This window comes from Actinokineospora globicatena (assembly GCF_024171945.1).
In the GTDB taxonomy this organism is placed as follows: Bacteria; Actinomycetota; Actinomycetes; order Mycobacteriales; family Pseudonocardiaceae; genus Actinokineospora; species Actinokineospora globicatena.
Map to the genome: position 1 here is coordinate 2,631,284 of NZ_JAMTCR010000002.1, position 56,346 is coordinate 2,687,629.

The 56,346-nt window shown below is 71.9% G+C and carries 56 protein-coding genes and 2 pseudogenes (2 of these 58 only partly in view); 24 read left to right on the forward strand and 34 right to left on the reverse strand.

The annotated features are described in order from the left end of the window. From LV79_RS11880 to ppgK, 7 genes and pseudogenes are all read right to left on the reverse strand, one after another. Positions 1 to 87, reverse strand: the start of a protein-coding gene (locus LV79_RS11880; protein ID WP_253835022.1) for a hypothetical protein. It extends 261 nt beyond the left edge of the window; 87 of the gene's 348 nt are visible here — the first part of the coding sequence; its start codon is at positions 85 to 87; the stop codon falls past the left edge of the window. 3 nt (positions 88 to 90) lie between these two features. After that, a complete protein-coding gene (locus LV79_RS11885) occupies positions 91 to 318 on the reverse strand; it encodes a hypothetical protein (RefSeq protein WP_253835024.1) in 228 nt (75 codons plus the stop codon). A gap of 758 nt (positions 319 to 1,076) precedes the next feature. Beyond that, a complete protein-coding gene (locus LV79_RS11890; RefSeq protein WP_092782351.1) occupies positions 1,077 to 1,259 on the reverse strand; it encodes a DUF7455 domain-containing protein in 183 nt (60 codons plus the stop codon). Between the two features lie 394 nt (positions 1,260 to 1,653). Next, positions 1,654 to 1,761 (reverse strand): annotated as a pseudogene (locus LV79_RS11895) (sigma factor-like helix-turn-helix DNA-binding protein); the annotation flags it as partial. Positions 1,762 to 1,872: 111 nt separating this feature from the next. After that, positions 1,873 to 2,022: a hypothetical protein gene (locus LV79_RS11900; protein ID WP_253835026.1), complete on the reverse strand. Its 150-nt coding sequence runs from the start codon at positions 2,020 to 2,022 to the stop codon at positions 1,873 to 1,875. A 244-nt stretch (positions 2,023 to 2,266) separates the two neighbouring features. Next, on the reverse strand, positions 2,267 to 3,559 hold the full coding sequence (locus tag LV79_RS11905) for an RNA polymerase sigma factor (protein WP_253835028.1): 1,293 nt from the start codon (positions 3,557 to 3,559) through the stop codon (positions 2,267 to 2,269). Positions 3,560 to 3,749: 190 nt separating this feature from the next. Beyond that, the gene (ppgK, locus tag LV79_RS11910; protein WP_253835030.1) at positions 3,750 to 4,511 is read right to left on the reverse strand and encodes a polyphosphate--glucose phosphotransferase; all 762 of its coding nucleotides are present in this window, start codon (positions 4,509 to 4,511) and stop codon (positions 3,750 to 3,752) included. Positions 4,512 to 4,586: 75 nt separating this feature from the next. On the opposite strand from ppgK, the gene LV79_RS11915 reads away from it, so the two are divergent. Further along, positions 4,587 to 5,372 (forward strand): inositol monophosphatase family protein, encoded by a 786-nt coding sequence (locus tag LV79_RS11915; RefSeq protein ID WP_285469248.1) that lies wholly within the window; start codon positions 4,587 to 4,589, stop codon positions 5,370 to 5,372. A gap of 59 nt (positions 5,373 to 5,431) precedes the next feature. On the opposite strand, the gene cei is transcribed toward LV79_RS11915, so the two are convergent. Beyond that, positions 5,432 to 6,121, reverse strand: coding sequence for an envelope integrity protein Cei (gene cei, locus LV79_RS11920; RefSeq protein ID WP_253835032.1), 690 nt, complete (start codon positions 6,119 to 6,121; stop codon positions 5,432 to 5,434). Positions 6,122 to 6,607: 486 nt separating this feature from the next. Here cei and LV79_RS11925 point away from each other — a divergent pair, with 486 nt between their 5' ends. Beyond that, positions 6,608 to 6,916 carry a DUF4193 domain-containing protein gene (locus LV79_RS11925; RefSeq protein WP_075973168.1) on the forward strand — a complete coding sequence of 103 codons (309 nt, stop codon included), beginning with the start codon at positions 6,608 to 6,610 and terminating at the stop codon, positions 6,914 to 6,916. A gap of 172 nt (positions 6,917 to 7,088) precedes the next feature. Here the strand turns inward: LV79_RS11925 and LV79_RS11930 are convergent, their stop codons facing one another. Next, positions 7,089 to 7,634 (reverse strand): DUF3093 domain-containing protein, encoded by a 546-nt coding sequence (locus tag LV79_RS11930; protein WP_253835035.1) that lies wholly within the window; start codon positions 7,632 to 7,634, stop codon positions 7,089 to 7,091. A gap of 24 nt (positions 7,635 to 7,658) precedes the next feature. Between LV79_RS11930 and dut the strand changes: the two genes are divergently transcribed. Beyond that, complete coding sequence (gene dut, locus LV79_RS11935) at positions 7,659 to 8,147, forward strand: dUTP diphosphatase (RefSeq protein WP_253835037.1); 489 nt, start codon at positions 7,659 to 7,661, stop codon at positions 8,145 to 8,147. Next, on the forward strand, positions 8,147 to 8,785 hold the full coding sequence (locus LV79_RS11940) for a DUF3710 domain-containing protein (RefSeq protein WP_372495311.1): 639 nt from the start codon (positions 8,147 to 8,149) through the stop codon (positions 8,783 to 8,785). Before dut ends, LV79_RS11940 begins: the two co-directional genes overlap by 1 nt. A gap of 67 nt (positions 8,786 to 8,852) precedes the next feature. On the opposite strand, the gene LV79_RS11945 is transcribed toward LV79_RS11940, so the two are convergent. Then, entirely contained in the window at positions 8,853 to 9,536 is a 684-nt protein-coding gene (locus LV79_RS11945) for an alpha/beta fold hydrolase (protein ID WP_253836017.1), read from the reverse strand. A gap of 124 nt (positions 9,537 to 9,660) precedes the next feature. Here LV79_RS11945 and LV79_RS11950 point away from each other — a divergent pair, with 124 nt between their 5' ends. Both LV79_RS11950 and LV79_RS11955 read left to right on the forward strand, forming a co-directional pair. Beyond that, positions 9,661 to 10,041, forward strand: coding sequence for an OB-fold nucleic acid binding domain-containing protein (locus LV79_RS11950; RefSeq protein WP_253835039.1), 381 nt, complete (start codon positions 9,661 to 9,663; stop codon positions 10,039 to 10,041). Positions 10,042 to 10,054: 13 nt separating this feature from the next. Beyond that, a complete protein-coding gene (locus LV79_RS11955) occupies positions 10,055 to 10,867 on the forward strand; it encodes a DUF3159 domain-containing protein (RefSeq protein ID WP_253835041.1) in 813 nt (270 codons plus the stop codon). A 55-nt stretch (positions 10,868 to 10,922) separates the two neighbouring features. Here LV79_RS11955 and LV79_RS11960 read toward each other — a convergent pair whose 3' ends face one another. Both LV79_RS11960 and LV79_RS11965 read right to left on the reverse strand, forming a co-directional pair. Next, positions 10,923 to 11,579, reverse strand: coding sequence for a potassium channel family protein (locus LV79_RS11960; RefSeq protein ID WP_253835043.1), 657 nt, complete (start codon positions 11,577 to 11,579; stop codon positions 10,923 to 10,925). Continuing rightward, positions 11,579 to 12,244 (reverse strand): potassium channel family protein, encoded by a 666-nt coding sequence (locus LV79_RS11965; protein WP_253835045.1) that lies wholly within the window; start codon positions 12,242 to 12,244, stop codon positions 11,579 to 11,581. Before LV79_RS11965 ends, LV79_RS11960 begins: the two co-directional genes overlap by 1 nt. Before the next feature lie 124 nt (positions 12,245 to 12,368). Here LV79_RS11965 and LV79_RS11970 point away from each other — a divergent pair, with 124 nt between their 5' ends. Further along, positions 12,369 to 14,372, forward strand: a complete 2,004-nt coding sequence (locus LV79_RS11970; RefSeq protein WP_253835046.1) for an APC family permease — start codon at positions 12,369 to 12,371, stop codon at positions 14,370 to 14,372. Beyond that, positions 14,369 to 15,601 (forward strand): class I SAM-dependent RNA methyltransferase, encoded by a 1,233-nt coding sequence (locus LV79_RS11975; protein ID WP_253835048.1) that lies wholly within the window; start codon positions 14,369 to 14,371, stop codon positions 15,599 to 15,601. Before LV79_RS11970 ends, LV79_RS11975 begins: the two co-directional genes overlap by 4 nt. 61 nt (positions 15,602 to 15,662) lie before the next feature. Here the strand turns inward: LV79_RS11975 and LV79_RS11980 are convergent, their stop codons facing one another. After that, on the reverse strand, positions 15,663 to 16,421 hold the full coding sequence (locus tag LV79_RS11980) for a hypothetical protein (protein ID WP_253835051.1): 759 nt from the start codon (positions 16,419 to 16,421) through the stop codon (positions 15,663 to 15,665). A 369-nt stretch (positions 16,422 to 16,790) separates the two neighbouring features. Here LV79_RS11980 and dxs point away from each other — a divergent pair, with 369 nt between their 5' ends. Together dxs and LV79_RS11990 are read left to right on the forward strand one after the other, a co-directional pair. Further along, positions 16,791 to 18,695, forward strand: coding sequence for a 1-deoxy-D-xylulose-5-phosphate synthase (dxs, locus tag LV79_RS11985; protein WP_253835053.1), 1,905 nt, complete (start codon positions 16,791 to 16,793; stop codon positions 18,693 to 18,695). 107 nt (positions 18,696 to 18,802) lie between these two features. After that, complete coding sequence (locus LV79_RS11990; protein ID WP_253835055.1) at positions 18,803 to 19,474, forward strand: hypothetical protein; 672 nt, start codon at positions 18,803 to 18,805, stop codon at positions 19,472 to 19,474. Here the strand turns inward: LV79_RS11990 and LV79_RS11995 are convergent. Next, positions 19,471 to 20,130, reverse strand: coding sequence for a class II aldolase/adducin family protein (locus tag LV79_RS11995; protein WP_253835062.1), 660 nt, complete (start codon positions 20,128 to 20,130; stop codon positions 19,471 to 19,473). The two genes, LV79_RS11990 and LV79_RS11995, sit on opposite strands and share 4 nt — an antisense overlap. 55 nt (positions 20,131 to 20,185) lie before the next feature. Between LV79_RS11995 and LV79_RS12000 the strand changes: the two genes are divergently transcribed. Further along, positions 20,186 to 20,866 carry a response regulator transcription factor gene (locus LV79_RS12000; RefSeq protein ID WP_253835064.1) on the forward strand — a complete coding sequence of 227 codons (681 nt, stop codon included), beginning with the start codon at positions 20,186 to 20,188 and terminating at the stop codon, positions 20,864 to 20,866. Continuing rightward, positions 20,863 to 21,990, forward strand: a complete 1,128-nt coding sequence (locus tag LV79_RS12005; RefSeq protein ID WP_253835066.1) for a sensor histidine kinase — start codon at positions 20,863 to 20,865, stop codon at positions 21,988 to 21,990. Before LV79_RS12000 ends, LV79_RS12005 begins: the two co-directional genes overlap by 4 nt. Here LV79_RS12005 and LV79_RS12010 read toward each other — a convergent pair. The 7 genes and pseudogenes from LV79_RS12010 to LV79_RS12040 all read right to left on the reverse strand — a co-directional run bounded on the left by LV79_RS12010 (position 21,987) and on the right by LV79_RS12040 (position 28,462). Beyond that, positions 21,987 to 22,352: an HNH endonuclease gene (locus tag LV79_RS12010; protein WP_253835067.1), complete on the reverse strand. Its 366-nt coding sequence runs from the start codon at positions 22,350 to 22,352 to the stop codon at positions 21,987 to 21,989. The genes LV79_RS12005 and LV79_RS12010 overlap by 4 nt on opposite strands. Next, complete coding sequence (locus LV79_RS12015; RefSeq protein ID WP_253835068.1) at positions 22,349 to 23,209, reverse strand: DUF72 domain-containing protein; 861 nt, start codon at positions 23,207 to 23,209, stop codon at positions 22,349 to 22,351. The genes LV79_RS12010 and LV79_RS12015 overlap by 4 nt, the downstream gene beginning before the upstream one ends. Positions 23,210 to 23,392: 183 nt before the next feature. Then, entirely contained in the window at positions 23,393 to 23,554 is a 162-nt protein-coding gene (locus LV79_RS12020) for a hypothetical protein (RefSeq protein WP_253835069.1), read from the reverse strand. Positions 23,555 to 23,591: 37 nt separating this feature from the next. Then, a complete protein-coding gene (locus tag LV79_RS12025; RefSeq protein ID WP_253835070.1) occupies positions 23,592 to 24,317 on the reverse strand; it encodes a DUF72 domain-containing protein in 726 nt (241 codons plus the stop codon). A 70-nt stretch (positions 24,318 to 24,387) separates the two neighbouring features. Continuing rightward, entirely contained in the window at positions 24,388 to 26,496 is a 2,109-nt protein-coding gene (locus LV79_RS12030) for a 3-hydroxyacyl-CoA dehydrogenase NAD-binding domain-containing protein (RefSeq protein WP_253835071.1), read from the reverse strand. Continuing rightward, positions 26,493 to 27,720, reverse strand: a pseudogene (locus LV79_RS12035) (thiolase family protein). The gene LV79_RS12030 and the pseudogene LV79_RS12035 overlap by 4 nt, the downstream one beginning before the upstream one ends. Positions 27,721 to 27,796: 76 nt before the next feature. Continuing rightward, entirely contained in the window at positions 27,797 to 28,462 is a 666-nt protein-coding gene (locus LV79_RS12040) for a TetR/AcrR family transcriptional regulator (RefSeq protein WP_253835073.1), read from the reverse strand. A 140-nt stretch (positions 28,463 to 28,602) separates the two neighbouring features. Between LV79_RS12040 and LV79_RS12045 the strand changes: the two genes are divergently transcribed. Further along, complete coding sequence (locus LV79_RS12045) at positions 28,603 to 29,067, forward strand: nitroreductase family deazaflavin-dependent oxidoreductase (RefSeq protein WP_253835075.1); 465 nt, start codon at positions 28,603 to 28,605, stop codon at positions 29,065 to 29,067. Positions 29,068 to 29,643: 576 nt separating this feature from the next. On the opposite strand, the gene LV79_RS12050 is transcribed toward LV79_RS12045, so the two are convergent. Beyond that, positions 29,644 to 30,888 carry a ribonuclease D gene (locus tag LV79_RS12050; RefSeq protein WP_253835077.1) on the reverse strand — a complete coding sequence of 415 codons (1,245 nt, stop codon included), beginning with the start codon at positions 30,886 to 30,888 and terminating at the stop codon, positions 29,644 to 29,646. Between the two features lie 98 nt (positions 30,889 to 30,986). Further along, positions 30,987 to 31,703: a response regulator gene (locus LV79_RS12055; RefSeq protein WP_033400965.1), complete on the reverse strand. Its 717-nt coding sequence runs from the start codon at positions 31,701 to 31,703 to the stop codon at positions 30,987 to 30,989. 257 nt (positions 31,704 to 31,960) lie between these two features. Here LV79_RS12055 and LV79_RS12060 point away from each other — a divergent pair, with 257 nt between their 5' ends. Together LV79_RS12060 and LV79_RS12065 are read left to right on the forward strand one after the other, a co-directional pair. Then, entirely contained in the window at positions 31,961 to 33,112 is a 1,152-nt protein-coding gene (locus LV79_RS12060; RefSeq protein ID WP_253835079.1) for a dipeptidase, read from the forward strand. Between the two features lie 241 nt (positions 33,113 to 33,353). Further along, on the forward strand, positions 33,354 to 35,807 hold the full coding sequence (locus LV79_RS12065) for a M14 family zinc carboxypeptidase (RefSeq protein ID WP_372495337.1): 2,454 nt from the start codon (positions 33,354 to 33,356) through the stop codon (positions 35,805 to 35,807). A gap of 430 nt (positions 35,808 to 36,237) precedes the next feature. Here LV79_RS12065 and LV79_RS12070 read toward each other — a convergent pair whose 3' ends face one another. Continuing rightward, the gene (locus LV79_RS12070) at positions 36,238 to 36,798 is read right to left on the reverse strand and encodes a DUF3000 domain-containing protein (RefSeq protein ID WP_253835081.1); all 561 of its coding nucleotides are present in this window, start codon (positions 36,796 to 36,798) and stop codon (positions 36,238 to 36,240) included. 140 nt (positions 36,799 to 36,938) lie between these two features. Between LV79_RS12070 and hemE the strand changes: the two genes are divergently transcribed. Genes hemE through hemQ form a run of 3 tightly spaced genes read left to right on the forward strand, consistent with a single transcriptional unit; the run spans position 36,939 to position 40,124 of the window. After that, positions 36,939 to 38,006, forward strand: coding sequence for a uroporphyrinogen decarboxylase (gene hemE, locus LV79_RS12075; protein WP_253835082.1), 1,068 nt, complete (start codon positions 36,939 to 36,941; stop codon positions 38,004 to 38,006). Further along, the gene (gene hemG, locus LV79_RS12080) at positions 38,003 to 39,412 is read left to right on the forward strand and encodes a protoporphyrinogen oxidase (protein WP_253835083.1); all 1,410 of its coding nucleotides are present in this window, start codon (positions 38,003 to 38,005) and stop codon (positions 39,410 to 39,412) included. The genes hemE and hemG overlap by 4 nt, the downstream gene beginning before the upstream one ends. Before the next feature lie 19 nt (positions 39,413 to 39,431). Beyond that, complete coding sequence (hemQ, locus tag LV79_RS12085) at positions 39,432 to 40,124, forward strand: hydrogen peroxide-dependent heme synthase (protein ID WP_253835085.1); 693 nt, start codon at positions 39,432 to 39,434, stop codon at positions 40,122 to 40,124. On the opposite strand, the gene LV79_RS34410 is transcribed toward hemQ, so the two are convergent. Further along, positions 40,073 to 40,675, reverse strand: coding sequence for a hypothetical protein (locus LV79_RS34410; protein ID WP_253836065.1), 603 nt, complete (start codon positions 40,673 to 40,675; stop codon positions 40,073 to 40,075). The genes hemQ and LV79_RS34410 overlap by 52 nt on opposite strands. On the opposite strand from LV79_RS34410, the gene LV79_RS12095 reads away from it, so the two are divergent. After that, positions 40,676 to 41,377 (forward strand): CoA transferase, encoded by a 702-nt coding sequence (locus tag LV79_RS12095; RefSeq protein ID WP_253836027.1) that lies wholly within the window; start codon positions 40,676 to 40,678, stop codon positions 41,375 to 41,377. It begins immediately after the preceding gene. A gap of 419 nt (positions 41,378 to 41,796) precedes the next feature. On the opposite strand, the gene LV79_RS12100 is transcribed toward LV79_RS12095, so the two are convergent. Continuing rightward, positions 41,797 to 45,021, reverse strand: coding sequence for a S8 family peptidase (locus tag LV79_RS12100; protein ID WP_253835087.1), 3,225 nt, complete (start codon positions 45,019 to 45,021; stop codon positions 41,797 to 41,799). A 285-nt stretch (positions 45,022 to 45,306) separates the two neighbouring features. Here LV79_RS12100 and LV79_RS12105 point away from each other — a divergent pair, with 285 nt between their 5' ends. Further along, positions 45,307 to 46,065, forward strand: coding sequence for a VOC family protein (locus tag LV79_RS12105; protein WP_253835089.1), 759 nt, complete (start codon positions 45,307 to 45,309; stop codon positions 46,063 to 46,065). 405 nt (positions 46,066 to 46,470) lie between these two features. On the opposite strand, the gene LV79_RS12110 is transcribed toward LV79_RS12105, so the two are convergent. The 6 genes from LV79_RS12110 to hisS form a co-directional block, all read right to left on the reverse strand. After that, positions 46,471 to 46,803: an SCO6045 C-terminal-like domain-containing protein gene (locus LV79_RS12110; protein ID WP_253835091.1), complete on the reverse strand. Its 333-nt coding sequence runs from the start codon at positions 46,801 to 46,803 to the stop codon at positions 46,471 to 46,473. Next, complete coding sequence (locus LV79_RS12115; RefSeq protein WP_253835093.1) at positions 46,800 to 47,603, reverse strand: MbnB/TglH/ChrH family RiPP precursor modification enzyme; 804 nt, start codon at positions 47,601 to 47,603, stop codon at positions 46,800 to 46,802. The genes LV79_RS12110 and LV79_RS12115 overlap by 4 nt, the downstream gene beginning before the upstream one ends. A 49-nt stretch (positions 47,604 to 47,652) precedes the next feature. Further along, a complete protein-coding gene (locus LV79_RS12120) occupies positions 47,653 to 48,558 on the reverse strand; it encodes a TIGR04222 domain-containing membrane protein (protein WP_253835095.1) in 906 nt (301 codons plus the stop codon). Positions 48,559 to 48,813: 255 nt separating this feature from the next. After that, positions 48,814 to 49,242, reverse strand: coding sequence for a peptide-methionine (R)-S-oxide reductase MsrB (gene msrB / locus LV79_RS12125; protein WP_253835097.1), 429 nt, complete (start codon positions 49,240 to 49,242; stop codon positions 48,814 to 48,816). 37 nt (positions 49,243 to 49,279) lie between these two features. Next, on the reverse strand, positions 49,280 to 49,615 hold the full coding sequence (locus LV79_RS12130) for a hypothetical protein (protein WP_253835099.1): 336 nt from the start codon (positions 49,613 to 49,615) through the stop codon (positions 49,280 to 49,282). 35 nt (positions 49,616 to 49,650) lie between these two features. Continuing rightward, complete coding sequence (gene hisS / locus LV79_RS12135) at positions 49,651 to 50,904, reverse strand: histidine--tRNA ligase (protein ID WP_253836029.1); 1,254 nt, start codon at positions 50,902 to 50,904, stop codon at positions 49,651 to 49,653. 88 nt (positions 50,905 to 50,992) lie between these two features. On the opposite strand from hisS, the gene LV79_RS12140 reads away from it, so the two are divergent. Then, the gene (locus LV79_RS12140; protein ID WP_253835101.1) at positions 50,993 to 52,033 is read left to right on the forward strand and encodes a DNA polymerase domain-containing protein; all 1,041 of its coding nucleotides are present in this window, start codon (positions 50,993 to 50,995) and stop codon (positions 52,031 to 52,033) included. A gap of 730 nt (positions 52,034 to 52,763) precedes the next feature. Then, positions 52,764 to 52,961, forward strand: coding sequence for a DUF8847 domain-containing protein (locus tag LV79_RS12145; RefSeq protein ID WP_253835103.1), 198 nt, complete (start codon positions 52,764 to 52,766; stop codon positions 52,959 to 52,961). Between the two features lie 69 nt (positions 52,962 to 53,030). Here the strand turns inward: LV79_RS12145 and LV79_RS12150 are convergent, their stop codons facing one another. Then, positions 53,031 to 53,270 (reverse strand): hypothetical protein, encoded by a 240-nt coding sequence (locus tag LV79_RS12150; protein ID WP_253835105.1) that lies wholly within the window; start codon positions 53,268 to 53,270, stop codon positions 53,031 to 53,033. A gap of 114 nt (positions 53,271 to 53,384) precedes the next feature. On the opposite strand from LV79_RS12150, the gene LV79_RS12155 reads away from it, so the two are divergent. Continuing rightward, complete coding sequence (locus LV79_RS12155; protein WP_253835107.1) at positions 53,385 to 54,002, forward strand: DUF6319 family protein; 618 nt, start codon at positions 53,385 to 53,387, stop codon at positions 54,000 to 54,002. Between the two features lie 13 nt (positions 54,003 to 54,015). On the opposite strand, the gene LV79_RS12160 is transcribed toward LV79_RS12155, so the two are convergent. Continuing rightward, complete coding sequence (locus LV79_RS12160; protein ID WP_253836031.1) at positions 54,016 to 54,846, reverse strand: EamA family transporter; 831 nt, start codon at positions 54,844 to 54,846, stop codon at positions 54,016 to 54,018. Between the two features lie 196 nt (positions 54,847 to 55,042). Between LV79_RS12160 and LV79_RS12165 the strand changes: the two genes are divergently transcribed. Further along, on the forward strand, positions 55,043 to 56,346 hold the 5' portion of the coding sequence (locus tag LV79_RS12165) for an alpha/beta fold hydrolase (RefSeq protein WP_253835109.1). 232 nt of this gene lie beyond the right edge of the window; 1,304 of the gene's 1,536 nt are visible here — the first part of the coding sequence; it begins with the start codon at positions 55,043 to 55,045; the stop codon falls past the right edge of the window.

A 56,346-nucleotide genomic window follows, 5' to 3' on the forward strand; every position in this document is an offset into this window, starting at 1 on the left:
CCGGAGCCCGCAGAGGGCCTCGGCGAGGGAGTGCGCGGCCGAACCGCGCGGCGGGCGACGTCGTCGCCCGCCGGTGCCGGTTCCCACGGCTCAGCCGGTCGCGCCCGGCAGCCACCCGCGCGGGGTCGCCCGGCCGCGGGTGACCCACTCGAGGACGACCCTGGCGAGCACGGTGGCCCCCACCGCCACCCCGACCGCCACGGGCAGCGGCGTGCCCGAGTGGACCTCGTCGGTCAGGAACACGAGCAGGACGACCCAGACGACCAGGCGCAGGCCGCGCCGGGCAAGGCGCTGCCAGGGGTTGGGACGCAGGTACATGGACGATCTCCCGGTGGTTCGCGTGGATGCGGCACGTCCGCCGGGTGCACCTGGTTGTCGAGACCACGGATGCGGACGGGCGTGCGGAGTGCCGTGATCCTGCCCCAGCCGCCGCGGTCGGGGAAACCGCCGCGACCGGTCACCGCGTCGCCCCTGTCAGGCAGTGATCGACGAGCGGTTTGTGTGCGCTGGTGTCGGCACCACGCGGGGGATGGGCACCGCGCGGCCCGGGCGGCGGCGTGGTGCGGAGGCGATCGAGACCCTGGCGGGTTCTGGCTGATCAGCCGCGTGCGTGGACGTTCGCGGACGTGCGCCGCGAACTCCGTGCCGCCGTTCGGTTGCGTTGCGCGGTCGTGCCGAGAAGACTGCGGGCGCGTCGCTCAGGCGAGTTGTCCTTCGCGTGGATGCGAACCAGGAGCCGCGTGCGGCCGGACCCCTTGTCGAGAAGGGGTCCGGCCTTCCCCTCGTGGGTACCGGCCGGTAGGTCGCGTCGCCGCCGATCAGGCGGCTGACCAGGTCTGGACCAGAGCGGTGTCGACCGCGTTGGGAGTGCTCCCAGTGCTCCGCGTAACTCTCCTGGGTTTGCGCCCAGTGGTCCATTCAGTGGGCTGAGCTGCCCTTGCCGCACCGTTCGGCGCAGAGCGTGAGGGGGCATCCCTCTATGGAGTGAAGCGGGAGAGGTCCTGGGACGCGGAACGGGCGGGACCCGTCGGTCCCGCCCGTTCTCGGTCGGTGATGCTTGGGGTGGAGCGTGGGCCTCAGCCCTTCTGCAGCTCCGCGGCCATCTCGCGCAGCCTGTCCTCGTGCGCACGGGCGTGGTGCCCGCAGAACAGCAGCTCGCCTCCGGAGGGAAGTACGGCGCGGACCTGGGCCGCCGCTCCGCACCGGTCGCACCGGTCGGCCGCGGTCAGCTCGGGGCGGGTGAGCGTCGTAGTCGTCATGGGAGTTCTCCCTCCGTCCCGGCACCGGTCAGTCCCGGTGCCCTTTTCGGCTGCGGTCACGTCGGCGAACTCTCCGCCGTGGTCGCGCTTCCTACTCTTACAGACGCTCGGGCCCCCGGCAGTGTTCCCGCGCCCGTTCTCGGGGCGGGCGGCCCGTGATTAACCCGGATGGCCCAGAGCGGTCTGAGATTTCGGCCCCACGCTGGGCTTCTCCCGGCGCGGAGGTGAGGCGATCTGGCTGCGTTGCCCTACGTCGTTCACCATCGGCGAACACCCCGGCGACCGTAGGCAAAACCACAGGCGTCCTCCAGGAGAGTTCCCGGGGCCCCAGCGAACAGCGAACGCCGCCCCCGCAGTGCTCTCGGGGACGGCGTTCGCGGCTACCTCGGCTGGCTTATTCCAGGTAGTCGCGCAGGACCTGGGAGCGGGAGGGGTGGCGGAGCTTGGACATGGTCTTGGACTCGATCTGGCGGATCCGCTCGCGGGTGACGCCGTAGACCTGACTTGCGGATGTCTGCACCTCGGCAGATCTCGATCCGCTAGCTGGTCCGCTGCCTCGTCCACGGGCCGGGTGGGTGGTCGAGCCGAGAATCTGTCGGAGAGCCGCCGTGACTCATGTGTCGTCGGCCCACCTGGCCGCGGCCCGGCTCCGTCGGGAGACGACCTCAGCCCGCTGTGTGGCGGTATCACTCGCCGAGTAGCTCTTGGCGAGTTCCGCATAGCCGATCTCGCGGAGGGTTTCCGTGTCGACGGCAAGAACCATGCGGACTTGCCCATGCGAATCTCCCGTCGCGCAGGTCGCTGCACCTCGGAGGACGGAGTGGCGCCGTCAAGAGCGCATGCTTTCCGGAGACGCTGAGATGACTTCGCGCCGCGCTGCAGCTGCCATGGCGAAGATTCTGACACTGGGTTACGACAGGTCGACTGTTGGTGCAGCTCAGGGAGCCAAAGCCAAGGGGCCTGCCCACTCACACGAGTGGGCAGGCCCCTTGGTGCGTCCAGCCGGCTTATTCCAGGTAGTCGCGCAGGACCTGGGAGCGGGAGGGGTGGCGGAGCTTGGACATGGTCTTGGACTCGATCTGGCGGATCCGCTCGCGGGTGACGCCGTAGACCTGGCCGATCTCGTCGAGGGTGCGGGGTTGGCCGTCGGTGAGGCCGAAGCGGAGGCGGACGACGCCTGCCTCGCGCTCGGACAGCGTGGCCAGGACCGACTGGAGCTGGTCCTGCAGGAGGGTGAAGGAGACCGCGTCGACGGCGACGACGGCCTCGGAGTCCTCGATGAAGTCGCCGAGCTGGCTGTCGCCCTCGTCGCCGATGGTCTGGTCGAGCGAGATGGGTTCCCGGGCGTACTGCTGGATCTCCAGCACCTTCTCCGGGGTGATGTCCATCTCCTTGGCGAGCTCCTCCGGGGTCGGCTCGCGGCCGAGGTCCTGGAGCAGTTCGCGCTGGATTCGGCCGAGCTTGTTGATGACCTCGACCATGTGCACCGGGATGCGGATGGTGCGGGCCTGGTCGGCCATCGCGCGGGTGATCGCCTGGCGGATCCACCACGTCGCGTAGGTGGAGAACTTGTAGCCCTTGGTGTAGTCGAACTTCTCCACCGCGCGGATCAGGCCCAGGTTGCCCTCCTGGATCAGGTCCAGGAACGCCATGCCGCGGCCGGTGTAGCGCTTGGCCAGCGACACCACGAGGCGCAGGTTGGCCTCGAGCAGGTGGTTCTTGGCCCGCTCGCCGTCGCGCACGATCCACCGCAGGTCGCGGCGCATCTGCGGCTGCAGCTTCTCGTTCTCGTCCTCGGACTTGCGCACCCGCTCCGCGGCGTAGAGGCCAGCCTCGATCCGCTTGGCGAGCTCGACCTCCTCCTCGGCGTTGAGCAGGGCGACCTTGCCGATCTGCTTGAGGTAGGCGCGGACCGAGTCGGCGGAGGCGGTGAGCTCGGCGTCCTTGCGCGCCTGGCGCAGCGCCTCGGACTCCTCCTCGTCCCAGACGAAGTCCCCGTCCTTGCCGGACTCCTTGGGGTCCTTCTCCTCGGGCTCCTCGACGGGCTCCTCGACCGGCTCGACCTCGACCTCTTCCAGGTCGGACAGGTCGGGGTTCTCGAGGTCCTCCGGCTCTTCGCCCTCGGGGCCCTCGCCCGCCTTCTTGGGGGCGCCCTTGGCCGCAGCGGCCTTCTTCGGGGCGCGCGCGCCCGGGGCCTTCTTGGCGGCGCCGGTCGTCTCTTCGTCCTCGGCGCCCTTGGTCGTCTTGGCGGCGCTGGCCGACGCCGTCGAGCGTCGGGTTGCGGTTCGTGCGGCTGCCACGTACGCCCTTTCACAACAGTCCATCGCGGCCACGGCCTGAAACGGTGCGATGACCAGGCCGTTGCCGGGAGTTCGGGGGAGAGCCCTCGGGCTTGTTCCGCCGTGGGCCGTGTTCCATTGTAGCGACGTACGGCGTGTCCCCGGGAAACGCCAAGGCGGAAATGTCGCCGGGGGTGTCGCCGAGGGGCCGCTAACCCCCTGTGACCTGGCGCGCGGCGTACGCGGCGCCCACGATCCCGGCGTCGTTGCGCAGCTGCGCGGCCACCACTTTCGTGCGCACGTCGAGCAGCGGCAGCCACTTGTCGGCCTTCTTGCTGACCCCGCCCCCGGCGATGATCAGGTCAGGCCAGATCAGGTTCTCCAGCCCGCTGACGTACCGGCTGACCCGGCGCGCCCACTCCTCCCACGACAGGTCCTTCTCCTCCTTCACCGAGGCGGCGGCCCTGGTCTCGGCGTCGTGGCCGTCGATCTCCAGGTGCCCGAACTCGGTGTTGGGGACCAGCCGCCCGTCGAGGAACAGCGCGCTGCCGATGCCGGTGCCGAAGGTCAGCAGCACCACCACGCCCTCGCGGTCGTCGGTGCGGCCGTAGTTGATCTCGGCGATCCCGGCGGCGTCGGCGTCGTTGAGCACGACCACGTCGCCCTCGGGGCGCCCGAGCCGCTTGGCGAACAGCGCCGCGGCGTCGGTGCCGATCCAGCCCTTGTCGATGTTGGCCGCCGAGTGCGCCACCCCGCGCTTGACCACCGCGGGCAGCGTCACCCCGACCGGCCCGGTCCAGCCGAACCGCTCGACGATCTCGGCGACGACCTCGGCCACCGCGTCCGGCGTCGAGGGCTCCGGGGTCGGGATCCGCAGCCGGTCACCGACCAGGGCGCCCGCGTCCAGGTCGACCTCGCACCCCTTGATCCCCGATCCACCGATGTCCACGCCGAAGCCGCGGGCAGCACCCATCCCCGGTCCTCTCGTACTCGATTCAGTCCCTGGGCAAACCCTAGCCGCCGGGCCGGGGTGTGGTCGGATAGCCGGGTGCGTGACCTAGCTGAGATCGCGGTGGCCGTGGCCACCGAGGCGGGGGAGTTGGCCAAGGCCACCCGCGAGAACGCCATCCGCGACGTCGACACCAAGAGCACCAGGACGGACGTGGTCACCGCGGCCGACAAGGCGGCGGAGGACCTGATCCGCACCCGGCTCGGGGAGCTCCGCCCGGAGGACGCGGTCCTGGGTGAGGAGGCAGGTGGCGCTACCGGAACCGGTGTCACCTGGGTCGTTGACCCCATCGACGGCACGGTCAACTACCTGTACGGCTACCCCTGGTACGCGGTCTCAGTGGCCGCCCAGGTGGCGGGTGTCTCCGTCGCGGGCGCGGTAGTGGAACCCGCTTCCGGTCGCACCTGGTGGGCGGCTCAAGGCGAGGGGGCCTGGCTCAACGGCATCCGGTTGAGCGTGTCCGCGCCGGTAGACCTGTCTGTGACGCTGATGGCTACCGGCTTCGCTTACGCCGCTCAACGACGGCAGGCCCAAGCAGCGGCGGTCGCGAAGCTGATGGGCACGATCCGAGACATCAGGCGCAACGGCTCCGCGGCGCTGGACCTGTGCGCGGTGGCCGCGGGCTGGGTCGACGCCTACTGCGAGCGTGGGCTCTCGCGGTGGGACTGGGCGGCGGGAGCACTGATTGCCGCTGAGGCAGGCGCGCAGGTAGAGCTACCGGGCGAGGCCACTGACCTCGGCGCGGACGCCATCTACGCGGCCGCACCCAGCATCGCCGCACCACTCAGAGCCGCCCTCATCGACGCGGGCATGGGCGCCTTCTAGCGCCACACCGGCTCTGACGGACGCGGGGCCGGGCGTCTCCTAGAGCGACACGGGCCCGGTCAGCACTTGGCCTGGCGGGCCGACTCCAGCAGCGACTGCTCGATCGGCGCCGCGGTCGACCCGTCGTTCTGCAGGCCGCCCTGCGACCCCGGGTTCGACTGCGCCCACTCGGCGAGCTGCTCCAGCGCGCGCCGGGCGGACGGGGCGGGCTGCAGGTGGTCGAAGCGCTTGCCCAGCGCCAGGTCGACGGTGGCGTCCTGGCGCTCGTCGCGGACCAGCTCGGCGCACGGGTCGACCAGGCTCAGCGTCCTGGCCACGCCCATGCCCTGCTGGCCGAAGCGGATCTGCGCCCGGCAGCTCAGGGTGCCGTTCGGGTAGAGCGTGTCGTTGGCCGGTTCGCCGATCTGGGTGAACCCGAGCTCGCGCAGCGACTCGGTGACCGCGCCCGCCTGCCGGTTCTGCCCGCTGGCGTTGATCACCCTGACTAAAGCACCGGACGCCGGGCTCGGCGCCGTGCGGTCGAGCGCGTCGCTGGGCAGCTGCTGGCCGAGGGTGGGCAGCGGCTGGCCCTCCACCGGGACGACGGTGGGCGGCGGGGCGCAGGCCTGCGCCGTGGTCACCGCGCCATCGGACTGGATCACCCGCAACCACACGACGCCCGCGACGAGGCCGAGCACGGCCATCAGGATCACCGCGGGCAGCGGCCGCCGCCTGCGGTAGCGCTGGGCCCTCAGAACGCCGGTCGACACGCGTGGACCCTCCCTACGGACCCCATGGCCCCCACCCCCTGGACACCCGGCCCGGGTCGCACACCAGGGCCGTCGGTCGTCGCTGCTCAGCCTATTCGTTTCGGCGCGGCACGCGGCACGGACCCGCCGGTGCGCGGTGCGCCCAGCGCGACCGGGCGGTGGCGGGACGTCACCTGTCGTCGCATCGCACCACGCGGTACCGGGGCGGGGCAAGCGGGGTCGCCCGGTTCGCGACACGCCGAGCACGGGCCGTCACCACGGCGGACACCCCCAGCAGGGTGACGCTGTGCGCGGTGCGGGCCGCCATGGGCTACCCTCTGCCCGCTCCAGTCGCCGAGGACGGCCCGCGGAATCGATTCCGAGGGACCTGTTGACCGCACGCGGCCTGCGAGACCTCCGTCACTCGGGTGGCGGGCACAAACCGGGGCGCTGGAACGTTGTCCAGCGGCACGACCCACATCCTGAAGGACCGCAGGGGTGAAATAGATGGCGACCGACTACGACGCACCACGGCGCAGCGAGGCCGACGATCTCGCGGAGGACTCCCTCGAGGAGCTCAAGGCGCGCCGCAACGAGAACCAGTCCGGAGTCGTGGACGTCGACGAGACCGACACCGCCGAGAGCTTCGAGCTGCCCGGTGCCGACCTCTCCGCGCTCTCCGGCGAGGACCTGACCGTCCGCGTGGTACCCAAGCAGGCCGACGAGTTCACCTGCTCGAAGTGCTTCCTGGTGCACCACCGCAGCAGGCTCGCCGAGGACAACGGCGGCGTCTTCGTCTGCCGCGACTGCGCCTGAGACCGCGCGCCCCGGGGCCCCGCGCGGGCACCCGGGGGGAGTTGGGCTGGGGAACAGCCGGGTCGCCCACGAACGCAGGGCACCCGGCTGTTGCTGTACCCACCCGGCTGTTGCTGTACCCGGGTTCGCCCGGGGACAGCACCTTCAGTACCGGTCCCAGCGGGCTCGGGCGCTAAGCCCTGTCCTCAACGGCGCGCTGAGCCTTGCCCTCGGCGATCGCCTCGGCCAACCGCCGGGGGTGCCGGGTGCTGAACACCCAGTACGGGGTCGGGTCGTCCGGATCGGTGACCCGCACCCGCAGCAGCGGACCCACCCAGCCCCGGTGCAGCAGGAACGCCGCCGGGTCCAGGTTCGGCCCGAGCACCTTGCGCTTGACCGCCGCCTGCCCGCCCGCCGGGCGCTCGCCCTGGTTCGCGTCGAACACCTCGACCTCGCCCGCGAACTCCAGCGGCAGGTGCGCGTCGGCCACCCACAGCTCGCCGTCGACCACGGCGACCCTCGTCGTGCCCGCGCGCAGCACCAGCAGCAGCGTCAGCGGGATGATCACCAAGTACGGCAGCCAGGCGCGGACACCGGGGTAGCCCATGTGGATCTCGGCGGCCAGCAGCGTCGCGGCGACCAGCGGCAGCGGCCACCAGTACCAGGTGACGTAGAGCCGTTCCCGGTAGGCGGCGCGCGGCGGCGCCGCGGTGGCTGCCGTGCCTGAGGTGTCGGTCACGGCCCCAGGGTAGTCTCGCCGCTCGTGCCCAGCGTGGAGGTCCTGCTCACCCGAACGGACCCCGGCGTCCCCATCCCGGCCTACGCCAGGCCGGGTGACGCCGGGGCGGACTTGGTGACCACGTCCGACGTGGTCATCGCCCCGGGGGAGCGGGTGCTGGTGGGCACCGGTGTCGCGATCGCGCTGCCTGCGGGCTACGCCGGGTTCGTGCACCCCCGTTCGGGCCTGGCCGCCCGGCTGGGGCTGAGCGTGGTCAACACCCCGGGCACCATCGACGCGGGCTACCGCGGCGAGATCAAAGTCTGTTTGATCAACCACGACCCGCGCGAACCCATCGCGCTGCGCCGGGGCGACCGGATCGCGCAGCTGGTGGTGCAGCGGGTCGAGCACGCGGTGTTCCGCGAGGTCGACGAGCTGGGCAGCTCCCAGCGCGGCGACGGCGGGTACGGGTCGACCGGCGGGCACGACGTGCTCGCGGGTTCGGCGGTGTCGGGAAACGCGACGGAGGAGTAGTGGGACTGTTCGGGCGCGGTAGACGCGGACGCGACGAGGACGTCGAGGTCGGCGCGATCACCGATGAGGACGACGCGGACCTGCCGGTGGCCATCGAGGCGCCGGACGGCCCGTACGACGAGGCCGACGCCCCCGACGACGACTTCCCCCGGCTCGACCTGGGGTCGGTCCGGGTTCCGGTGCCCGACGGTGCGCAGCTGCAGGTGGAGATGGACCCCTCCGGCTCGGTCCGCGCGGTGCACGTGCTGACCCCCGTCGGCCAGGTGACCCTCAACGCCTACGCCGCGCCGCGCTCCGGCGGCCTGTGGCGCGAGGTGTGCGGTGAGCTGGCCGAGCAGCTGCGCGGCGACGGCGCCACCGTGCGCAGCCACGCCGGTGCCTGGGGGCAGGAGCTCAGCGCCTCCCTCGGCGAGATGACGCTGCGCTTCGTCGGCGTCGACGGCCCGCGGTGGATGCTGCGCGGCGTCGTGGCCGGTCCCCCGGAGCTGGCCGACACCAGCGCGGACGCGCTGCGCGAGCTGGTGCGCAACTCGGTCGTGGTGCGCGGCCAGCAGCCGATGCCGGTGCGGACCCCGCTGCAGATCGACCTGCCGCAGGCCATCGCCGAGCACATCGCGTCCCAGCAGCAGCCCCAGTAGGCGGTTCACCCCCACCCGGTTCAGGTCCAGCGAGGTCAGCCCCAGCGAGGGGGCAGGTCCAGCGAGGTCAGCCGCGGAAGCGGGCGCGCAGCCAGGCCAGCACGGTCGCGCGCCCGAGGGCTTCCCGGTCGGCGCCCAGCGCGGCGAGCGTGGTCCGGCCGAGTTCGGCTCGGGGCAGCGCGTCGACCCACCCCTGCGCGATCTCGACCGGGTGAATCGGATCATCGGTGCAGCACGCCACCCCCGCGGGCACGGCCAGGGTCGCCAGGTCGGCGGGGGTCGGGGCGGGTTCGTCGGCGGCGACCAGCAACGAGTCGGCCAGCCCGGCCCCGTAGCCCGTCCAGGCGCGTGACAGCTCGTCGGCCAACCACGGGTCGACGCCGCCCACTGCCGAGGCCAGTGCGGCCTCAGTACCCCTGGCACGCACGTCAGCGCCGCTGTACCGGGCCGCGACGGCCGCCGGGGCCTCTCCCGGGTCCCCTGTCCACGCGGGCAGTGCGAGCAGCAGCCCGGCGCACCGGTCGGGGTTGCGCACCGCCCACGACGCCGCCAGGTGCGCGCCGAGCGAGACCCCGCCGACCAGCACCGGCCCCGTGGCCTCGTCCAGCGCCCGCAGATGGGCCCTGACCAGGTCTTTCCCCGGCTCCGGGGCCGGGGTCCGCAGTGCGACGCCGACGGCGGCGAGGGGTCCGGCGAAAACGGACCGGACGAACACCTCGTCAGAACCGGTTCCCGGTAGCAGTACCGCCATTAGCGGCTCGGTCACACTCACACCGCGATCCTTGTCCAGTGCCCACCCGGCGCGGTTACGCTGATTCGGCATGGGCCGCGAAAAGCACGTCGGGGACGGCCCCCTCACGGGAGAAGACTGCGCTATGGCCACCAAGGGGGACGGTTATTGGCATCGTCTCGTCAAGCGGCTCACGACCGACGTGGACCAGCTCGACGCGGACGACCTGTCCACGCACGCCGAGGCCCAGGGTGCCAGGCGGGCCTGCGACTGCCGCTCCGGTGAGGAGGTCACGGTGTTCGGCCGGTTACGCACCGTGGAGCTGTGCCCGCGCGACGCGGCGGCCACGCTGGAGGCGGAGCTGTTCGACGGGACCGAGGGCGTGACACTAGTGTGGCTCGGGCGCCGCCGTATCCCGGGCATCGAGCCTGGCCGGACCGTCAAGGCCCAGGGCAGGATCGCGGTCAGGGACGGGCGCAAGGTGCTCTACAACCCGTACTACGAGCTGCAGACCACGGCTCCCTGACGAAACCGGTGCCATGACCAACCCGGCCGCACATGTCAACGGGTCGGGTGACCCCGACCGCCGTGACGACCTCGACGAGCGGGGAGCGCCCGGCGCGGACCGCACCGAGGAGACCGACCCGGCGACCGGAGAGCCAGAGCCGGAGGAGCCGCAGCCCACGCTGCTCGAGCAGATGGGCGGTATCAGCGGCCTGATCTACTCGTCGGTGCCGGTCCTGGTGTTCGTGCTGGCCAACGCCCTCGGCGGGCTGACCGTCGGCATCTGGAGCGCGCTGGGCAGCGCGGTGCTGATCACCGTCATCCGGGTGGTCCGCAAGGAGCCGCTGCAGCCCGCGATCTCCGGGTTCTTCGGGGTGGGCATCGCCGCGTTCATCGCCTACCAGACCGGGTCGGCCAAGGGGTTCTTCCTCTTCGGCATCTGGACCAGCCTCGTCTACGGCGGCGTGTTCGCCCTGTCCATCCTGTTCCGGTGGCCGCTCGTCGGCGTTATCTGGTCCAGTTTGAACGGGCTCGGGCAGGGCTGGCGCAAGGACCGCAAGTCTCTGCTCGCGTACGACCTGGCGACCGCCACGTTCGTACTCATCTTCGCGGCCCGCTACATCGTGCAGAAGTGGCTCTACGACGAAGACCTCACCGGGTGGCTCGCTGCCGCGCGCCTGGCCATGGGGTACCCGCTGTTCGCGGTTGCCCTGGTCGTGACCGTCTGGGCGGTCCGCAGGGCTAAGCAGCGGCAGGCGGAGCTGGAGACGACCGAGACCGTCGACGACGACGCGGTGGAGGCGGCGCTGCGGGCGAAGTACAGCGGCGAGCCCGCCGATCGCGGCTGACGGTCCCCGAACACGCGAAAGGCCGACCAGGTCCACCCTGGTCGGCCTTCGTCGTCTAATGCCCTAGTGCCTTGCGGATTTCACCTTCGACGTGCGCGGACGCCACGAACAGCAGCTCGTCGCCGCCCTCCAGGGGGTCGTCCGGCTGCGGCACGATGACCCGGCCGCCGCGCAGGATGGTCACCAGGGCTGCGTCCCGGGGGAGCTTCACGTCCCGCACCGGCCTGCCCGCCCACGGGGTGTCGTCCGGCAGCGTCATCTCCACCAGGTTGGCCTGACCCTGCCGCAGCGTCAGCAGCTGCACGAGCCCGCCGACGCTAACGGCCTCTTCGACCATCGCGGCCAAGACCCTCGGTGTTGACACGGCGACGTCAACGCCCCACGCGCCGGTGAACAGCCACTCGTTGCTGGGGTCGTTGACCCTGGCCACCACCCGCTTGACCGCGAACACGGTCTTGGCCAGCAGCGACACCACCAGGTTGACCTTGTCGTCGCCGGTGGCGGCGATGACGCAGTCGCACAGCTGCAGGCCCGCGTCCTCCAGGGAGGCGAGCTCGCAGGCGTCGGCGAGCACCCACTCGGCCTGCTCGACGGTGTGCGGCTCGAACTGCCCCGCCTCGCGCTCGATGAGCATGACCTGGTGGTCCCCGCCCACCAGCTCCGCGGCGATGGAGCGGCCTACCGCGCCCGCTCCGGCGATGGCGACGCGCATCAGTTGCTCTCCTCGGGTGCCTGGGCCGCCGCGGCGGTGACGTCGCTGAGCGTGCCGGACAGGGCGGCGACGTAGACGTGGTCGTCGGACTGGATGACCGTCTTGGCCACCGGCAGCACGGCGGTGCCGAAGCGCATCACGAAGGCGACCCGGCAGCCGGTGGCGCCCTGGAACTCCTTGACCGTGTGGCCGATCCAGTCCTCGTGGTAGGGCACCTGCAGGACCGCGACCCGGCCCGTGGGGTCGCGCCACGCGGAGGCGACGCCGTCGGGCAGCAGCGTGCGCAGCAGCCGGTCGGTCGTCCACGGCACGGTCGCCACGGTCGGGATGCCCAGGCGCTCGTAGACCTCGGCCCGCTTGGGGTCGTAGATGCGGGCCACCACGTGCTCGACGCCGAAGGTCTCCCTGGCCACCCTGGCGGAGATGATGTTGGAGTTGTCGCCGCTGGACACCGCCGCGAACGCGGCCGCCCGCTCGATGCCCGCCTCGATGAGGACCTGCCGGTCGAAGCCGGTGCCCACGACCTGCTGGCCGTGGTAGTCCTGCCCGAGCCTGCGGAAGGCCTGCGCGTCCTTGTCGATGACCGCGACGCTGTGGTCGAGCCGCTCCAGCGCCGCGGCCATCATGGCCCCGACCCGGCCGCAGCCCATGATCACCACGTGCACGCCAAACGCCTCCTCGCTCCGGTCGACCCGATCGGCACCCACCGGGGGCGGTGGTGCCCGATCGTGGACGAACCTACCGGTGGGGGCGCCGGATCGGTGATGTGACCGCCTACGCTGTGCGTCCGTGTCCAAGTTCTCCACGGCGGCGAAACGACTGGTGGTCGGGCGTCCGTTCCGCAGCGACCGGCTGGCGCACACGCTGCTGCCCAAGCGCATCGCGCTCCCGGTCTTCGCCTCCGACGCGATGTCGTCGGTCGCCTACGCGCCGGAAGAGATCTTCCTCATGCTCTCGGTCGCCGGGCTCTCGGCCTACACCTTCGCCCCGTGGGTCGGCGTCGTGGTGGTCGTGGTCATGCTCACCGTGGTCGCCAGCTACCGGCAGAACGTCCGCGCGTACCCCTCCGGCGGCGGTGACTACGAGGTCGCCACGGTCAACCTGGGCAAGCAGGCAGGGCTGACGGTCGCCAGCGCCCTGCTGGTCGACTACGTGCTCACGGTGGCGGTGTCCATCGCCTCCGCCGCGGCCAACATCGGGTCCGCGATCCCGTTCGTGGCCACCCACAAGGTGGAGTTCTCGGTGGTCGCGATCGTGGTGCTCACCGCTATCAACCTGCGCGGCATCCGCGAGTCCGGCGCCGCGTTCGCCGTCCCGACCTACGCGTTCATGGTCGGCATCATCCTGATGATCGGGTTCGGCCTGTTCCGCGGCCTGGTGCTCGGCGACGACCTGCGCGCCGAGAGCGCCGACCTGCAGATCAACGCCGAGCACGGCGAGCTGGCCGGGCTGGCGCTGGTGTTCCTGGTCCTGCGCGCGTTCTCCTCGGGCTGCGCGGCGCTGACCGGGGTCGAGGCCATCAGCAACGGGGTGCCCGCCTTCCGCAAGCCCAAGTCGAAGAACGCGGCCACCACGCTGCTGCTGATGGGCGGCATCGCGGTGGTCATGCTGATGGGCCTGATCGTGCTCGCCCAGCTCACCCAGGTCCGCGTCGCCGAGGACCCGGCCACCCAGCTGGTCAACGCCCCCGCGGGCTACGAGCAGAAGACGATGGTCGCGCAGATCGCGGGCGCGGTGTTCGACGGCTTCCCGGTCGGCTTCTTCTTCATCACCATCGTCACCGCGCTGATCCTCGTGCTGGCCGCCAACACCGCGTTCAACGGCTTCCCGGTGCTCGGCTCGATCCTGGCCCAGGACCGCTACCTGCCCCGCCAGCTGCACACCCGCGGCGACCGGCTGGCCTTCTCCAACGGCATCATCGGCCTCGCCGGGTTCGCGATCGTGCTGGTCATCGCGTTCGACGCCGAGGTGACCCGGCTCATCCAGCTCTACATCGTCGGGGTGTTCGTCTCGTTCACCATGAGCCAGACCGGGATGATCCGGCACTGGAACCGCAAGCTCGCAGGCGAGACCGACCCGGTCGAGCGGCGCAGGATGCGCCGGGCGCAGGCGATCAACGCCTTCGGCCTGGCGATGACCGGGTCGGTGCTGGTGGTGGTGCTGATCACCAAGTTCCTGCTCGGCGCCTGGATCGCGATCGCCGCGATGGCGGGTATCTACCTGGTGATGACCGGGATCCGCAGGCACTACGACCGGGTCGCCGCCGAGCTGGCCAAGGCCGAGGGCGACACCCCGTTCGTGCTGCCCTCGCGGATCCACACGATCGTGCTGGTCTCCAAGCTGCACCTGCCGACCAGGCGCGCGCTGGCCTACGCCAGGGCGACCCGGCCGGACGTGCTGGAGGCCATCACGGTCAACGTCGACGACGTGGACACCAAGAAGCTCGTCGGCGAGTGGGACAAGGAGAACTTCTCGGTGCCGCTGAAGGTCATCGAGTCGCCGTACCGGGAGATCACCAAACCGGTGCTCGACTACGTCAAGCGGATCCGCACGGACAACCCGCGCGACGTGGTCACCGTGTTCATCCCCGAGTACGTCGTCGGCCGCTGGTGGGAGCAGGTCCTGCACAACCAGAGCGCGCTGCGGCTCAAGGGCAGGCTCTTGTTCCAACCAGGCGTGATGGTGACAAGCGTGCCGTGGCAGTTGGCGTCGTCGGAGAAGGTCGCCGAGCGCGACCTAGTGGCTCCCGGCGCCATCCGCCGCGGTCTTACCGGTAAGGACGCACCCAAATGACCAGCGGGACAGTGGCGAACTGGACTGGGCGGCGGATCGAGGTCGAGGTCGGCGCGGTCGCCCACGGCGGGCACTGCGTGGCCAGGGCCGAGGGCCGGGTCGTGTTCGTCCGGCACGCGCTGCCCGGCGAGCGGGTCGTCGTCGCGATCACCGAGGACAAGGGCGGCTCGTTCTGCCGCGGCGACGCCGTCGAGGTGCTCGAGGCCTCCCCGGAGCGCGTCGAGCCGCCGTGCCCGTTGGCCGCCCCCGGTGGCTGCGGCGGGTGCGACTGGCAGCACGCGTCCGCCGACGAGCAGCGCAGGCTCAAGGCGGTCGTGGTCGCCGAGCAGCTCGACCGGCTGGCGGGGGTCAGCTGGGACGTCGAGGTCGAGGAGCTGGCCGGGGGGCTCGAGCACTGGCGCACCCGGACCCGGCTCGCGGTGGACCGCTCCGGCAAGGTCGGGTTCCGCGCGCACCGCAGCCACAAGATCGTGCCGGTCGCCGACTGCGTGATCGCCGCTCCCGGCACCGTCGACGTGCTCGCGGGTCAGGAGTGGACCCCGGGTGCGGAGCTAGAGGTGTCGGTCGACGCCACCGGTCGCACTCACGCGAGTGAGCTGCTGCCGGACAAGGGGCGACTGCGCAGCGGTAAGCCTGTCTTGCGCCCGCACCGGGTGCTCGGTTCGTCGGTCGCGGTCGAGCAGGCCGCCCGTCGCGAATGGCGGTTGGACGCGCACGGCTTCTGGCAGGTCCACCCGGACGCCGCCGACGTGTTGGCCGAAGTGGTCGCGGAGTGGACCGGTCTCGCTGAGGGTGGCGCGGCCTGGGACCTCTACGCGGGGGTTGGCCTGTTCGCCGCTGTGCTTGCCGGACAGGTGGGCGAAGAGGGTGCCGTGGTCGCGGTGGAGTCCTCGCGACGGGCAGCCGAGGACGGCGCGGAGAACCTGGCAGACCTACCGCAGGTGCGCGTGTTCGCGGGCAAGGTCGAAGACGTCCTCGCTGATGGCGACCTACCCGACCCTGACGTCGTCGTGCTGGACCCGCCGCGCAAGGGCGCGGGCCGCAGTGTCGTTGACGCTATCGCCGCCCGTGAGCCCAACCGCGTCGTCTACGTGGCCTGCGACCCCGCCGCTCTAGCCCGCGATGTCGCTTTCTTTGCCGAGCACGGCTACGCGCTTGCCGACCTCAGGGCCTTCGACACCTTCCCGATGACCCACCACGTGGAGTGCGTGGCCCTGCTGCAGCGCTAGGGCCACCGCTCTCCCGTTAGGGCCAACTGGTCAGGGCCGCCGTGTCGTCAGGGTCGCTTGGTCAGGGCCACTGGGGTCCACCCGCCGGTGGCCTGCCCGGTCCGGCCGCGTGCCTGCCCGGTCCACCCGAGGGCGGCGGGTTCTCCCACGGCGGCGGGGGAGCGGCGTGCCGACCACCCTGCGGCGGTCCCTGGTGCGGCTGCGGCACCGGCGGCCCCGGCTGTCCCGTCGGCCACTGCGGGGCCGGTGGCGGGGACGCTGGGACCGGCGGCGGCGGTTGCTGCGCGGGCTGCGGTAGTGGTGGCGCGGGCGCTGGTGGCTGTTGCGCTGGGATGCCGTGCGGCGGCGTGCCCGCGGACTGGGCCTCCGGTGACACGGCGGGCGGCATGCCCGCGCGGGCGCGGAACCAGTCCGGGATGAACTCCTCCGACCGCGGGAACGCGCGCAGCTCGTCGACGAACCCGATGGGCGGCGGCACCCGGCGCCACGTCGGTTCCACGTCCGGGTCGAACTCGCAGGTGAAGGTCCCCGGCGGCTCGATCTCGTAGACCCCGCCGATCCAGGTGCCGCGCCCCGGCCGGTACATGCCCGCGCGCAGCCTGGCCAGCCCGTCGACCACCTCGGTCGGCGGCCGCACCGGTCGCGCCACCCCGTCCGGCCCGGTGACCAGCACGTCCACCTCGACGTGCCTGCCGACCGACCGGTACTCCGCACGCAGCCGGGTCCACCCCTGACCGGCCACCCGCACCATGGCCCGGCCGACCGCCTTGGTCATCCGGTCCAGCTCCTCGCGCGCCACGACCGGCTCCGCCCCGGTCACGCCGCGCTCCCCACCGACACCCGCGCCGCTGCCACCGATGGTGTCGCAGGCGGTGACACCGACACCGCTGCCGCTGTCGCCAACACCACAGCCGGTACCCACCCCACTGGCGTTTTCCCCCTGTCCAGGCCCCCTATGACGTGTCGGGAACCCTACCCAATCGGGGCCGCTCGGATGGCCCGCTCCAGCAGGAACAGGGTGATCCGGACCGCACCCCGGTGACCCGGATGGGGGATCGCCGGGTGCGCTCCCGGCGCCGATACCGGAAGTCGGGGGTGCCCGAGCGCTCGTAGACTGGGCCGAGACCCGCACCGCTGCCGACACCACAAGACCCCACCTGACACCGCTCTCCCGACGAGGTGACGACGCGTGACCCTGCTGGACTCCGTGCACGGACCGGCCGATCTCCGGCGGATGACCCACGAGGAACTCGACCGGCTCGCGGTGGAGATCCGGTCGTTCCTGGTCGACAAGGTCACCAGGACGGGTGGGCACCTGGGGCCCAACCTCGGCGTGGTGGAGCTGACCATCGCGCTGCACCGGGTGTTCGACTCGCCAGCGGACGGGGTGATCTTCGACGTCGGCCACCAGGCGTACGTGCACAAGATCCTCACCGGCAGGCGCGACAGCTTCGACGAGCTGCGCCAGCAGGGCGGCATCTCGGGCTACCCGAGCCAGGCCGAGAGCGAGCACGACCTGGTGGAGAACAGCCACGCCTCCACCGCGCTCTCGTACGCCGACGGCATCGCGAAGGCCCACCAGCTCCGCGGTGAGAAGCGGTCGGTTGTCGCTGTCGTCGGCGACGGCGCGCTCACCGGCGGTATGTGCTGGGAGGCGCTGAACAACATCGCCGCTGGGACGGACCGGTCGGTCGTGATCGTCGTCAACGACAACGGCCGCTCTTACTCGCCCACCATCGGCGGTCTCGCCGACCACCTCGCCACGCTGCGCCTGCGTCCCGGTTACGAGCGCGCGCTCGAGGGCGGTAAGAGGGTGCTGCAGGGCACCCCAGTCGTCGGCAAGCCCCTCTACGCGGCCCTGCACGCGGCCAAGCGCGGCATCAAGGACGTGCTGAGCCCGCAGGCCATGTTCGAGGACCTCGGCCTGAAGTACCTCGGCCCGGTCGACGGGCACGACCTGGAGGCGCTGGAGGCCGCGCTGCGCCGGGCGAAGGACTTCGGCGGACCGGTGATCGTGCACGCGGTCACCCGCAAGGGCAACGGCTACCCGCTGGCCGAGAACGACGAGCTCGACCAGATGCACCAGACCGACCCGATCGACCCGGTCACCGGCAAGCCGCGCAAGTCCAAGGGCACGGTGTGGACCTCGGTGTTCGCCGAGGAGCTGGCCGCGATCGGCGCCGAGCGCGAGGACGTCGTGGCGATCACCGCCGCGATGCTGCGCTCCACCGGTCTCGCGCCGTTCGCCGAGCGGTTCCCGGACCGGGTGTTCGACGTCGGCATCGCCGAGCAGCACGCCATCACCTCGGCGGCGGGCATGGCGATGGGCGGACTGCACCCGGTCGTGGCGATCTACTCCACGTTCCTCAACCGCGCCTTCGACCAGATGCTGATGGACGTCGCGCTGCACAAGCAGCCGGTCACCGTCGTGCTCGACCGCGCGGGCATCACCGGGCCCGACGGCGCCAGCCACCACGGCATGTGGGACCTGTCGATCCTGGGCGTCATCCCCGGCATCCACATCGCCGCCCCGCGCGACGCGGCCACCCTGCGCGAGGAGTTGCGCGAGGCGGTCGCCATCGACGACGGCCCGTCGGTGCTGCGCTTCCCGAAGGCCACCGTCGGCGAGGACATCACCGCGATCGAGCGCCTCGGCCCGGTCGACGTGCTGCGCCGCGACGGCTGCCAGGACGTGCTGCTGGTGACCGTCGGCTCGTTCGCCGCGCTGGGCATCGCCGCCGCCGAGCGGCTGGCCGACCAGGGCATCGGCGTCACCGTGGTCGACCCGCGCTGGGTCACCCCGGTGCCCGCCGAGCTGGCCGGGCTGGCGCGCGAGCACAAGCTGGTCGTCACGGTCGAGGACAGCGGCCGCCACGGCGGCTTCGGTTGGGCGCTCGCCGCCGCGCTGCGCGACGCCGATGTCGACGTCCCGCTGCGCGACCTGGGCATCCCCAACGAGTTCCACGCCCAGGGCAGCCGCGACGAGGTGCTGGTCCGCCTCGGCCTGACCGCCCAGCACATCGCCCGCCGGGTCACCGGCTGGGCGTCCGACCTGATCGGCACGGCCGCCGAACCCGCGGTCGACCGCGCCTGACGACCGCGTTCCCGGGTTCGCCCACGGGCGGGCCCGGGATTGTTCGCCGTAGGTGAAACGACCGGGGCAGAACGGACGATCTCGACACCAATGGTGATCATCTCGCGGTGGTCGCCCGTTCCCACGGTGAGGAGAAAGTCCCAGTGGCCGACCCGGTCCGCGTTGCCCAGCACCTCGAGCTGACCCTTGTCCACGTCGACGACTCGGTCCGGGTGACCGTCAACGGGGCCGAGGCGTTCACCCACGGCCTGCTGCGGGTGACCCAGCCGAAGGTCGCGGTCGGCCTCACCGGGAAGCTCGTCCCCGGCCGCAACACGCTGGTGTTCACCGCGACCAACGGGCCGGGTGTCGCCGGGCTGACCGCCACCCTCACCGCCGACGGCCGGGTCGTGCGCGAGTGGCGGCTGCCCGACGACGGCGGCAAGCACGGCGTGTTCGTCGACGAGACCTTCGAGTTCGACTACCAGCCCAGCACCCCGGCACCGACCAAGGTCGTCGTGCTCACCTGCACCGAGGTCGACGACGCCGCCAGCGTGCGCGTCAACGACGCGGTCGTGTTCAGCACCGGCCTGCTGCGCGGCAACCAGCCGAAGGTCGTCGCGGACCTGACCGCGAAGCTGGCGGGGGAGGACACCCTCGTGGTGGTCGCGGAGAACAAGCTCGGCCCGGGCAACTTCGTCGCGCAGCTGACCGTCGACGGCGCGGTCATGAAGAAGTGGGACGTGCGCGGGTCGCAGATCAAGAACGCCCCGTTCGTCAACGAGGTCGTCACCTTCTAGCCCCGCTGGTCCAGCTCGCGGGTGACCCCGTAGCGCAGGCGGGCGACTTGGCGCTCGTAGTCGGCCCGCTCGGCGCGGTCCAGGGTGCGCGGCTTGCCCAGCAGCGACGCCCGCCAGTACAGCTCGCAGCCCCATTCGAGCAGCAGCGCGCGGTGCGCGGCGGTGGCCAGGTCGGCGCCGAAGGTGATCCCGCCGTGGTTGGCCATCAGCGCGGCGGTGCGGCCCTCCAGGGCTTCCAGGACAGCGTCGGCGAGTTCGGTGGTGCCGAACGTCCGGTACGGCGCGACCGGGACAGTGCCACCTAACTCCACCAGCTGGTAGTGCACACACGGCAGTTCGTCTACGACCAGCGACAGTGCGGTAGCCATGGGGGCGTGCGTATGCACTACCGCGCCCGCCCGGAAGCGCCGATAGACCCCCAGGTGCAGGTCTAGTTCGGACGTTGGCGCGAGCGTCCCCTCGACCACGCCGCCGTCCTGGTCAACGACCGTCACGTGCTCCGCGCGCAGATCCGCGAGCCGGGCGCCGGTAGGGGTAACCGCGACCAGGTCGCCCTGGCGGGCGCTGAGGTTGCCCGCCGTGCCCAGGACCAGGCCGGCCTCGGCCAGCGCCCTCGCGTGGGAGGCCACCTGTTCGCGCAGCGACCGCAGCATCATGGGGTGATCATGCCCGACGAGAGGGGCCGGTCGGGGGGTGTGGCACCGTGGTGGGGTGCGGATTCTGATCGTTGAGGACGAGGCGCCCCTCGCCGAGGCCGTCGCCAGGGGCCTGCGGCGCGAGGGCATGGCGGTCGACATCGCGCTGGACGGCGACGAGGGGCACGAGAAGGCCTCGGTCACCCGCTACGACGTGGTGGTGCTCGACCGGGACCTGCCCGGTATGCACGGCGACCAGCTGTGCCGGGAGATCGTCGCCTCCGGCGCGCTGACCAGGGTGCTGATGCTCACCGCCAGCGACGCGGTCGCCGACCGGGTGGAGGGCCTGTCGCTGGGCGCCGACGACTACCTGGCCAAGCCGTTCGCGTTCCCCGAGCTGGTGGCCAGGGTGCGCGCGCTGGCCCGCCGGGCCACCCCGGTGACCCCGCCGGTGCTGCTCGCGGGCGATGTCGAGCTGGACCCGGCCCGGCGCACGGTGACCAGGGCCGGGCGGCCGGTCGAGCTGACCCGCAAGGAGTTCGGCGTGCTGGAGGTGCTGCTCGCCGCGCGCGGGTCGGTGGTCTCCAGCGAGGAACTGCTGGAGCGGGTGTGGGACGAGAACGCCGACCCGTTCACCACCACCGTCCGGGTCACGGTGATGACGCTGCGCAAGAAGCTGGGCGACCCCGGCGTGATCGACACCGTCGTGGGGTCCGGCTACCGGGTGCCCGCCTCGGCCGGTGAGTCCGGGGTGTGACCGACCGCAGGCGCGGCCCGGGGTTGCGGGCCAGGATCACCCTGCTGGCCACCGGTCTCGTGGCGGTGGTCAGCGTTCTGCTGCTGTGGCTCGGGTGGGTGTTGGCGGGAGAGGTCGTCAACTCTGTCCCGTCGCTGCCCTCCGGTACGACTGTCATGGTCGGTGGCGTCAATGTCGAGGCGGACCAGTTAGCGGAAGCGTTGTCCGCTGACGCAAGGGATCGCGTTCTACTGGCAGGCTCGGTCGCGTTCGTGTGTGTGGTGGCGGCTACCGCGCTGCTGGCCTGGGTGATCACCGGGCGGGTCTTGCGGCCATTGCGGGAAGTCACCGCTACCGCGCACAGGTTGTCGGTGGAGTCGCTAGGGGAGCGGATCGGCCATCAGGGCGCGCGCGACGAGGTGGCCGAGTTGGCCGACACCTTCGACGCGATGCTCGACCGACTCCAGGCAGCGTTCTCGGCGCAACGGCAGTTCGTCGCCAACGCCAGCCATGAACTCCGCACGCCGCTGGCCGTCATCCGCACCGAGCTGGACGTCACGCTGTCCGACCCGGACGCCGACACCGCCGAGCTGCGCCGCATGGCCGACGTCGTGCGCACCGCGACGTTGCGCGCGGGCGACCTGGTGGAGGCACTGCTGGTCCTCGCCCGCACCGATGGCCTGGGGGTCGGCGCGACGGGACCGGTCGAACTGCCCGTCGTCGTGTCCGGTGCCTGGCGCTCGACCCGGGCGGACGCGGAACGCCGGGGGATCACCGCCCGCTTCCACCACGACCACGCCACGGTCACCGGTGACGCGGCCCTGCTCGAACGGGTCGCGGGCAACCTCCTGGAGAACGCCGTCCGGCACAACCTGGACGGCGGGTGGATCGAGGTCCGCACCACCAGTGGTCCACAGTGGACAACGCTGGAAGTCGCGTCGTCCGGCCCGGTCATCGCCGCCGAGCGCGTGCCGGAGCTGTTCGAACCCTTCCGGCGCGGGGGAGTCGACCGGACCTCGCACACGGGCACCGGCCTCGGGCTCTCCATCGTGCGCGCGGTCGCTCGGGCGCACGGCGGCTCGGTCCAGGCCAGCGCGGTGCCGTCCGGCGGGTTGCGCGTGGTCGTGACCTTTCCGTCGCTTTAGGACTTGGCCAACCGCCGGAGTTGGCGCTCGACGTAGGCCCGCGCTCGCCGTTGCCCGCCGCGCTCGGCAATCGCTGCTTCCAGGTCCCGCAGCACCCGCTCGATCCGCTGACCGTCCGGCCTCCACCCGCGCCGCTCGCACTCGGCGAGCCAGTCGACCGGGCTGGTGTGCCCGCGCAGCCGGTTGCAGCCCCGGCACGCGGCGATCTCGTTCTCCAGCCACGACGGGCCGCCCTTCACGCGCGGCACCAAGTGGTCGGTCGTGGGGACGGCGGAGCCCCGGAACGGGCGTGCGCACCAGGCGCAGGTGGCGCCGTCGCGGGCGAGGATGAGCGCCATCCGCTCGGCACGACCGATGTTCACAGGCGCGCGGCCAGGGCCTGGGCGTCGGCGGGGGCCTTGACCTTCATGTCGTTGTCGAAGTAGACGAAGACGTCCCGGCCCTGCTTGAGGTCCGGCGCGGGGTTCGCCTTGGCGGACGCGACGTTCTTGCCCGCGCGCCAGGTCCGGATCTTCGCGGCCCACAGGTCGAGCGCCTCGTCGGTGTACCCGCTGGCGTACAACTCCTTGTCGCCGTGCAGCCGCACGTAGACGAAGTCCGCCGTGACGTCCTCCAGGAACGGCCATTTCCCGGCGGTATCCGCCACGACCAGCGCGATCCCCTTGTCGCGCAACAACCCGACGAACTCGGTCGTCGCGAAGTCCGGGTTCCGCACCTCGATCGCGTGCCGCACCGGGCGTTCCGCGTCGGTCTGGAGCCACTCGCGCCCCGCCATCCGCTCGTCGTGCCCCCGCGCGATCGCGACCGCTTCTGTCGTGGTGCGCGGCAACCCGTCGAAGAACGCGGCCAGCACATCCGGCTCGTACTTGAAGTTCTGCGGCAACTGCCACAGCACCGGCCCCAACTTCGCCCCCAACGCCAACACCCCCGACGCGAAGAAGTTCGCCACCGGTGTGCCGACGTCCCGCAACCGCTTCATGTGCGTGATGAACCGCGGCCCCTTCACCGAAAACACAAACCCCTCCGGCGTCTCCCCCCACCACCGCCGATAGCTCTCCGGCCGCTGCAACGCATAAAACGACCCATTCACCTCCACCGACGACACCCGCCCCGCCAAAAACCCCAACTCCCCCCGCTGAGCCAACCCCACCGGATAGAACACCCCCCGCCAAGGCCCATAAACCCACCCCGACGTCCCAACCACCACCCGCCCGCCCATCCCCCCATCTTCCGCCACCCTCACGGAGATCGCAGTCGCAACCACACCAGGCCGTGCTCAGTACCCACGACCCCCTGGTGGTCCACTGTGAGCGCCGAGGCCAGCGTGTCCAGGTTTGACCACCGCGTACTCCTCAGCCTCAAGCCCTCCCGACGCACTCGCCCGCAGCAAGGGCCGTCCCACCTACCACCCATCACCGAGCACCAACCCGGTCGTGGTCGCCAGGTCTGGGCCGTCGTGCGGGCGCTCGATCACCTCGGCCGGGTCGTCCCCAGCCGCGACCGCTTGGCGCACGGCGCTGTTGACCAGGCGCCGAGCAGGGGCGCAAAGCGGCTCGACGCCCACCCGTCGTCCACCACCTGCAGGGTCCGCCCGTACTGGGTCAGTCCGTCGTGCGACGGGTGCGCTCGGCCAACCGCACAGCGTCCCAGGGGGCGGCGCCGTTCATGGTGTTGTCGAGGTAGGCGTAGACGTCGCCGTGGGTGTGCCATTCGGTGATGAGCGTGGCCCACTTGTCGAGGGCGGCGTCGGTGTAGCGGCTGGTGTAGAGCTCGGTGTCGCCGTGCAGGCGGAGGTAGGTGAAGTCGGTGGTGCGCGCGGCCAGGCAGGGCCAGACGCCGGGGTTGTCGGCGACCACCAGGGCCACGCCGCGGGCGGTGAGCTGGTCGACGAAGGTGTCGTTGTAGAAGCTGTCGTGGCGGACCTCGAACGCGTGCCGGGTCGAATCCGGTAAGGCGTCGAGGAAATCGCTGATCAGCGCCTCGTCGTACCGCAGGGAAGCGGGAATCTGCCACAGGACAGGCCCTAACTTCGGCCCCAGCTCCAACACCCCGGACCCGTAGAACTCGTCCAGCACACCCGAGACCTCGCGTAACCGCCGCGAATGCGTCACCTCGCGCGGCCCCTTCACCGCGAACACGAACCCCTCCGGCGTCACGTCCCGCCACCGGAGGTAGTCGGATTCCTTGCGGGGGCCGTAGAAGGTCCCGTTGACCTCCACCGTGTCCAGCCGTTCGGACAGGTGGGCCAGCTCGTCGCGCACGCCGCGGGGGTAGAAGTCGCCCCGCCACGGGCGGTAGGTCCAGCCGGAGGTGCCGACGCGGATCATCACCCCATGGTGGCGGAGTTGATCACCGCCCGCACGCTGGTGCCCGGGGGGACACCAGCGTGCGCGGCGATCAGGCCGGGACCGAGGCCACGCCCGGCGCCAGGAAAGGCTTGCCGTGCACGCGTTCGGACACCCCGGCCCGGTCCAGGTACGGGGTGATGCCGCCCAGCCAGAACGGCCAGCCCGCGCCGAGGATCAAGCACAGATCGATGTCCTGCGCCTCCGCGACCACACCCTCGTCGAGCATGATCCGGATCTCCTGGGCCACGCCGTCGAGCACCCGGTCGAGAACCTGTTGCTCGGTCAGCGGGTTGGGGCCGAACTGCCACAGCTCAGCCACTTCCGGGTCCACCGACTGGTTGCCCGCGCTGTCCCACGTCCACACCGCGTTCTTGCCCGCCGCGACGAACCGGCGCATGTTCTCGCTGACGCCGAAGCGGTCCGGGTACGCGCGGTGCATGGTCTCCGCGACGTGCAGCGCGACCGGGGCACCGACCAGTTGCAGCAGCACCAGCGGGCTCATCGGCAGCCCCAGCGGCTCCGTCGCGCGGTCGGCCACCTCGAACGGCGTGCCCTCGTCGATGGCGGCGACGACCTCGCCCATGAACCGGGTGAGCAGCCGGTTGACCACGAACGCGGGCGCGTCCTTGACCAGCACCGACGACTTGCGCAGCGCCTTGCCCACCGCGAACGCCGTGGCCAGCGCCGCGTCGTCGGTGCGCTCGGCGCGGATGATCTCCAGCAGCGGCATCACCGCGACCGGGTTGAAGAAGTGGAACCCGACCACGCGCTCCGGGTGCGCCAGCCCGGCCGCCATCTCGGTGATCGACAGCGACGAGGTGTTGGTCGCCAGCACGCACTCCGCGCTGACGTGCGCCTCCACCTCGGCGAAGACCTGTTGCTTGACACCGAGTTCCTCGAACACGGCCTCGATCACGAAGTCCGCGTCCGCGAAGGCGGCCTTGTCCAACGACCCGGACACCAGCGCCTTCAACCGGTTCACGCCGTCCGGCGACAGCCTTCCCCTGGCGCCCAACTTGTCGATCTCGTCGTGCACGTACGCCACGCCCTTGTCGACGCGTGCCTGGTCGATGTCGGTCAGCACCACCGGCACCTTGAGCTGCCGCACGAACAGCAACGCCATCTGGCTGGCCATCAACCCGGCACCGACGACGCCGACCTTGGTCACCGGCCGCGCCAACGCCTTGTCCGGCGCGCCCGCGGGTCGCTTGGCCCGCTTCTGCACCAGGTTGAACGAGTACAGCCCGGCCCGCAGCGGGTCGCTCATCAGGACGTCGGCCAGCGCCTCGGTCTCGGCCGCGTACCCGGCGTCCAGGTCGTTGGCGCGCGCCAACTCCAGCAGCTCCAACGCCTTCAACGCGCCGGGCGAGGCACCCTTGGTCCGGCCGTGCACGATGCCCTTGGCCCGCTCGACAGCGGCATCCCAGCCCGCGCCCCGGTCGATCTCCTCGCGCGGCACGGAAACCACGCCAGTGACCACATCGGACGCCCAGGCGAGCGACCGCTCGATGAAGTCGGCCGAGCCCAGCAGCACGTCGGTGATCCCGAGGTCGGCCGCCTGCTTCGGCTTGAGCACCCGGTTCTGGCTCAGCGCGTTCTCGAAGATCACCGTCACAGCGGCGTCCGGCCCGATCAGGTTCGGCAGCAGCTGCGTGCCGCCCCACCCGGGGAACAGACCGAGGAACACCTCGGGCAGCGCGATCGCGGCGGTGTTGTCCGACAGCGTCCGGTAGTGGCACGACAGCGCCAACTCCAGGCCGCCGCCCATCACCGCGCCGTTGACGAACGCGAACGTCGGCACCGGTGACTCGGTGAACCGCCGGAACACGTCATGCCCGCTCTGCGCGATGTCCACAGCGGACTCGCGGCTCGCGACCTGTTCCACACCGGACAGATCCGCGCCGACGGCGAAGATGAACGGCTTGCCCGTCACCGCGATCGCGGCTGGTTCGGCGGCGACGGCCTCGTCGAACGCCGCGTTCAGGCTCACCAGGCTCTGCGGCCCGAAGGTCGATGGCCGGGTGTGGTCGTGACCGTTGTCGATCGTGATCAGCGCGACCGGCCTGGTCAGCCCGGCGACCCGCACCAGCCTGGTCACCGCCTTGGTGACCACCTCGTCGGGGAACGCCTTCGCGGCCTGCTCCTGCGTCAGCATCATTCGCCCCCGTCCCAGTTCGGGTTCTCCCAGATCACGGTGCCGCCCATGCCGATCCCCACGCACATGGCCGTCACCCCGTACCGCACGTCGGGCCGCTCGGCGAACTGCCGCGACAGCTGCGTCATCAGCCGCACGCCGGACGAGGCGAGTGGGTGCCCGCAGGCGATCGCACCACCCCACACGTTCACCCTCGGGTCGTCGTCGGCGAGTCCGAAGTGGTCGAGGAACGCCAACACCTGCACCGCGAACGCCTCGTTCAGCTCGAACAGTCCGATGTCCGAGATGGACAGACCGAACCGCGCGAGTGCCTTCTCCGTAGCGGGAACCGGACCGATGCCCATCACCTCGGGCTCGACGCCGACGAACGCGTAGCCGACCAACCGCATCCCGATCGGCAGTCCCAACTCCCGCGCGGTCTCCTCGGCGGCGAGCAGGCACCCGGTCGCGCCGTCGTTGAGCCCCGCGGCGTTGCCCGCGGTGACCCGGCCGTGTGGGCGGAACGGGGTTTTCAAGCCCGCCAACGCTTCCACGGTAGTACCCGGGCGTGGCGGTTCGTCCTCAGTGGCCAGTCCCCAGCCGAGTTCGGCGGACCTGGTCGCCACCGGCACAAGCTCCGGCCCGATCTTGCCCGCCTTCACCGCGTCGGCGAACTTCTCCTGGCTGCGCGCGGCGTAGGCGTCGCACCGCTGCTTGGTCAGCTCGGGGTAGCGGTCGTGCACGTTCTCCGCGGTCTGCCCCATCACCAGCGCGGTCGGGTCGACCAGCTTTGTCGGCGATGATGCGCGGGTTCGGGTCGACGCCCTCGCCCATCGGGTGGCGGCCCATGTGCTCGACACCGCCCGCGATGACCACGTCGTACGCGCCGAAAGCGATGCCCGCCGCGGTGGTGGTGACCGCCGTCATCGCGCCCGCGCACATCCGGTCGATGGCGAAACCGGGCACCGACTTGGGCAGCCCGGCCAGCAGCGCGGCGGTGCGGCCGATGGTCAGGCCCTGGTCGCCGATCTGGGTGGTCGCGGCCACCGCCACCTCGTCCACCCGCTCCGGCGGCAGCTCGGGGTGGCGGCGCAGCAGCTCGCGGATGACCTTGACGATGAGGTCGTCCGCGCGGGTCTCGGCGTAGACGCCCTTGGGTCCGGCCTTGCCGAACGGCGTCCGCACACCGTCGACGAAGACGACGTCGCGGACGGCGCGCGCGGCTGCGGGGGCAGCGGGTGCGGCCACGGGTGCTCCTTGGCTCGGTTACCGGGCTACCGAGTGGTAACCCGACTCCACTCTAGTGCTTGTTACCGACGGGTAATCAGGCGATCCCGACGTACTCGGCCATCTGGTCCACCGCGAACCCGAAGAACTCCTCCGCCGGGTCCACGCTGCCCACGAGCTGGCCGAACAGCTCGAACCCGACCATCCCGAACAGCTGCGTCCAGGCAAGCACGACCCTGGCCAGGGCGCCCGCCGGCAACCCGGGCGGCACCACCCCGGCGAGGGCGTCGAGCTGCGCGCGCAGCCCGTCGGGCACCGGGCCGTCCGGGGGGTCGCCCGCCGCGGCGATGCCGAGCAGGGTCAGCGGCACCCGGGTCCCCGGCCCGACGGTGTCCTGCGGCGCCTGGTAGCCGGGGATGGGGGAGCCGTAGATCAGCGCGTACTCGTGCCGGTGCGCCAGCGCCCACTCGCGGACGGCGGTGCACGAGTTGCGCCAGCGCTCGCCCGGGGTGGCCCCTCGGTCGGCCTGGTCGACGGCGTCGCCGAGCGCGTTGTAGGCGTCGATGATCAGCGCGGTGACCAGTTCGTCGCGGCTGGGGAAGTACCGGTAGAGCGCCGAGGAGACCATTCCCAGGCTGCGTGCCACGGCCCGCAGGGACAGCTGGTGCGCCCCGTCGGTCGCCAGTTGTCGGCGGGCCTCGTCCTTGATCTCCCTGGTCAGCTCGGCCCTGGCCTTGTCGCGTGCGGTTCGACCTGCGCCCATGGTCCGCAGTCTGCCAGCTGTTCGGAGCACTGCACAAATTCGAGAGCACTGCTCTTGACCGACGCTCGGTTGCCGCTGTTGACTGGCGCCTGCGCGAGAGCACTGCTCACAACAAAGAGCGCCGATCTAGGAGTTCCACCATGGCTGCCACTGCGACCCCCCGCTACCTGCGCCCCGGCCCCGTCGTCCGCTTCCTGCGACTGGACGCCATCGTCGCCTTCCTCGTCCGCCGCGGCATCGGCGTCTGGGGCGCCCGCGTCCTCACCGTCCGCGGCCGCACGTCCGGCGAACCCCGCACCACCCCCGTCAACCTCCTGGTCCTCGACGGCGTCCAGTACCTCGTCGCACCGCGCGGCCACACCCAGTGGGTCCGCAACCTCCGCGCCGCGGGCGAGGGCTCACTCCGCGTCGGCAAACACGTCCAGCCCTTCGTCGCCGAGGAACTCCCCACCCCCGCCAAACCCCCCATCCTCCGCGCCTACCTCACCCGCTGGTCCTTCGAAACCGGCGCCTTCTTCAACGGCATCACCGCGAAGTCCCCGGACGCGGACCTCTTGGCGGCCGCTCCCGACTGCCCGGTCTTCCGCATCTCCACACCGGCTTGACCTCTTTGGTCCACTGTGGACTCTCTGGTCCTCATGCGAACCCTTGATGATCACTGTCAATGCCACTTCCCGCCTGCCTTCACCCTTGCGTGACCCTCATGCCTCGCGACCAGGCGATCTCCGATCCGCCCCACGTCAAACTTCCCTCTGCTGGGCGACAAAAGTTGTCCACATGTCGATCTCTACCGGCCTGCTTCCAAGATCGACTGTCGGTGCCTCCGGGTAGACTGGCCCAGGGACGCCCCCCGGAGAGGGTGGGGGCCGGGCTGGGGTGGGACCGCGTGCGCGCGTGAAGAGTCCGGGCGGGGCAAGAGGTCAGGTTGGGCACGAGGTGAGGCTGGGGGTTAGAGGCCAGCCTGGGGACGGGACGAGACCGGGCCAGCCTGGGTGAGAGGCGAGGCCGGGGGCTAGAGGCGAGTCGGGGTGCGGGGTTGGGTGCTTAGGGATCGCCAGCCTCAGGGCGCGGCTGCGCTGGGAAGGCGCCCCAGCCGCCGAAGGGGTGAGCGGCGAGGGGTAAGCCCGTCAAGGCAGCTGGGAGGGCCGGAGGTGGCCGTCCAGGCTGTCGGAAGGGGTGGGTCAGCCCGCGGAGGCCTTCAGGGCGGTCGTGAGGGCGTCCAGCGTCAAGCCGACCTGCCATTCCCGCGCCCCGCCAGCGCGTAGTGCCGCAGTCACCGAGTCCGGGTTCACGTCCCCCGGTGGCTGCCAGCACGTGCGCCGCACCAGGTCTGGCTGGAGCAGGTTCTCGACCGGCAGGCGGTGGGCCTCGGCGATCTTGCTCAGGGCGGAGCGGGCGGCGGAGAGGCGGGCGGCGGCTTCGGGGTCCTTGTCGGCCCAGCGGTTGGCTGGGGGTGGGCCGTCGGCGGGTGGGGCGGGGTCGGGGAGGTCGGACTTGGGGAGGGCGGCGGCGGCGCGGAGGGCGCGCATCCAGGTGTTGGCGAGGCGGCGTTGGGCGCGGCCCTTGAAGACGGGGAGTTGCAGCAGGGCCTGCTCGTCCTGGGGGTTCACCGACGCGGCCTGGATGATGGCGCTGTCGGGCAGGACGCGGCCGGGGGCGATGTCGCGTTCGCGGGCCATGCCGTCGCGGGCTTCCCAGAGGGCGCGGATGGCGGCCAGGCCGCGCGGGGTGCGCACGCTGTGGATGCCCGAGGTGCGGCGCCACGGTTCCTTGCGGGGCGGGGCCGGGTCGGCGGTGCGCAGCGACTCGAACTCCTCCAGGGCCCACTCGAGCTTGCCCTGCTCCCGCAGCTCGGTCTCCAGCGCGTCGCGCAGCTGGATCAACAGCTCGACGTCGAGCGCGGCGTAATTCAGCCAGTCGACGGGCAGCGGGCGGCGGGACCAGTCGGCGGCGCCGTGGCCCTTCTCGAGGTGGTAGCCGAGCAGCAGTTCGACGAGGGTGCCGAGGGCGACCCGCTCGAACCCGGCGAGCCGACCGGCCAGCTCGGTGTCGAACAGCTTCGCGGGGCGCAGGCCGAGGTCGGCGAGGCACGGCAGGTCCTGGGACGCCGCGTGCAGCACCCACTCGTCGGTGGCCAGCGCGGCGATGAGGGCGTCCACCTGGTCGTCGACGGCGACCGGGTCGATGAGGAACGTCCCCGCTCCCTGGCGGCGCACCTGGACCAGGTAGGCGCGCTGGGAGTAGCGGTAGCCGGACGCGCGCTCGGTGTCGACGGCTATCGGGCCGTGACCAGCGGCGATGCGGCCTGCCGCGCGGTCGAGCGCCGCCAGGTCGACCACGACGTCTGGCGTGCCCTCCGCGGGCTCGGTGAGCAGGACCGGAGCAGGCGGGTCGGCGGCGCTGGGTCCTGAGCCGGGGATCGTCACGGCCGATGACCCTACGGCACGACCGGTGACAATCGTCGGAGATCAGCAGCAGTCGTGTGGCTGGGCCATGCCCAGCCCAGCCACACGACTGCTGTTGTCTACCTGATGACGCCTGCCCGCATGGCCAGGGCGACCATCTGTGCCCGGTCGCCGGTGCCCAACTTGCGGCCGATCCGCGACAGGTGAGACTTCACCGTCAGCGCCGAGAGGTTCAGCGCCTCGCCGATCTCCTTGTTGGACTGGCCGTCGGCGACCAGTTGCAGCACCTCGACCTCGCGCGCCGACAGCTCGCGCGGGGTGTTGTCGGTGCCGGGGACCCTGGTGCCCGTGGCGAGGACCGGGGCGACACTCGGGTCGGCGTAGACGCCACCCTCGAGCACCCTGCGGACCCCGTCGGTCACCACGACCGGCGATGCGGACTTCAGCAGGTAGGCCTGTGCGCCCGCCTGGAAGGCCGATCGAACGGCGTACGGGTCGTCGGACGAGGCGAGCACGACGATGCGCGGCCAACCGTGGCTGCGCAGCTCCGTGACCAACTCGATCCCGCTACCGTCAGGCAGACCCAGGTCGAGGATCGCCAGGTCGCACGGCCCAGTGGCCTGCGCTCGCGCCCTCGCCTCGGCCACCGTGGCGGCCTCGTGCACTGTGCCCGCGCCCATCTGCGTGAGCCGAGCCGCTATCGCCTCCCTCAACAGTGGGTGGTCGTCGACCACCAGCACTGAGAACAGCTCCTCCCGCGGGTGCGGGACCATGTTCGCCGGCAAGGCGCCGGCTGGCGTGGTTCGAACGGCCTGACCTAAGCCGACGGCAGCCACGTCACTACCTCCCTGGAGTCGGTCGTTGCCCCCCGACCGGCACTGGGACTTTCGACCAAACAGCCGCGCCGCCGTTGGACCGAAAGTGGTGTCGACGAAGGCAGCCTAGCCGCCCAAGCGGGTTAGCGGGACGATCAATCGGGTAAGTATCCGATCGGGTTGTGACTGAAGCCGGGGTGTGTCACACGATCGGGTGAGTCCCTACATGGTGACGTAACGGGCAGCCCCCGCTACGCGATGAAATGGAGTCACGGGTAGTGCACACCCCCTCAGTCGACCGGGCCCGACAGCTGCTGTCCCGGACCCCGTTGGTCGACGGCCACAACGACCTCCCCTGGGCCCTGCGCGACCGCCACGGGAGCGTTCCCGCCGTCACGGCGGCCCGCAGCGACCTGCACAGCCACCTCGACGGCCTGCACACCGACCTGGGCCGACTGCGCGCGGGCGGTGTCGGCGCCCAGTTCTGGTCGGTCTACGTCCCGTGCCAGCTCGAGGGCCACGAGGCGGTCACCGCGACCTTCGAGCAGGTGGAGCTGGTGCACCGCCTGGTCGCCGCCTACCCCGCCGACCTCGGCCTCGCCACCACCGCTGACCAGGCGGAATCCGTCTTCGCCAGCGGCAGGGTCGCCTCGCTGATCGGCGCCGAGGGCGGGCACAGCATCGCGGGCTCGCTCGGCGCCCTCGACGCGCTGCACCGCCTCGGCGTCCGGTACATGACCCTCACGCACAACGACAACACACCGTGGGCCGACTCCGCCACGGACCAGCCCGGCGTGGGCGGCCTGTCCGACTTCGGCCGCGAGGTGGTGGCCGAGATGAACCGGCTCGGCATGCTCGTCGACCTGTCCCACGTCGCGGACACGACCATGCGCGACGCGCTGGCGGTGACCACGGCGCCGGTCATCTTCAGCCACTCCTCGTGCCGCGCGGTGACCGAGCACCCGCGCAACGTGCCCGATGACGTGCTCGAACGCCTCCCCGGCAACGGCGGGGTGCTGATGGTGACCTTCGTGCCCCGGTTCGTCTCACCGGCCATCGCGGCCTGGGACGCCCGGATGGCCGAGGCGATGGCGGCCACCGGGCGCAAGCACTCGGACCTGGCCGAGCGGGAGCGCTTCTACGAGACCTGGGACGGCCGCCACGAGCAGCCCGTCGCGACCCTGGAGGACGTCGTCGCGCACCTCGAGCACGCCCGCGAGGTCGTCGGCGTCGAGCACATCGGCATCGGCGGCGACTACGACGGCTGCCCCGAGATGCCGACCGGGTTGACCGACGTCGGCGGCTACCCGGCGCTGTTCGGCGCGCTGCTCGACCGCGGCTGGTCCGAGGACGACTGCGCGAATGTTGCAGGGCGTAACGTCCTGCGGGTCCTGCGTTGCGCCGAAGAGGTGGCGGACACCGCCGGATAACTGGCAACAGGTAATAAGTTTCGAGCGTCCGGTAATCGGACAGCGCCCCGGATTCGGCCCATTCCCGTCGTGGCCCCATCGGCGCAACCCCGTTCGTCTGACTCCCAACTGGCAACCGGTAACGCATTTCGGTGTATCGATCGTGGCTAGCGTCACGCTCGATCGCCCCCGCGCGCGCGAGGGCGGCCTTCGGGAGGAGACGAGCTTGAGCCCTTCATCCAGACGTCTACCGCCGTGGCGGGTGCTCGCCGCGGTCGGACTGAGCGGGGCCGTGGTGTTCGGCCTCACCGCCGCCACGGCCACCACCGCGGCGGCGGCGGACAACGTCCTGCGCAGCGACGCCGACGTGGCCCGCTCCTGCTTCGAGCGCCTGCTGCCCACCGGGACCAGGGGCACCGCGCACCGCGAGGTCACCTCGTCGGTCAACGGGCTCGTGCAGGCCCGCCTCACCGCGCACGGCGCGGGCGAGGGCGACTGGGACCTCGCCGTGTTCGACAAGGCGACCGGTGCCGTCGTGGCCGCCTCCGCCGCGCTGCGCAGCGCGGAACTGGCCGAGAGCTTCGTGGCCAAGGACCAGCGCTTAGTCGTGCAGGCCTGCCGCTACGCCGGGTCCTCGCGCTCGGTGAAACTGGGCGTGGACTTCCTCGCCATCAACAACCAGGGTGGTCCGACCACCACCCCGCGCGCCGAGATCGTGCGGGTCGAGACGCCGACCCGCCAGCACAAGGACCGACTGCTCGCGCTCGACCTCGACGTCACCGAGAAGGCCGACGCCACCGGGGTGGAGGTCGTGCTCGCCGACGACGCCGACCGCAAGACCCTCGCCGACAGCGGGCTGCGCTCGACCGTCGTGCAGGCGGACCTGACCGCGCAGACCATCGCGAACGCCAAGCGGGACAAGGAGTACGCGGGCCGCGGCAAGGGATCGGTGCTGCCGTCGGGGCGCACCTCGTACCGCCACCTCTACGAGTACGACTACGAGATCAAGGATCTCGCGCGCCGCAACCCCGGGCTGGTCAAGGCCTTCACGCTGCCCAACGCCACCTGGGAGGGGCGTGAGGTCAGCGCGCTGGAGATCGCGACCGACGTCGACAACGCCGCCGACGGCAAGGCCGTCAACGTGCTCATGGGCGTGCACCACGCGCGCGAGTGGCCCGCCGGTGAGCACGCCATCGAGTGGGCGCACGAGCTGATCAAGGGGTACCGCTCGGGCGGTGACATCCGTGCGCTGGTCGGCAAGACCCGCAACATCGTCATCCCGATCGTCAACGTCGACGGCTTCTCCATCTCCCGCGAGGCCGAGCCCAAGGGCGACTTCTCCCGCTTCGACTACGAGATGAAGCGCAAGAACTGCAACGTGAACGACTCGCCGGAGGCCTACCGCACCGGCGTGTGCAAGGCGAACCCGGCCGGTCGCCAGCGCGGCACCGACCCCAACCGCAACTACGCGGGCTTCTGGGGCGGCGCGGGCGCGTCGACCGCGTGGAGCAGCGACACCTACCGCGGCTCGGCGCCGTTCTCCGAGCCGGAGACCCGCAACATCCGGGCGCTGGTGTCCACCCGCCAGGTGACCAACCTGATCACCCTGCACACCTACTCGAACCTGGTGCTGCGGGTGCCCGGCGTCGCCGACGTCCGCCCGCCGCTCGACGAGCCGGTGTACAAAGCGCTCGGCGACAAGATGGCCTCCCGCAACGGGTACACCAGCCAGCCGTCGTGGATGCTCTACGACACCACGGGGTCCACTGAGGACTGGTCGTACTTCGCCACCGGTGGCTACGGGTTCACCTTCGAGATCGGCAGCACCGAGTTCCACCCGCCGTACGAGACCGGTGTGGTCGCCGAGTACGCGGGCATCGCCCCCGCTGCGGGCGCGGGCAAGGGCGGCAACCGCCAGGCGTTCCTGGACATGCTGGCCAACGCCGCCGACCCGGCCGCGCACTCGACGCTGATCGGCTCGGCGCCCAAGGGCTACCAGTTGCAGCTGCGCAAGGCGTTCCAGACGCCGACCTCCCCGGTCGTCGCCCCGGACGGCACCGTCGGCCCGCCGCTCTACGTCGCGGACACGCTGACCTCCAACCTGACCTCGACCGGCGGCCGCTTCAGCTGGGCGGTCAACCCGTCGACCCGCCCCTACGTCGCGGGCCGCTTCGGCCGCGACCCCAAGGGCCCGGCCCAGGTTGGCGTCGTCCTGCCCAACCCGCCCGGCGTCCCCGCCATCAACACCAACTTCCCGGCCGACATGACCGCGGAGCGCATCCCGTTCCATGTGGACGGTCTGCCGAAGGTGGACAACGGCAAGCTCCAGGTCTCCATCAACTGGACCAACCCCGCCACCGACTGGGACCTCTACATCTTCGACGCCGCGGGCAACGTCGTCACCTCCTCGGCGAGCGGCGGCACCAACTCGGAGCGCGCGGTCCTGTTCGACCCACCCGCGGGCGACTACACCGCCGCGATCGTCAACTACTCCCAGGCAGGCCCGGAAACCGACGACTGGGCCGACCTCCGGGTCGACTTCGCGTCCCCGCTGCCCACCACCTACGGCCCCAAGGAGCCGTACCAGCTCACCTGCTCCGACAAGCGCGGCCGCCTCGTAGGCCTCACCGACGTCTACGTAGACCGAGCCCAAACCATCGACGTGGGCGACATCTGCCAGCGCTCCGCCCGTACCAACAAGGAACGCAAGCGCTAATCAGCAATCGCTACCCGCGGGCCGCTTCCCAATCCACTGGGGAGCGGCCCGCTCTATTTCCCCTGGAATTCCGGTGCCAACAATATCCCTGCGGCCCGCACTCGCTTCTACCCCCGCCGTGACCTCTTACACCCACGCGAGCCCCCACCCCCACGCGAGTCTCCGCCCTCTTGCGCTGCCGCCGTAACCCGTGCGCGCGCCGCCCCACCCTCTTACGCCACCCGTTCCGCTTCGCGCGCCCGCGCGGTCCCACCCCAGCCCGGCCCCCACCCTCTCCGGGGGGGGGGCGGCCCAGGTCCAGTCTACGAGGACTCCCCGACAGTCGATCTTGGAAGCGGCCCGGCAGAGATCCACATGTGGATGACTTCTGTCACCCAGCGGAGGGATTTTCGCGGCGGTCACGGGCAAGGATCGGCTGGTCAGGGCCGGTCTAGCCGCCCTTGCGTTGTTCGAAGAGGGAGACGCCGACGGGGGGGAGGCCTACGACGCTGGCCATGAGGTCCAGGAAGGCCTCGCCGTGGGGGTGGAGGGGGCCGGTGGGGGTCCAGGAGGCGCGGAGTTCCAGGTCGTCGGTGCGCTCGGGGCCCGCGATGTCGCCGAAGCGGGCGGAGGAGGTGTCGGTGACCGTGCCGCCCAGGGCCGTGAACTCGGCGCCGGAGGCGTCGAGGGCGTCGGTGAGCCAGGACCAGCCGACGCTGGGGAGGAGGGGGTCGTCGGCGAGTTCGGCGTCGAGTTCGGCGCGGACGTAGGCGACGACCCGCAGCACGCCGTCCCAGGCCTGTTGGCCCTCGGGGTCGTGCAGCAGGATCAGCCTGCCGGTGGCCTGGACCTCGGCCGGGCCGGTGGCCTCCGCGGTCAGCGCGAACGCCCAGGGGGCCAGCCGCTGGGGTGGCCGGACCTCGGCCAGGTGCAGCTCAGGCCGGGGCCGCAGCGACTTCAGCGCCTGGACGGCCTGGGTGAAGAGTTCAGGCGCGGTCGACGTTCCAGTCACGACTGGTAACTGTAGGACCACCCGAGTCGGTGAGCGGGGAGGGCGCGCCGACCACGCACACCAGGTTCACGCCACCGACAGTGTGACCTTCTGCCCACGCGAACGGGGACGGGGGCGGTCGTGGGACCATGGCGGACGCGATGACTGAACTAATCACCCCGGCCGCCGCGCGCCGCCGGAGCCTGCCGACCGCACCGTTCCTGGTGGCCGCGCGTGGTGGTGTGCCGGACCGCGTCCCGGTCTGGTTCATGCGCCAGGCGGGTCGCTCGCTGCCGGAGTACCGGGCCCTGCGCGCCGGGACCGGCATGCTCGCCGCCTGCTTCGACCCGGCGATGGTCACCGAGGTCACCCTCCAGCCGGTCCGGCGGCACGGGGTGGACGCCGCGATCCTGTTCAGCGACATCGTGGTGCCGCTGGTCGCCGCCGGTGTGGACCTGGACATCGTCGCGGGCACCGGCCCCGTGGTCGCCTCGCCGGTGCGCGACGCGGCCGCCGTCGCCGCCCTGCCGACGCTGCACCCGCACCAGGTCGAGCCGGTGGCCGAGGCCGTCCGCATGCTGACCGCCGAGCTGGGCGAGACGCCGCTGATCGGGTTCGCGGGCGCGCCGTTCACCCTCGCGTCGTACCTGGTGGAGGGCGGCCCCAGCCGCAACCACGAGCGCACCAAGGCCCTGATGTACGGCGACCCGGTGACCTGGCACGCGTTGCTCGACCACCTCGCCGACACCGCACTGGGCTTCCTCCGCGCGCAAATTGCCGCCGGAGTGGACGCTGTGCAGCTGTTCGACTCGTGGGCGGGCGCGCTGTCCCTGCGGGACTACCGCGAGTACGTCCTCCCGCACTCGACCAAGGTCCTCTCCGGACTGGCCGACGCGGGTGTGCCCAGGGTCCACTTCGGCGTCGGCACCGGGCACCTGCTCGGCGCGATGCGCGAGGCGGGCGCCGACGTGGTCGGGGTCGACTGGCGCACCCCGCTCGACGTGGCCGCCCGCGCCGTCCCCGGTGCCGCGCTGCAGGGCAACCTGGACCCGGCCGCCCTGTTCGCCGGTGACGACACCGTCCGCCGCGAGGTCACCCGGATCATCGCCGAGGGCAAGGCCGCCAGCGGGCACGTGTTCAACCTGGGCCACGGCGTGCTCCCGGAGACCGACCCGGACGTGATCACCCGCACCGTGGCGTTCGCGCACAGCCTGTCGACCACGCGGTGACCCCCCGGGTCGCGGTCGTCGGCGGCGGGATCTCCGGGCTGGCCGCCGCGCACCGGCTGCGCGCCCTGCTCGGCCCGAGCGCCGAGATCACCGTCGTCGAGCAGACCGACCGGCTCGGCGGCAAGATCAAGACAGCCGAGGTCGCCGGTCGCCGGTTCGATGTCGGCGCTGAGGCCTACCTGGTGCGCCGCCCTGAGGTGGGCGCCCTGCTCGACGAGCTCGACCTCGCCGACGGCGTCGTGCACCCCACCGGCGCCCGTTCCACGGTCCGCGCGGGCGGCGTCACCCGGCACATCCCGGGCCGCCACGTCATGGGCGTGCCCGCCGACCCCGCTGCGCTCACCGACCTGCTGACCCCCGAGGGCCTGGCCAGGGTCGCCGCCGAGACCGACCTGCCGCCGCTGGTGCTCGACGGTGACACCGCCCTCGGACCGCTGCTGCGCGCCCGGTTCGGCGACGAACTCCCCGAGCGCTTGGTCGACCCCCTGCTCGGCGGCGTCTACGCGGGCGGTGTCGACGGCCTCGGGCTGCGCGCGACCCTCCCCGCCATCGCCGCCGCGCTCGACGCCGGTGCCACCTCGCTCACCGAGGCCGCCGCCCGCTCGCTGCTCACGCCCACCGGCAAGCCTGTCTTCGGGACCCTGCGCGACGGCCTCGGCACCCTGGTCGACCGCCTCGCCCAGTCCGCCACGGTCCGCCTCGGCGCCCCCGTCCGCGAGCTGACCCGCACCGCCACCGGCTGGCGACTCACCCTCGGCGCCAAGGCCCCGGCCCACCAGCCGCCCGACCCGGTGCTCGACGTCGACGCCGTGGTGCTCGCGGTCCCGGCCCCCGCCGCCCGCAAGCTGCTCGACGGCGTCGTCCCGGTCGCGTCCGCCGCGTACGGCAGGGTCGAGGTCGCGTCGATGGCCGTCGTCGCGCTCGCGTTGCCCGAAGGCGCGGAGCTACCCGGCACGTCCGGCGTGTTGCTCGGCGCGGGGGAGCGGCGGCTCGACGGCACCCGGTTCGCGGTCAAGGCGTTCACCTTCTCGGCGGCCAAGTGGGCGCACCTCGGCGGCGAGTCGGTGATCGTCCGCGGCTCGGTCGGCCGGTTCGGCGACCCCGGCGCCCTCAAGGCCGACGACGACGAACTGGTCCGCCTCGTGCGCGCCGATCTCGTCGAACTCACCGGCGTCACCGCGCCGCCGATCGACGCGACCGTCACCCGCTGGGGCGGCGGCCTACCGCAGTACGCGACCGGCCACACCGACCTGGTCGCCGAGATCGAACGCGCCGTCGCCGCCGAACCAGGGCTCGCCGTCGCGGGCGCCACGCTGCACGGCGTCGGCGTCCCGGCCTGCGTGGCGACCGGCGACGCGGCCGCCCGGCGTGTCGCTGACCACCTGCGGGAGCAGCGCGCCGGGTGAGGGTGCGACGATGGTCGGCATGGCCCGCCTGAACTTCGCCGAGCTCAACGACACCATCCGCTACACCATGTGGTCGGTCTTCCGGATCGAGCCGGGCAGGCTGCCCGACGACCGGGGCAGCGCCGCCGCGGAGACCACCGAGTACCTGGACGCGGTGGCGGGCAAGGGGGTCGTGGTGCGCGGCGTCTACGACGTCGCCGGGCTGCGCGCGGACGCCGACTACATGATCTGGTGGCACGCCGAGGAGGTCGAGCAGGTGCAGGCCGCCTACACCGGCTTCCGCCGCACCGCGCTGGGCCGGGCGTCGACACCGGTGTGGAGCCAGGTCGCGCTGCACCGGCCCGCCGAGTTCAACCGCAGCCACATCCCCGCGTTCCTCGCCGGTGAGGACCCGCGCCGCTTCATCTGCGTGTACCCGTTCGTCCGGTCCTACGAGTGGTACCTGCTGCCCGACGACGAGCGCCGCAAGATGCTGGCCGACCACGGCAAGGAGGCCCGCGACTACCCGGACGTGCGCGCCAACACCGTCGCGTCGTTCGCCCTCGGCGACTACGAGTGGATCCTGGCGTTCGAGGCCGACGAGCTGCACCGGATCGTCGACCTGATGCGGCACCTGCGCGGCACCGAGGCCCGGCTGCACGTCCGCGAGGAGATCCCGTTCTACACCGGCACCCGGGTGGAGCCCGCGGAACTGGTGGCGAACCTGCCGTGAGGCTCGTCGGCGACGAACGGGTCGTGGCGGGGCCGTACCGGGTGGCGCACCTGGCCGCGCGGTGCGTCGGCCTGGTCACGACCGCCGCCGCCGACCTGCTGCGGGACCGGGGGACAGACCCGGGTGAGGTGTCGGTCGACCTGCGGCACGCGGCCGAGTCCTTCCGCAGCGAACGGCACCTGCTCGTCAACGGCGCCCCGGTCGGCGACCTGTGGGCACCCCTGTCCGGCGACTACCGCGCCGCCGACGGCTGGCTCCGCTTGCACTGCAACTACCCGCACCACGAGGCCGCCGTCCGATCGGTACTGGGCGACGACGTCGCAGTCGCCGTCGCCCGCCGACCGGCGACCGAGGTGGTGGACGCGGTCTTGGCCGCAGGTGGCGCCGCCGCGGCGTTGATGTCGCCTGCGGCTTGGGCTGATCACCCGCAGGGGCGCGCGGTCGCCGCCGAACCGCTGGTCGCGGTGGAACGGATCGGGGACGGTCCACTTAGGCCACTCCCGCCCGCTTCCCGGCCGTTGGCTGGGGTTCGGGTGCTTGACCTGACGCACGTGATCGCCGGCCCTGTATGCGGGCGAACCCTTGCGGCGCATGGTGCTTCGGTTCTCCACGTGGGCGCCGAGCACCTCCCCGTCATGCGGCCGGTGTGGGTGGACACCAGCTTCGGCAAACGCAGCACGTGGTTGGACCTGCGTGATACCTCGCAGGCGGAGGTGTTGCGCTCGTTGTGGTCGGATGCTGACGTGATGATCCAGTCTTATCGGCCGGATTCGTTGGCTGCCAGGGGGTTTGGGCCAGCGGATGCTCCGGAGGGGACTGTTCTTGTGTCGTTGTCCGCCTATGGTCACTCGGGGCCTTGGCGTGGGCGGCGGGGGTTTGACAGTTTGCTGCAGTTGGCTACGGGGATCGCTCATCGGGGGGATGGGGCGCCGGTTCCGCTGCCCGCGCAGGCTCTTGACCACGGCACGGGGTGGTTGGCTGCTTCCGGAGTCATGACGGCGTTGCGGCGGCGGGCTGTTGAGGGCGGGACTTGGCATGTGCGAGTTTCGCTTGCTCGCACTGCGCGCTTGCTGGATTCGTTGGGGTGGATTGACTCGGTGGAGGACTTGTCGCCGGTCGATGGGTATTGCGATGAGGTGGATAGTCCGTTGGGGCGGGTTCGGTATTTGAGGGTGCCTGGGGGGCTGCCTGGGGCGCCGCCTCGGTGGGATTGGGGGCCGGGGGTTGCTGGTGGGGACCTGGCTGAGTGGTGAGGGTGGGTCTCTTGCCTCCGCTGCGCTGCGGTTGTCGGCTCGCCTGCGGCATTGCGGATTGAGCGCGAGAAGTGCGAAGGGCTCGATGCGGTGGACTTGTTTTGCGCGGGGCCCCTACGACACCCGGGGAAGGGCTAAAAGCAGGGGGCCAAAGAGCGGCCCTCCCTGCTGCCCGTCGACGCTACGGGTGCCGTCGCCCCACACAAAACAAGTCCACCCCATCGAGCAAGTTGGCACCAGCGCCTTGGTGGAGCGGTGGGCGGCCAACGTCGTCGGCGGGCGGCTAGGGGCAACGTTGTCGGCGGGTGTCTGCGGGCCGACGTTGTCGGCGGGTGCTTTTGGCCAACGTTGTCGGTGGGTGTGGAGAAGCGGCGGTCCATAGTGCAAAGTGGACCGCCGCCTCTAGAGGGGATGAGTGGTTAGCGCTTGGAGATCAGGTAGGCGCGGATGATGGTTTGGGTGGTGGTGCCGCCTCGGCCGTCGGTGGCTTGGGCTTGGAGGGAGACTGAGGTGGCGTTGCGGGGGTGGTCCAGGAGGAGGTCTGTGCCGCGGAGGTGGGCCTTGCGCCAGGTTTTGCCCTCGTCGTACGAGACGTTGACGGACAGGTTGCGGGGGGTGATGTGGGTGCCGTTCTCCAGTTGGAGGGATACCGGGATGGTGAACTTGCCTGCGGGGGCGGAGTTGTCGTCGCGCAGGGGGGCGTTGAAGCGCACTGTGGACAGTGGGATCGCCTGCTGGCGCGGGTCGGAGCGGAAGGTCCACGCGGCGGCGATCTTGGTGCTGACGCCGAAGGCGGGGTCGCGGGTGGCTTCGGTTTCCAGGCGGTAGTCGGCGGCCGCCTCGGGGACGGGGAAGATGCCGCCGCCCGGGGTGGGGGATTCGCCGATCTTCTTGCCGTTGCGGAAGAGCGTGGTCTTCGCGGAGGTCGTGTTGCTGAAGCCCGCGTTGCCGCCGCTGTCGCCCCAGAGGCCGATGTTGATCCCGAAGGTGTTGTTCCAGCGCTCGGCCCACGGGATCACGCTGCGGGGCAGGGCGGGGCCGAACACGCCGTGGTTCGTGCGCGTGCGGTAGGTCTGCCCGGCCTTGGTGCGCACCGGTTCGCTGGTGAACACCGTGTCGACCGACTCCTGGTCGGGGCGGCCGATGAACACGTCGCCCTGCCACTGGACGCCGCCCGCGTTGACGTACTCGACGACCTCGCCGCCCTCGAAGGCGCGGCCGGTGCTGACGGTGATGCCCCGCCCGTCCAGCGAGTACGGGTACAGCGCCCGCCCGGCGTTCGACCCGGGCAGCCCCGGTCCGACCTTGGTGCGCAGCGTGGCCACGTCACCGCGCCGCACGACCCGGGTGAACCCGGTGGGCACGGACTTCTCCTGGTACCAGGCGAAGTTGTAGAAGTCGCCCGTGTTGGTCACGTCGTCGTAGTAGACCGCCGCCAGCGCCCAGATGAGCACGTTCGCGGGCAGCTCCGGCCCGATCTGGCCGATGCCGAACCCATCGAACAGCGGTCCGGCGATCCCGAGCCCGAAGCGCCGACCGCCGATCGGGGACAGCTCGTAGCCCGAGGACGCCACCCACAGCGGGACCCGCGGGTCCGGCGGCGTGACCCGCACCGGCTTGGTCTTGCGGGCGTCGACCACGACCTCGGTCGCGCCCTTCACCTCGAAGGCCGGGTACGGCAGGCTCCGCACGTCGGGCTTCTCGCCGGTCGTCGCGTACACGCTGTCGAGCACGTACGCGCCCTTGGGCAGGCGCACCGTCGCCACGCCCGAGGCGTCCGGCGTCGCGCCGCCGAAGTAGTCGGAGTACAGGCCGATGGCCAGCGTCCGCCAGTCAGTGCTCGGCTTGCCGTCCGGGCCCAGGTACCGCAGCCGCACGTCGTAGCTCTCCACCTCGCGGTCGAGCGCGACCGGGGTGCTCAGCGACTGCCCGCCGCCGGTGGCGGTGACGGCGCCGGAGTAGCCGCCGTCGAGGGTGCCGAGCCGGGAGTCACCGGTGACCTTGGCCGTGGCGGTCCCGCCCGCGGGCACGGTCAGCTTGGCGGGGGTGACGCTGAAGAACCCGGCGGGCGCGGGCTTGCCGTCCGGTCCGGTGCCGGTGACCGCGAGGTCCAGCGCCACCGGTGCCGACGAGGTGTTGCGGTAGGTCAGGTCCTTGGTGACCGCGGTGTCGTCGTTGTGCGGCCACTGCAGGGTGCCGAGGCTGACCGAGGTGGGCTGGGTGGTCAGCGCCTGGGTGAGCGCCTTGGCCACGTCGACCCGGCCGGAGCCCTGGGCGAACACCGACTCGCCCGCGGTGGGTTTGGCCGAGGCGGTCAGGACCGCCTTGAGCTGCGCCCCGGTCCACTCCGGGTGCTGCTGGGCCAGCAGCGCGGCTGCCCCGGCGACGTGCGGCGCGGCCATCGAGGTGCCCGAGAGCCCCACGTAACCGGGCTCGACCGGGTCGCCGATGACCCCGTTGGCGGCCTTCGCGGCCACGATGCCGGACCCGGGCGCGGTGACGTCCGGTTTGATCGCGCCGTCGCCGACCCGCGGGCCGCGGCTGGAGAAGAACGACACCGTGTCGTCGCGCTCGACCGAGCCGACGGTCAGCGCCGCGTCCGCGCTTCCGGGGGTGCCGACCGATTGGCTGGACGGCCCGGAGTTGCCCGCGGAGACGACGAACAGCGTCCCGCGCTCGGCGGTGAGCCGGTTGACGGTCTCCTCCAGCGGGTCGACCTCGGGGGTGTCGCTCGCGCCGAGGCTGAGGTTCACCACCTTCGCCCCGGAGTCCACCGCCCACTCGACGCCCGCGATGATCCACGACAGCTGCCCGCCGTCGCGGCTGAGCGCCTTGGCGTCGAGCACCTTCGCGCCGTTGGCGACACCCCGGTACTTGGCGCCGCCGCCCGCGACGATCGAGGCGACGTGCGTGCCGTGCCCGACGACGTCCTCGGCGCTCGGGTCGTCGGTGAAGTTGCGCTCGCCGACCTCCCGGCCCGCCAGGTCCGGGTGCGTCTGGTCGATGCCGGTGTCGACGACGCCGACCGTGACGCCCGCGCCGGTGAGCCCGGCCTGCCACGCCGCCGGGGCGCCGATCTGCGCTGTGCTGCGGTCCAGGGAGGCTTCCACCTTGCGGTCGAGCCACACCTTGCCGCCCGCGGCTGTCAACGCGCGCCACGAGTCCGGTAGCGCTGCCTTGTCGGCGGAGAGCGCGCGGGCGCCCGCGACCGGCAGTTCTCGCACCGAACGCACGCCTGCCGCGCGGGTGCTCGGGCCGGTCTGGATCAGCGGCAGGTCCGCGCGCCTGTCGTCGTAGCCCGCCTTGGCGAGGCCCGCGACGTCGAACAGGTCGCGGTCCAGCCTGCCGGAGAGCACCAGCGGCATCGCGTCGGACGGGAAGACGTAGTTGTGCTCGCCGCGGGTGTAGGTCTGGAAGACGATCCCGGCGCGGCGCTTGTCCGGCAGGATCGCCGTTCTCGTCCCGCCGCGCGCGTCGGCGCTGACGCGCACCTTGTCGCCGGTCAGGAGCGTGACGGTGGTGGCCGGTCCGGTCTGCCGCAGGCCTTGCCCGGCGGGAGCGGCCGCCGCCTGCGGTGCGACCGCGAGCGCCAAGCCGAGGACGAGCGTTGTCGAGGTGAATGCTGCTGTGGTGCGGATTCGCATGGAGTACCCCGGTCCTTGCTCGGAGAAGGGGAACACTGAAGGGCCGTCGACACGGCTGTGGAAAAGGAATGTCGAACGAAAGGCCCCAGTGCGGAAGAAGCTATCCAGCCCCGCTCGGCGATCGCAATCCGCCAAGTGACTGATCGATCCGACCGCGCGGCGCACCAGGGGTTCCCACCCCTCGGGAACGGTCCACAGGCGACAGCGTGGTGCGCCACCGGTCCCCGGGGTTAGCGTTGCGCCATCCGCACGTCCCGGCGGAGCGCGACTACCAGGAGGTATCCCATGGTCACCCGTCCCACCGCATGGCCGGTAGGCACCCCGTGCTGGATCGACCTCGGCGCCGACGTCGAGCGGGCAGCCGCGTTCTACTCGGCGCTGTTCGGCTGGCGGGTCGAGATCGGGCCTGCGGAGTTCGGCGGGTACGCGAACTGCTACGTCGGCGAACACCCGGTCGCAGGCCTCGGTCCGCTGCAGGAGGGCCAGGTCAGCGCCTGGGTCACCTATCTGTCCACTGAGGACGTCGAGACGAGCGCGGCGGCCATCGGGGCGGCGGGCGGCCAGGTGGTCGTCCCACCGATGCCCATCGGCGGCCTCGGTGCGATGACCGCCGGGGTCGACCCGGTCGGGGCGTTCTTCGCGCTCTGGCAGTCGGGCACGCACACCGGCACCAACCTCACCGGCGAGCCGGGCTCGATCGTCTGGGCCGACCACCTCAGCGACGACCCCGAGGCCGCGAAAGCCTTCTACGGCAGCCTTCTCGGCCACACCCACCGCGAGGTCCGGCCCGATCCGCACTACAGCACCGTGCACCTGGGCGACGACGACGAGCCGGTCGCCGGACTCGGTACCGCCGCCGCGGGAACCCCACCGCGCTGGACGGTGTACTTCGAGGTGGAGGACGCCGACGCGGCCGTGGCCAAGGTCATCGAGCTGGGCGGCACCGTGCAAGAGGGGTTGACCGACACCCCTCACGGCAGGCAGGCGGTGGTGACCGACGACCAGGGTGCGCGTTTCGTGGTGAACACCTCGCCCAAGTCCTGACCGGGACGCGGGAGCGGGTGGCGGCCGTTCCCCCAGTAGCGGTGGCCTCCGCCTCCCCAGTCCAGGACCGGCGGTGGCGCGGTGTCACCGGGTGCCCGAGTCGGTCCAGGGGAGGGGGCTCGATGAGCAGGTGGATCGGTTGCCGTATAACGGTTTCCGGGCAGGCGGTGCCACGAAGACAAGTGGTCTGGTCCAGCTCGGCGATGTTGCCGCGGCGCGACCCGCTGCCGTGGGCGTTCGCCGTGGTCGTCTGCACCACGTTCTCCGGGCGGTCCCGGTGATCGGACCGCCCCGCTCGACCACCCCGTGGTGGGGGAGCGCGTCACCACACCGCTGGGCGGCAGGGGTCCGGCGGCTGCGGTGACCCGCCCGGCCTGGTGGCGCCCCCGAGCACCACCAGGCCGGTCACCCGGACCGCCGCCACCAGCGGCGGCGCGCGCGGCGCAGGTGCCCGCGCTCGGTCGCCCAGGCCGCGAACGCGACCGCGTCCTCGCGGAATCGCGACCCGTCCCGGCGCGGATTGGCCAGCGCGTATTCGGCGAACAGCTCAGCGAACCGATCACCGAGTTCCTCGGCCGTTCCCGGATCGATTTCCCGCACGATCCGCCGCCTTTTCCCCAAAAGCGCGGCGGCCTCCACCCGAATGGCACCGGGGTCGAACCCGGCGGGTGGACTGCCACCGGCCAACAAGGACCGCAGCAATTCGCCCTGGGCGGCGGCCACCTCTTCGCGGCTCACGCGGCCACCACGGCGCGGATCGCGGCGAGCTCGTCGGCCAGCACCGCGTCCGACGGGTACCGGTCGTCGCGCTCCAGCAGCACCCCCGGCGGCCGGACCCGCGAACACAGCTCCCCGAGCAGGTCGAGCACGCCCTGGGGCACCGCGTGGGCGTGCGTGTCGTGGTAGACCCCGTCGACCTCGACCCCGCCCGCCACGTGCACGTAGGCCAGGCGCTCCAGCGGGATCCCGTCGAGCAGCTCGACCGGGTCGGCGCCCAGGTTCTTCGCGTTGGCCCACATGTTCGCCACGTCGACCAGCAGCAGGCAGTCGGTGCGCTCGACCAGCTCCCGCAGGAACCGCGCCTCGGTCAGCTCCGCGTTCGGCCACTCCAGCAGCGCGGCGATGTTCTCCAGCGCCAGCGGCCTGCCCAGGATCGACCGCGCCTGGGTCACGTTGGCCACCAGCACCTCCAGCGCGTCGCGGGTGCGCGGCACCGGCATCAGGTGCCCGGAGTCGAGCCCGCCCGCCCGCACGAAGCACACGTGGTCGCTCACCAGCGGCGCGTCCAGCAGGTCGGCCACCGCGGCCAGGTGCTCGACCCGGTCGGTGTCGAGCGGCTCGGCGCCGCCCAACGACAAGGAGACGGCATGGGGGAGCACCGGGAGCCCCCTCGCGCGCAGCACGCGCAGTGACTCCGGGAGGTGGTCGCGGTGGATGTTCTCCGCGACGACCTCGACGAAGTCGACCCCCTGCATCCGCTCGACGGTCAGATCGATCTCCGACCGCCAGCCGATGCCCACTCCCAAGTGCTCACCCATGCCGCCATCCTCCCCCCTGTCCCCCTCTTATCTCCCCACCCCGGGGCGTCTAGGCACCTCCACCACCCCCGCAGCCCCCGCCGCCTCCGCAGCCCCCGCCGCCACCGCAGCCGTGCCCGTGGCCGCCGCCGCCCGCGCAGCCCACCGAGTGCGCTGACGAGGAGCCGTCCGCGGTGCTGTGCGTGCGGGACGCCGTCGCGAAGCGGGCGACCGTCTCGTCCGGGTGCCCGGCCAGACCCGCGAACACGACCACCCCGACGGACCCGCTGAACACGTAGTGGTCGGCCAGCGGGCTCCCCTCCCGCCTGGCCTGCCTGGTCTCCCGCAGGACCCGGTCACCGGCGTAGGTCCGCTCCGGCACCGCCGCCGCCGCGATGAGCGCGGTCAGCCCCATCGCCGCGATGACCGCCGCGGTGAGCCAGCCAGGGCCGGAGCCACCGACCTCGCTCGCCCAGCGCACCACCCCGAGCACGGCCACGACCGCCATCGGCAGCGCCGAGCGCCGCGACCACCGCCGCCGCTGGTCGACGACGAGCCCCCTGCGGGCCAGGCTCTCGCCGATCGCGGTCACCACGCCCCGACCCGCGACCGCCGAGATCAGCACTCCCGGCCACCGGTGCGCGCGCTGCTCGATCACCCGCAGCACCGCGGCGTCGACCTCGTCATCGCGCTCGCCCTTGCCCTTGCCCTCGCCGCCCGCGACGACCGACAACCGCCCGTCGCGGGTGGCCCGCAGCTTCCCCTTGTCCAGCAACCTGGTGATGGCGAGTTCGACCACCCGCCGGGCACCGCCCGCGAGGTAGGCCACCTCCTCCACGCTCAGCCGCTCCCCACCGCTGTCCCTGCCGCCGCGGGCCTTGATCCGCACGGCCGCGGCGAGCAGCGCCGCGAACGCGATCGCGACCAGGTACAACCGAAGGAAGTCAGGTCCCGCGACACCCCATGCTCGATCCATCTCTCCCCCTGCCCCAGAGGAGCGCCCACCCGCGGCTTTCCCCTGTGTCCCACCGGGTTTCCGCTCCCGGTCGAGACCCATGCTCGGGGTGCTGTGACCGGGCGCACAAGCGGGCTTGAGCAAGATTTAGGGGTACCGGGGGCTGGATTTAGGCTTCTTGACGTGGCCTTGATGTGACCCGGCGGTAGGGGTAGGACGACTCCGCCCCGCCGGGCAGGACTACCTGCGCGACGGGGCGGAGTCGAACGGCCGACCTCAGGCGTCGGGCACCAGGGTCAGCGAGATCGAGTTGATGCAGTAGCGCTGGTCGGTCGGCGTCGGGTAGCCCTCACCCTCGAAGACGTGCCCCAGGTGGCTGTGGCAGCTCGCGCACAGCACCTCGGTGCGCACCATCCCGTGCGCGCGGTCCTCGCGCAGCACGATGCTCTCCCCGGCCAGCGGTGAGAAGAACGACGGCCACCCGCAGTGCGACTCGAACTTGGTGTCACTGCGGAACAACTCCGCGTCGCACGCCCGGCACCGGTACACCCCGACGGTCTTGGTGTCGGTGTACTCACCGGTCCACGCCGGTTCGGTGCCCGCGTCGCGCAGCACCGCGAACTCCTTGGCGGAGAGCTGCGCGCGCCACTCCTGCTCGGACCTGACCACGCGCGGTGTCGCGCCGACCACCGGTTCCCTACCCACGTCCGCGTTCACTCCTCGGTTCTGCGGCTGATGGTGCTCAGCCGAACAGGACGCCCACGATGAACACCAGCGCGTCCCACGCGGCCACCACCACTCCCAACAAGATGAGGCCCGCGAGTATGCCCGCGGTGAGCCGGTAGTGACCGCCGAGCCGGTTGGCCGACTCGGCGAAGTCACGCACCCCGCCCAGGTACCCCTCGACGGTGTAGCTCGGCCGCACCTGCTCCACCCGGTCCAGGTGCTCGGCGAACTCGCGCGCCTCCGGATCGGCCGGGTCCAGCCCGACCAGGTCCTCGTGGAACCGGTCCGCACGGGCGCGGCGGACCGCGTCATCGGACTCCTCCGAGTCCCCGAACGTTCCTGTCGCGGCCATGCGTCCACGGTAACCCGGAGGTCCAGTGATCCGGCTTACCTCCCGCCGAGCGGACGCTCCTCCGGTGCCGCCGCCGCGTCCTTGACGTGCACGACGGCCGTGAAGCCCCACTCCTCCAGCTTGCCCAGCTGCGCGCCGAACTTGCCCCGCCTGCGCACCGGCGACGCTGTGCGGCCGCCCTGGCGCAGCTCGCGGGCTGTCGCGGTGACCACGGGCAGTGGCACGTCGGCTTCGTAGAGCACCGCCACGGCGTCGGTGGTCTTGGCGCCGTCGACCAGGTCGACGATCCGCTCGAAGCCGATCGAGAACCCGCAGGCGGGCACGTCGCGGCCGAGGGAGCGGCCGATGAGCTTGTCGTAGCGGCCGCCGCCCGCGATGGCGCTCGTGCTCGCCGGGTGGGTGATCTCGAAGATCTGGCCGGTGTAGTAGCCCATGCCGCGCACCAGGGTCGGGTCGAACTCCCAGGCCAGCCCGGCCACGGCGGCCAGCGCGGTCGCGGTCTCGGCCAGGTCGGCGACGACCTCGTCCGGCAGCCCGGGGACGGCCTCGAGCAGCCGCTTGTCCAGCGTCGCCGGGTCGCCGCCCTGCAGGCCGGTGATGCTCTCCTGCAGCCGGTCGATCGCGGCGTCGTCGAGGCCCCGGCTGGGCAGCTCGGCGCGCACCCCGTCCCAGCCGATCTTGTCGAGCTTGTCCAGGGTGATGAACAGGCCGGTCCACGCCTCTTCGGGCAGCCCGACCGAGGCGGCCAGCGCGGACAGGAACCGCCGGTCCGACACCCGCACGGTCGCGCCGCTCAGGCCCGCCGCGGCCAGCGCCTCGGTGGTCGCCTCGATCAGCTCGACCTCGGCGAGCACGCTCTCCTCGCCGAGCATGTCGATGTCGCACTGGTTGAACTGGCGGTAGCGGCCCTTCTGCGGCCGCTCCGCGCGCCAGACCGGGCCGAACTGGAACGACCGGAACGGCTGCGGCAGGCTCGCCTGGTTCGCGCCGTAGAACCGGGTCAGCGGGACGGTCAGGTCGTAGCGCAGGCCCAGGTCCACCAGGTCGGCCAGCGCGGTGTCGGCGGCGACGGTCTCGTCGAGGCCGCGGCGCAGCACCCGGTAGATCATCTTCTCGTTCTCGCCGCCCTGGCCGCCGGTGAGCCGGTCGATGCCCTCCAGGGCCGGGGTCTCCACGCGCTGGTAGCCGTACCGGTGGTAGACCTCGGTGATCCTCGCCAGCACGTGGTCGCGCACCGCGACGGTCGCGGGCAGCAGGTCACGGGTGCCCCTGGCGGGGCTGTTGTCCATCTTCACCGGGTGCGGTCCTTCGCTGTCGTGGTGCGACCACGGTACCGAGCCGCGCGCGCGGTTTTCCGGCCGCCCGTAGGCTGGCGCCATGGCGCCAGCGGTGGAGATCGAGGTCGACGGCCGGAGCGTGCGGGTGTCCAATCCGGACAAGCCGTACTTCGCCGAGCTGGGCGTCGTCAAGCGGCAGGTGGTCGAGTACTTCCTCGCGGTCGGCCCCGGCATCCTCGGTGCGCTGCGCGAGCGGCCGACCACGCTGGAGCGCTGGCCCGGCGGGGTGTTCGAGGGCGCCAAGCTCTCCACCCGCGCCGACCACACCGGCGACGCGTTCTACCAGAAGCGGCTGCCCAAGGGCGCCCCCGACTACGTCGAGTCCGCCAGGATCACCTTCCCCAGCGGCCGCCCCGCCGACGAGGTCTGCCCGACGGAACTGGCGGTCGTCGCCTGGGCCGCCAACCTGGGCACGCTGACCTTCCACCCGTGGCCGGTCTCCCGCGCCGACGTCGACCACCCCGACCAGTTGCGCGTCGACCTCGACCCCCAGCCCGGCACCGACTTCACCGACGCCGTCGCCATCGCGCACGAGGCCAGGGACCTGCTGCGCGCACTGGACATGGACGCCTTCCCCAAGACCTCCGGCGGCCGCGGCGTGCACCTCTACATCCCGATCGAACCGCGCTGGACCTTCGTCGAGGCCCGCCGCGCGGTGATCGCCCTGGCCCGCGAACTGGAGCGCCGCATGCCGGAGCGGGTCACGGTGAACTGGTGGAAGGAGGAACGCGGCAGCCGGGTGTTCATCGACTACAACCAGATGGCCCGCGACCGCACCATCGCCTCCGCCTACTCGATCCGCCCCACTCCGCGCGCCCTCGTCTCCGCCCCGGTGACCTGGGACGAACTCAGCTCGGTGCACCCCGAGGACTTCAGCGTCCTCACCATGCCCGCCCGCTTCGCCGAGGTCGGCGACCTGCACGCCGCCGTCGCCCACCACGCCTACTCCCTGGACGCGCTCCTGGAGATGTCGGCCCGCGACGAACGCGACCACGACCTGGGCGACCTCCCTTATCCCCCTGAGTACCCCAAAATGGCAGGCGAACCCAAGCGCGTCCAACCCTCCAAAGCCCGCGACTGACCCAGCCCGCGACTGACCCAGCCCGCGACTGACCCAGCCCGCGACTGACCCAGCCCGCGACTGACCCAGCCCGCGACTGACCCGGCCCGCGATCGACCCGGCCCGCGATCGACCCGGCGAAGATCGACTGGCCCGCCTTGCGGTCACCCCCAGCCGCGATCGACTGACCTCGCGATCACGTCGGCCCGGCTGCTGACCGACCTCGCGGTTGGCCCGCCTCGCGAGCTGATCCGCACCCGGCTGACCTGGCCCACGCCCGATCCGCTCGCGGGTGGGCTGCCTCGCGGTCACCCCAGCCGCTTCCAGCCCGGTTCGCGGCTGGAACCGGGGCGGTGGCCCGAGTCCCGTCCCGTGGTCGACGCGCGGCGGGGGCGGTCGGTTCGGTCGCGATCGGCGTAACGGCGGTAGCGGTCGTGGCGACCTCTCCCGTGACCTCGCTGGTTCCGGACACGTCGGTACCGGGGGTCGGCGCGGCTGGATCGGTTCCAGCGGCGGCGATGCGGCGGTCGTGGCGGCGGTCGCGCGGGTCGGGTGGTGTCGGTCGCTGACGGGGCGTTCCACTGTGGCCGTCCACAGCGCGGGCGTCAACAGTACGCGGGAATCGCCCTGGTCGCACCGATGTTGCTCCATCCGGTGGACCGGGTCCGATCCCCGGATCCGGACCAGCCGAAACGTCGGTCGCAGCACTTACACTGCCGGGAGAGACCCGAGGCGGAAGGGGACGAAACCCATGTCGGAGACCTACCTCGTCCGCTACGTCGGCGGCCCGCTCGACGGCAGGGTCGACACCCTCGACGGCGCCCCCGTCGACCCCCGTTCGACGGTCACCCACGTCCACTTACACGGCGGGCCGAAGATCGTGCACCACTACGACCTCAGCTACGCCCTGGAATACGGCTGCGAGTACCGCGTCCGCGAGTCCTCTTAGGACATTCCGGCGCCCCGGTGGCACCACCTCCCCTCCACCACGACGGTAGGCGGGGGCGGCGACCTGTCGCTAGGACGCGGTCGGCCCTGTGGATGGCTGCAGGGGTTGTGGACAACTCGAGCCGCCGATGATGAGCAGGCACAGGTGGCAGCGCGGGCCCTCGGCGCCGCCGCCCGCCAGGTCCGGTGGGGCCGCGTGCGTGCACGAGGCGCGGTAGTGCTGGTGGGAGAGGCGGGCACCCGCCGCCATCGGGAAGGCGTGCAGTACGCCGTCGTAGCAGCTTCGCCACCACAGGTACCGGACGCTCACCACCGTGAAGCTAGGTGCCGTCGCCGACGGTGGCACCTCGGGCCGCCCGAACGAGTGACTGTCGGTCCCACCCGGCACACTCGGCACCCGGTGCGACAGGGTGGAGGGGGACGCGTGACGGAATCGGGTGCGCTCGAGCCGCAGGACGTGGAGCGGTTGCGGGTGGCGCTGGCGGAGGGCAAGCCGACGCCGGTGTGGTTCACCCCGGCGGCGGTCGGCGTCGAGGCGGGCCAGCAGGCGAAGGTGGTCGCGTTCGACGAACCGGCCGAGGGTGACTTCATCCAGGTCAGGCCGCACGGCTCGCGGGACGTGCTGGCCTTCTCGCCCGCGGAGTTGACCACGGTCAAGCCGCCGGTGAAGCCGAAACCGGCCCCCGCGCCGCCGCCCCCGGAGCCCCCGGCCGTGGTGCAGGGCATCGAGTCCGCGCCGGTCGAGCAGACCAGGAGCAGGTCGCGCGCGAAACCGCAGCAGCCGGTCGAGATCACCGTGACGCTGCACGCCACGCCCGACGGGGAGTGGAGCGTCGACGTGCTGGTCGGCAAGAAGCGCACCGTGCGGTGGGTGCCGGTCCCGGCGGGTGACATCGCCAGGGTCGCCAAGTCGCTGCCCGCCGAGGTGGGCGAGGCCATCGCGGTGTCGCTGACCGCGGCGCGCGAGCGGCAGCTGCGGCGGGTCGCCGAGCTCAAGGCCGAGCTGGAGGCCGCCCAGCGCGCGCTGCGCGACCTGGGCTGACCGTCCACAGTGGTCAGCTCCGGGCGTACCTGGTGGCACCGGCCGAGGCCGCGACCACGCAGGTGATCGCGATCCACTGGGTCGGCCGGAGCTGCTCACCGAGCAGGACCAACCCGGCCACGGCGGCGACGGCGGGTTCGAGGCTCATCAGCACGCCGAACACCCGGGGCGGGATGCTGCGCAGCGCGGTGAGCTCCAAGGAGTACGGGATCACCGACGACAGCAGCGCGACCGCCAGGCCGATGAGCAGCACGCCGGGCGCCAGCAGCGCCGTGCCCGCCTCGGCGAGCCCGAACGGCGTCACCACCAGCCCGGACACCACGGCGGCCAGGGCCAGTCCCGACCCGTCGGTGGTCCGGCTGCCCAGGGCGGCGCTGAGCAGGATGTACCCGGCCCAGCACGCGCCTGCCGCGAGCGCCAGCAGCAGCCCGACCACCGACACGTCGCCGCCGGTCTTGGCCAGCAGGACCACACCCGCGCCCGCGAGCACCGCCCACAGGCCGTCCAACCACCGCCGCGACCCGATCAGCGCCACCGCCAGCGGACCGAGGAACTCCACGGTCACCGCGATCCCCAGCGGGATGCGCTGCAGGGCCAGGTAGAAGCACAGGTTCATCACCCCGAGCACGACCCCGTAGGCCAGGATCACCGGTACCGCCCGCCGGTTCGCGCGGATCGACGGCCGCCACAGCGCCACGAGCACGACCGCGGCGAGCACCAACCGCAGCATCACCGCGCCCGCGGTCCCGATGGTCGTGAACAACTGCTTGGCCACCGCCGCGCCCACCTGCACGCTGACGATCGCCACCAACACCTGCGCGGTCGGCGGCACGGCGCCGACCATCCCCGGTAGCCCGGAGACAGCCGCCACCCACCGCGACACCGGGGTCCGTTCCGCCACGTCCGCACCCTACGACAGCGAGCCCGGTATTCATCCCATGTTTCGCGTCACCGCTGCTCGGGGGCCGCTCACCGCGTCCTCACCCCAGGTCTGCCAAGGTGGGGGTGTCAGATCGGCGAGGGAGAGGGACGGCGCAGGCGTGAGGGTTGGTCGCGGTGTCTCCCTGCTGCCGCTCGTCCTGCTGGCCGCCTGCACGGCGGGCCCCTCGGTGCGGCCGGGGATCGTGGTCAACGACGGCGGCGTCCAGAGCGGGCCGACCTCGAGCGCGGCGCCAGGTCCCGCGCCGGTGCCCCCGCTGACCCAGCCGAACGCGGCGCGCGACATCTGGGGACCGTGCGGGCCGGAGGTCCTCGGCGCGTTCTCCACGCCCGCCCGGGTGACGATCACCTGCGGGAAGATCACCGGCACGCTCGACTCCCCGTACGCGCCCGGCCGCGGTGGGGTGCGGTTGCAGGTGCTGAAGGCGGGCACCGGGCCGATCCCGCTCGTGGTGGTCAACGAGGTCGACGGCCTGCCCGGCACCGTCTACGCGGCGCGCCTGGCCGAGCGGCTGCCCGCGGAGCTGATGGCGAAGTTCTCCCTCGTCGGCATCGACCGGCGGGGGACGGGTAACTCTGACGCGGTGCGGTGCGTGCCGGAGGAGGTCCGGTTCGGGCTGCTCGACGCCGACCCGCGCGCGCTCGACGTGGAGGGCTTGGTCGACCAGGCGCGCACGGCCGGGCAGCAGTGCTCGATCGCACTGGAGACGCGACTGCCCGCGATCGACTCGTGGCGCAGCGCCGCCGACGTCGAGGCCCTGCGGGTCAGCCTCGGGATGGACCGGCTGCACGCGATCGGCCACGGCGAGGGGTCGCGCGTGCTGTCCGTCTACGCCGACCGCTACCCGGACCGCGTCGGGCGGGTCGTCCTCGACGGCGCGCCGGACCCCAACGAGGACGCCGTGGTCGCCCTGGAAGGCATAGCCGCCAGCGCCGACGCCACCTTCGCCGCGTTCGCCGACGACTGCGCCAAGCGCTCGTGCGAACTCGGCGCCAACGCGCGCCAGGCGTTCACCGAGGTGCTCAACCAGGCCGCCAGCGCCCCCCTGGCCACCGACGACCTCGATCTGACCCCCGGCCTCATCCTGCGCGCCGTCCACACCGCCCTCGCCGACCGCGACGGCTGGCCCGCCCTGTCCAAGGCCATCGCCAACGCCCGCGGCGGCGACCCGTCCGCGCTGGCCGCCCTGGTCGCCCCCCTGGTCCTGGAAACCGAGGACGTCCCCGCCACGTTCGACGCCACCCTGGTCACCCGCTGCAACGACACCAAGTCCCGACTGTCCACAGAGGCCCTGGTGGCCGCGTCGAAGGACTGGAACACCCGCTACCCCTACTTCGGCGCCCTCACCGCCGAATGGTTGGCCGTCTGCAGCCCCTGGCCCGTCCCCTCCCACCCGGTCACCAC

Coding starts and splice junctions, on each gene's coding strand:
- LV79_RS11885 (WP_253835024.1), bottom strand. CDS start 318: ATGTACCTGCGTCCCAACCCCTGGCAGCGCCTTGCCCGGCGCGGCCTG.
- LV79_RS11890 (WP_092782351.1), bottom strand. CDS start 1,259: ATGACGACTACGACGCTCACCCGCCCCGAGCTGACCGCGGCCGACCGG.
- LV79_RS11900 (WP_253835026.1), bottom strand. CDS start 2,022: ATGGTTCTTGCCGTCGACACGGAAACCCTCCGCGAGATCGGCTATGCG.
- ppgK (WP_253835030.1), bottom strand. CDS start 4,511: ATGGGTGCTGCCCGCGGCTTCGGCGTGGACATCGGTGGATCGGGGATC.
- LV79_RS11925 (WP_075973168.1), top strand. CDS start 6,608: ATGGCGACCGACTACGACGCACCACGGCGCAGCGAGGCCGACGATCTC.
- LV79_RS11945 (WP_253836017.1), bottom strand. CDS start 9,536: ATGGCGGTACTGCTACCGGGAACCGGTTCTGACGAGGTGTTCGTCCGG.
- LV79_RS11950 (WP_253835039.1), top strand. CDS start 9,661: ATGGCCACCAAGGGGGACGGTTATTGGCATCGTCTCGTCAAGCGGCTC.
- LV79_RS11955 (WP_253835041.1), top strand. CDS start 10,055: ATGACCAACCCGGCCGCACATGTCAACGGGTCGGGTGACCCCGACCGC.
- LV79_RS11960 (WP_253835043.1), bottom strand. CDS start 11,579: ATGCGCGTCGCCATCGCCGGAGCGGGCGCGGTAGGCCGCTCCATCGCC.
- LV79_RS11975 (WP_253835048.1), top strand. CDS start 14,369: ATGACCAGCGGGACAGTGGCGAACTGGACTGGGCGGCGGATCGAGGTC.
- LV79_RS11995 (WP_253835062.1), bottom strand. CDS start 20,130: ATGATGCTGCGGTCGCTGCGCGAACAGGTGGCCTCCCACGCGAGGGCG.
- LV79_RS12015 (WP_253835068.1), bottom strand. CDS start 23,209: ATGGGCGGGCGGGTGGTGGTTGGGACGTCGGGGTGGGTTTATGGGCCT.
- LV79_RS12025 (WP_253835070.1), bottom strand. CDS start 24,317: ATGATCCGCGTCGGCACCTCCGGCTGGACCTACCGCCCGTGGCGGGGC.
- LV79_RS12030 (WP_253835071.1), bottom strand. CDS start 26,496: ATGATGCTGACGCAGGAGCAGGCCGCGAAGGCGTTCCCCGACGAGGTG.
- LV79_RS12040 (WP_253835073.1), bottom strand. CDS start 28,462: ATGGGCGCAGGTCGAACCGCACGCGACAAGGCCAGGGCCGAGCTGACC.
- LV79_RS12045 (WP_253835075.1), top strand. CDS start 28,603: ATGGCTGCCACTGCGACCCCCCGCTACCTGCGCCCCGGCCCCGTCGTC.
- hemE (WP_253835082.1), top strand. CDS start 36,939: ATGACTGAACTAATCACCCCGGCCGCCGCGCGCCGCCGGAGCCTGCCG.
- hemQ (WP_253835085.1), top strand. CDS start 39,432: ATGGCCCGCCTGAACTTCGCCGAGCTCAACGACACCATCCGCTACACC.
- LV79_RS12100 (WP_253835087.1), bottom strand. CDS start 45,021: ATGCGAATCCGCACCACAGCAGCATTCACCTCGACAACGCTCGTCCTC.
- LV79_RS12105 (WP_253835089.1), top strand. CDS start 45,307: ATGGTCACCCGTCCCACCGCATGGCCGGTAGGCACCCCGTGCTGGATC.
- LV79_RS12115 (WP_253835093.1), bottom strand. CDS start 47,603: ATGGGTGAGCACTTGGGAGTGGGCATCGGCTGGCGGTCGGAGATCGAT.
- LV79_RS12120 (WP_253835095.1), bottom strand. CDS start 48,558: ATGGATCGAGCATGGGGTGTCGCGGGACCTGACTTCCTTCGGTTGTAC.
- LV79_RS12130 (WP_253835099.1), bottom strand. CDS start 49,615: ATGGCCGCGACAGGAACGTTCGGGGACTCGGAGGAGTCCGATGACGCG.
- hisS (WP_253836029.1), bottom strand. CDS start 50,904: ATGGACAACAGCCCCGCCAGGGGCACCCGTGACCTGCTGCCCGCGACC.
- LV79_RS12140 (WP_253835101.1), top strand. CDS start 50,993: ATGGCGCCAGCGGTGGAGATCGAGGTCGACGGCCGGAGCGTGCGGGTG.
- LV79_RS12145 (WP_253835103.1), top strand. CDS start 52,764: ATGTCGGAGACCTACCTCGTCCGCTACGTCGGCGGCCCGCTCGACGGC.
- LV79_RS12160 (WP_253836031.1), bottom strand. CDS start 54,846: ATGGTCGGCGCCGTGCCGCCGACCGCGCAGGTGTTGGTGGCGATCGTC.